The 54,118-nt window shown below is 66.5% G+C and carries 59 protein-coding genes and 1 riboswitch (2 of these 60 running past the window's edge); of the genes, 25 read left to right on the top strand and 34 right to left on the bottom strand.

The window, feature by feature from the left end; all coding sequences use genetic code 11:
- The 5 genes from HPT29_RS19535 to HPT29_RS19515 all read left to right on the top strand — a co-directional run.
- Nucleotides 1–164, top strand: the 3' portion of a protein-coding gene (locus HPT29_RS19535; protein WP_036364707.1) for a cold-shock protein. The gene continues 43 nt to the left of window position 1, outside the view; the window shows 164 of its 207 coding nt (coding positions 44–207); its start codon lies beyond the left edge, outside the window; it ends in the stop codon at nt 162–164.
- A gap of 121 nt (nt 165–285) precedes the next feature.
- Nucleotides 286–483, top strand: a complete 198-nt coding sequence (locus HPT29_RS19530) for a hypothetical protein (RefSeq protein ID WP_173946230.1) — start codon at nt 286–288, stop codon at nt 481–483.
- A 53-nt stretch (nt 484–536) separates the two neighbouring features.
- A complete protein-coding gene (locus tag HPT29_RS19525) occupies nt 537–731 on the top strand; it encodes a hypothetical protein (RefSeq protein ID WP_173946229.1) in 195 nt (64 codons plus the stop codon).
- A gap of 83 nt (nt 732–814) precedes the next feature.
- Nucleotides 815–1,105: a 30S ribosomal protein S21 gene (gene rpsU, locus HPT29_RS19520; RefSeq protein ID WP_173946228.1), complete on the top strand. Its 291-nt coding sequence runs from the start codon at nt 815–817 to the stop codon at nt 1,103–1,105.
- Nucleotides 1,106–1,213: 108 nt separating this feature from the next.
- Nucleotides 1,214–2,299, top strand: a complete 1,086-nt coding sequence (locus HPT29_RS19515; protein WP_173946227.1) for a PLP-dependent cysteine synthase family protein — start codon at nt 1,214–1,216, stop codon at nt 2,297–2,299.
- Between the two features lie 98 nt (nt 2,300–2,397).
- Here the strand turns inward: HPT29_RS19515 and HPT29_RS19510 are convergent, their stop codons facing one another.
- Together HPT29_RS19510 and HPT29_RS19505 are read right to left on the bottom strand one after the other, a co-directional pair.
- The gene (locus HPT29_RS19510) at nt 2,398–2,781 is read right to left on the bottom strand and encodes a hypothetical protein (protein WP_259060191.1); all 384 of its coding nucleotides are present in this window, start codon (nt 2,779–2,781) and stop codon (nt 2,398–2,400) included.
- A gap of 369 nt (nt 2,782–3,150) precedes the next feature.
- A complete protein-coding gene (locus HPT29_RS19505) occupies nt 3,151–4,041 on the bottom strand; it encodes an NAD(P)H-binding protein (protein WP_173946226.1) in 891 nt (296 codons plus the stop codon).
- A 130-nt stretch (nt 4,042–4,171) separates the two neighbouring features.
- Between HPT29_RS19505 and HPT29_RS19500 the strand changes: the two genes are divergently transcribed.
- Complete coding sequence (locus HPT29_RS19500; protein WP_173946225.1) at nt 4,172–5,173, top strand: AraC family transcriptional regulator; 1,002 nt, start codon at nt 4,172–4,174, stop codon at nt 5,171–5,173.
- Nucleotides 5,170–5,442, top strand: coding sequence for a DUF2312 domain-containing protein (locus HPT29_RS19495; protein WP_173946224.1), 273 nt, complete (start codon nt 5,170–5,172; stop codon nt 5,440–5,442). Before HPT29_RS19500 ends, HPT29_RS19495 begins: the two co-directional genes overlap by 4 nt.
- A gap of 76 nt (nt 5,443–5,518) precedes the next feature.
- On the opposite strand, the gene HPT29_RS19490 is transcribed toward HPT29_RS19495, so the two are convergent.
- A complete protein-coding gene (locus tag HPT29_RS19490; protein WP_173946223.1) occupies nt 5,519–5,857 on the bottom strand; it encodes a hypothetical protein in 339 nt (112 codons plus the stop codon).
- Here HPT29_RS19490 and HPT29_RS19485 point away from each other — a divergent pair.
- Entirely contained in the window at nt 5,829–6,197 is a 369-nt protein-coding gene (locus tag HPT29_RS19485) for a hypothetical protein (protein WP_173946222.1), read from the top strand. The two genes, HPT29_RS19490 and HPT29_RS19485, sit on opposite strands and share 29 nt — an antisense overlap.
- Before the next feature lie 604 nt (nt 6,198–6,801).
- On the opposite strand, the gene HPT29_RS19480 is transcribed toward HPT29_RS19485, so the two are convergent.
- The 3 genes from HPT29_RS19480 to HPT29_RS19470 all read right to left on the bottom strand — a co-directional run bounded on the left by HPT29_RS19480 (nt 6,802) and on the right by HPT29_RS19470 (nt 9,209).
- The gene (locus tag HPT29_RS19480) at nt 6,802–7,005 is read right to left on the bottom strand and encodes a hypothetical protein (protein ID WP_173946221.1); all 204 of its coding nucleotides are present in this window, start codon (nt 7,003–7,005) and stop codon (nt 6,802–6,804) included.
- 165 nt (nt 7,006–7,170) lie between these two features.
- Nucleotides 7,171–8,067, bottom strand: coding sequence for an aminoglycoside phosphotransferase family protein (locus HPT29_RS19475; RefSeq protein WP_173946220.1), 897 nt, complete (start codon nt 8,065–8,067; stop codon nt 7,171–7,173).
- 227 nt (nt 8,068–8,294) lie between these two features.
- Nucleotides 8,295–9,209 (bottom strand): alpha/beta fold hydrolase, encoded by a 915-nt coding sequence (locus HPT29_RS19470; protein WP_173946219.1) that lies wholly within the window; start codon nt 9,207–9,209, stop codon nt 8,295–8,297.
- Between the two features lie 135 nt (nt 9,210–9,344).
- Here HPT29_RS19470 and HPT29_RS19465 point away from each other — a divergent pair, with 135 nt between their 5' ends.
- Complete coding sequence (locus HPT29_RS19465) at nt 9,345–10,244, top strand: LysR family transcriptional regulator (RefSeq protein WP_173946218.1); 900 nt, start codon at nt 9,345–9,347, stop codon at nt 10,242–10,244.
- A gap of 41 nt (nt 10,245–10,285) precedes the next feature.
- On the opposite strand, the gene HPT29_RS19460 is transcribed toward HPT29_RS19465, so the two are convergent.
- From HPT29_RS19460 to HPT29_RS19440, 5 genes are all read right to left on the bottom strand, one after another.
- Nucleotides 10,286–10,561, bottom strand: a complete 276-nt coding sequence (locus HPT29_RS19460) for a hypothetical protein (protein WP_173946217.1) — start codon at nt 10,559–10,561, stop codon at nt 10,286–10,288.
- Between the two features lie 208 nt (nt 10,562–10,769).
- Nucleotides 10,770–10,979: a helix-turn-helix domain-containing protein gene (locus HPT29_RS19455; protein WP_173946216.1), complete on the bottom strand. Its 210-nt coding sequence runs from the start codon at nt 10,977–10,979 to the stop codon at nt 10,770–10,772.
- A 184-nt stretch (nt 10,980–11,163) separates the two neighbouring features.
- The gene (locus HPT29_RS19450) at nt 11,164–11,511 is read right to left on the bottom strand and encodes a hypothetical protein (RefSeq protein ID WP_173946215.1); all 348 of its coding nucleotides are present in this window, start codon (nt 11,509–11,511) and stop codon (nt 11,164–11,166) included.
- A gap of 701 nt (nt 11,512–12,212) precedes the next feature.
- The gene (locus tag HPT29_RS19445) at nt 12,213–12,923 is read right to left on the bottom strand and encodes a carbonic anhydrase family protein (RefSeq protein WP_259060190.1); all 711 of its coding nucleotides are present in this window, start codon (nt 12,921–12,923) and stop codon (nt 12,213–12,215) included.
- 124 nt (nt 12,924–13,047) lie between these two features.
- Nucleotides 13,048–14,130 (bottom strand): calcium:cation antiporter, encoded by a 1,083-nt coding sequence (locus tag HPT29_RS19440; RefSeq protein ID WP_173946214.1) that lies wholly within the window; start codon nt 14,128–14,130, stop codon nt 13,048–13,050.
- 591 nt (nt 14,131–14,721) lie between these two features.
- On the opposite strand from HPT29_RS19440, the gene HPT29_RS19435 reads away from it, so the two are divergent.
- A complete protein-coding gene (locus HPT29_RS19435) occupies nt 14,722–15,504 on the top strand; it encodes a cysteine hydrolase family protein (RefSeq protein ID WP_247654554.1) in 783 nt (260 codons plus the stop codon).
- A 90-nt stretch (nt 15,505–15,594) separates the two neighbouring features.
- On the opposite strand, the gene HPT29_RS19430 is transcribed toward HPT29_RS19435, so the two are convergent.
- Nucleotides 15,595–16,314, bottom strand: coding sequence for an RNA polymerase sigma factor sigma-70 region 4 domain-containing protein (locus HPT29_RS19430; protein WP_173946213.1), 720 nt, complete (start codon nt 16,312–16,314; stop codon nt 15,595–15,597).
- A 665-nt stretch (nt 16,315–16,979) separates the two neighbouring features.
- Between HPT29_RS19430 and HPT29_RS19425 the strand changes: the two genes are divergently transcribed.
- On the top strand, nt 16,980–17,924 hold the full coding sequence (locus HPT29_RS19425) for a DMT family transporter (RefSeq protein WP_173946212.1): 945 nt from the start codon (nt 16,980–16,982) through the stop codon (nt 17,922–17,924).
- A gap of 57 nt (nt 17,925–17,981) precedes the next feature.
- Here HPT29_RS19425 and HPT29_RS19420 read toward each other — a convergent pair whose 3' ends face one another.
- The gene (locus HPT29_RS19420; RefSeq protein WP_173946211.1) at nt 17,982–18,872 is read right to left on the bottom strand and encodes a LysR substrate-binding domain-containing protein; all 891 of its coding nucleotides are present in this window, start codon (nt 18,870–18,872) and stop codon (nt 17,982–17,984) included.
- Between the two features lie 354 nt (nt 18,873–19,226).
- On the opposite strand from HPT29_RS19420, the gene HPT29_RS19415 reads away from it, so the two are divergent.
- Nucleotides 19,227–19,553: a DUF1127 domain-containing protein gene (locus HPT29_RS19415; protein WP_173946210.1), complete on the top strand. Its 327-nt coding sequence runs from the start codon at nt 19,227–19,229 to the stop codon at nt 19,551–19,553.
- Here the strand turns inward: HPT29_RS19415 and HPT29_RS19410 are convergent.
- From HPT29_RS19410 to HPT29_RS19400, 3 genes are all read right to left on the bottom strand, one after another.
- Complete coding sequence (locus HPT29_RS19410; protein ID WP_173946209.1) at nt 19,550–20,287, bottom strand: DUF937 domain-containing protein; 738 nt, start codon at nt 20,285–20,287, stop codon at nt 19,550–19,552. The genes HPT29_RS19415 and HPT29_RS19410 overlap by 4 nt on opposite strands.
- A gap of 93 nt (nt 20,288–20,380) precedes the next feature.
- The gene (locus HPT29_RS19405) at nt 20,381–21,730 is read right to left on the bottom strand and encodes an MATE family efflux transporter (RefSeq protein ID WP_173946208.1); all 1,350 of its coding nucleotides are present in this window, start codon (nt 21,728–21,730) and stop codon (nt 20,381–20,383) included.
- Between the two features lie 32 nt (nt 21,731–21,762).
- Complete coding sequence (locus tag HPT29_RS19400) at nt 21,763–23,610, bottom strand: monovalent cation:proton antiporter-2 (CPA2) family protein (protein ID WP_173946207.1); 1,848 nt, start codon at nt 23,608–23,610, stop codon at nt 21,763–21,765.
- A 340-nt stretch (nt 23,611–23,950) separates the two neighbouring features.
- Here HPT29_RS19400 and ispH point away from each other — a divergent pair, with 340 nt between their 5' ends.
- From ispH to rnhA, 3 genes are read left to right on the top strand one after another with little or no spacing between them, the layout of a single operon-like run.
- Nucleotides 23,951–24,910, top strand: a complete 960-nt coding sequence (gene ispH, locus HPT29_RS19395; RefSeq protein WP_173946206.1) for a 4-hydroxy-3-methylbut-2-enyl diphosphate reductase — start codon at nt 23,951–23,953, stop codon at nt 24,908–24,910.
- Between the two features lie 3 nt (nt 24,911–24,913).
- A complete protein-coding gene (locus HPT29_RS19390; RefSeq protein ID WP_173946205.1) occupies nt 24,914–25,879 on the top strand; it encodes a homoserine kinase in 966 nt (321 codons plus the stop codon).
- The gene (gene rnhA, locus HPT29_RS19385) at nt 25,876–26,343 is read left to right on the top strand and encodes a ribonuclease HI (RefSeq protein WP_173946204.1); all 468 of its coding nucleotides are present in this window, start codon (nt 25,876–25,878) and stop codon (nt 26,341–26,343) included. The genes HPT29_RS19390 and rnhA overlap by 4 nt, the downstream gene beginning before the upstream one ends.
- 161 nt (nt 26,344–26,504) lie before the next feature.
- On the opposite strand, the gene HPT29_RS19380 is transcribed toward rnhA, so the two are convergent.
- Nucleotides 26,505–26,987: a peroxiredoxin gene (locus tag HPT29_RS19380; RefSeq protein ID WP_173946203.1), complete on the bottom strand. Its 483-nt coding sequence runs from the start codon at nt 26,985–26,987 to the stop codon at nt 26,505–26,507.
- A 41-nt stretch (nt 26,988–27,028) separates the two neighbouring features.
- Nucleotides 27,029–27,856, bottom strand: coding sequence for a protein-disulfide reductase DsbD domain-containing protein (locus tag HPT29_RS19375; RefSeq protein WP_173946202.1), 828 nt, complete (start codon nt 27,854–27,856; stop codon nt 27,029–27,031).
- 106 nt (nt 27,857–27,962) lie between these two features.
- On the opposite strand from HPT29_RS19375, the gene HPT29_RS19370 reads away from it, so the two are divergent.
- Entirely contained in the window at nt 27,963–28,574 is a 612-nt protein-coding gene (locus HPT29_RS19370) for a YqgE/AlgH family protein (protein WP_173946201.1), read from the top strand.
- Between the two features lie 87 nt (nt 28,575–28,661).
- Here HPT29_RS19370 and HPT29_RS19365 read toward each other — a convergent pair whose 3' ends face one another.
- From HPT29_RS19365 to thrC, 3 genes are all read right to left on the bottom strand, one after another.
- Nucleotides 28,662–31,541, bottom strand: coding sequence for an EAL domain-containing protein (locus tag HPT29_RS19365; protein WP_173946200.1), 2,880 nt, complete (start codon nt 31,539–31,541; stop codon nt 28,662–28,664).
- Between the two features lie 201 nt (nt 31,542–31,742).
- Nucleotides 31,743–33,026 carry a M16 family metallopeptidase gene (locus tag HPT29_RS19360; RefSeq protein WP_173946199.1) on the bottom strand — a complete coding sequence of 428 codons (1,284 nt, stop codon included), beginning with the start codon at nt 33,024–33,026 and terminating at the stop codon, nt 31,743–31,745.
- A complete protein-coding gene (gene thrC / locus HPT29_RS19355; RefSeq protein ID WP_173946198.1) occupies nt 33,023–34,438 on the bottom strand; it encodes a threonine synthase in 1,416 nt (471 codons plus the stop codon). The genes HPT29_RS19360 and thrC overlap by 4 nt, the downstream gene beginning before the upstream one ends.
- A gap of 138 nt (nt 34,439–34,576) precedes the next feature.
- On the opposite strand from thrC, the gene HPT29_RS19350 reads away from it, so the two are divergent.
- Entirely contained in the window at nt 34,577–34,933 is a 357-nt protein-coding gene (locus HPT29_RS19350) for a hypothetical protein (protein WP_173946197.1), read from the top strand.
- On the opposite strand, the gene HPT29_RS19345 is transcribed toward HPT29_RS19350, so the two are convergent.
- The 8 genes from HPT29_RS19345 to coxB all read right to left on the bottom strand — a co-directional run bounded on the left by HPT29_RS19345 (nt 34,916) and on the right by coxB (nt 41,459).
- Nucleotides 34,916–35,680, bottom strand: a complete 765-nt coding sequence (locus HPT29_RS19345) for an SURF1 family protein (protein ID WP_173946196.1) — start codon at nt 35,678–35,680, stop codon at nt 34,916–34,918. The two genes, HPT29_RS19350 and HPT29_RS19345, sit on opposite strands and share 18 nt — an antisense overlap.
- Nucleotides 35,680–36,048 (bottom strand): DUF983 domain-containing protein, encoded by a 369-nt coding sequence (locus HPT29_RS19340; RefSeq protein ID WP_173946195.1) that lies wholly within the window; start codon nt 36,046–36,048, stop codon nt 35,680–35,682. The genes HPT29_RS19345 and HPT29_RS19340 overlap by 1 nt, the downstream gene beginning before the upstream one ends.
- A gap of 120 nt (nt 36,049–36,168) precedes the next feature.
- A complete protein-coding gene (locus tag HPT29_RS19335) occupies nt 36,169–37,032 on the bottom strand; it encodes a cytochrome c oxidase subunit 3 (protein ID WP_173946194.1) in 864 nt (287 codons plus the stop codon).
- A 68-nt stretch (nt 37,033–37,100) separates the two neighbouring features.
- Complete coding sequence (locus tag HPT29_RS19330) at nt 37,101–37,691, bottom strand: cytochrome c oxidase assembly protein (RefSeq protein WP_173946193.1); 591 nt, start codon at nt 37,689–37,691, stop codon at nt 37,101–37,103.
- A 7-nt stretch (nt 37,692–37,698) separates the two neighbouring features.
- Entirely contained in the window at nt 37,699–37,860 is a 162-nt protein-coding gene (locus HPT29_RS19325) for a cytochrome c oxidase system small membrane protein (protein WP_173946192.1), read from the bottom strand.
- A 4-nt stretch (nt 37,861–37,864) separates the two neighbouring features.
- Complete coding sequence (locus HPT29_RS19320) at nt 37,865–38,821, bottom strand: heme o synthase (RefSeq protein WP_173946191.1); 957 nt, start codon at nt 38,819–38,821, stop codon at nt 37,865–37,867.
- 132 nt (nt 38,822–38,953) lie between these two features.
- Complete coding sequence (gene ctaD, locus HPT29_RS19315) at nt 38,954–40,573, bottom strand: cytochrome c oxidase subunit I (RefSeq protein ID WP_210811611.1); 1,620 nt, start codon at nt 40,571–40,573, stop codon at nt 38,954–38,956.
- Nucleotides 40,574–40,601: 28 nt separating this feature from the next.
- Nucleotides 40,602–41,459 (bottom strand): cytochrome c oxidase subunit II, encoded by an 858-nt coding sequence (gene coxB / locus HPT29_RS19310; protein WP_173946105.1) that lies wholly within the window; start codon nt 41,457–41,459, stop codon nt 40,602–40,604.
- 314 nt (nt 41,460–41,773) lie between these two features.
- Here coxB and HPT29_RS19305 point away from each other — a divergent pair, with 314 nt between their 5' ends.
- Both HPT29_RS19305 and HPT29_RS19300 read left to right on the top strand, forming a co-directional pair.
- Nucleotides 41,774–42,286, top strand: coding sequence for an invasion associated locus B family protein (locus HPT29_RS19305; protein WP_173946104.1), 513 nt, complete (start codon nt 41,774–41,776; stop codon nt 42,284–42,286).
- 27 nt (nt 42,287–42,313) lie between these two features.
- The gene (locus HPT29_RS19300; protein WP_173946103.1) at nt 42,314–42,895 is read left to right on the top strand and encodes a hypothetical protein; all 582 of its coding nucleotides are present in this window, start codon (nt 42,314–42,316) and stop codon (nt 42,893–42,895) included.
- Nucleotides 42,896–42,959: 64 nt separating this feature from the next.
- Here HPT29_RS19300 and HPT29_RS19295 read toward each other — a convergent pair whose 3' ends face one another.
- Nucleotides 42,960–44,264: a hemolysin family protein gene (locus HPT29_RS19295; RefSeq protein ID WP_173946102.1), complete on the bottom strand. Its 1,305-nt coding sequence runs from the start codon at nt 44,262–44,264 to the stop codon at nt 42,960–42,962.
- Nucleotides 44,265–44,434: 170 nt separating this feature from the next.
- Nucleotides 44,435–44,526: riboswitch (glycine riboswitch) on the top strand.
- Between the two features lie 156 nt (nt 44,527–44,682).
- Between HPT29_RS19295 and gcvT the strand changes: the two genes are divergently transcribed.
- From gcvT to HPT29_RS19265, 6 genes are all read left to right on the top strand, one after another.
- Nucleotides 44,683–45,831 (top strand): glycine cleavage system aminomethyltransferase GcvT, encoded by a 1,149-nt coding sequence (gene gcvT, locus HPT29_RS19290; protein ID WP_173946101.1) that lies wholly within the window; start codon nt 44,683–44,685, stop codon nt 45,829–45,831.
- 24 nt (nt 45,832–45,855) lie between these two features.
- Entirely contained in the window at nt 45,856–46,230 is a 375-nt protein-coding gene (gene gcvH, locus HPT29_RS19285; RefSeq protein WP_173946100.1) for a glycine cleavage system protein GcvH, read from the top strand.
- Nucleotides 46,231–46,245: 15 nt separating this feature from the next.
- Nucleotides 46,246–46,722: an OsmC family protein gene (locus HPT29_RS19280; protein WP_173946099.1), complete on the top strand. Its 477-nt coding sequence runs from the start codon at nt 46,246–46,248 to the stop codon at nt 46,720–46,722.
- A gap of 19 nt (nt 46,723–46,741) precedes the next feature.
- Entirely contained in the window at nt 46,742–48,082 is a 1,341-nt protein-coding gene (gene gcvPA / locus HPT29_RS19275; protein WP_173946098.1) for an aminomethyl-transferring glycine dehydrogenase subunit GcvPA, read from the top strand.
- Nucleotides 48,082–49,728, top strand: coding sequence for an aminomethyl-transferring glycine dehydrogenase subunit GcvPB (gcvPB, locus tag HPT29_RS19270; RefSeq protein WP_259060186.1), 1,647 nt, complete (start codon nt 48,082–48,084; stop codon nt 49,726–49,728). Before gcvPA ends, gcvPB begins: the two co-directional genes overlap by 1 nt.
- Nucleotides 49,729–50,001: 273 nt before the next feature.
- Nucleotides 50,002–52,059 (top strand): acyltransferase family protein, encoded by a 2,058-nt coding sequence (locus tag HPT29_RS19265; protein WP_173946097.1) that lies wholly within the window; start codon nt 50,002–50,004, stop codon nt 52,057–52,059.
- Nucleotides 52,060–52,092: 33 nt separating this feature from the next.
- On the opposite strand, the gene HPT29_RS19260 is transcribed toward HPT29_RS19265, so the two are convergent.
- From HPT29_RS19260 to HPT29_RS19245, 4 genes are all read right to left on the bottom strand, one after another.
- A complete protein-coding gene (locus HPT29_RS19260) occupies nt 52,093–52,743 on the bottom strand; it encodes an HAD family hydrolase (RefSeq protein WP_173946096.1) in 651 nt (216 codons plus the stop codon).
- Between the two features lie 67 nt (nt 52,744–52,810).
- Entirely contained in the window at nt 52,811–53,296 is a 486-nt protein-coding gene (locus tag HPT29_RS19255) for a F0F1 ATP synthase subunit B family protein (protein ID WP_173946095.1), read from the bottom strand.
- A 13-nt stretch (nt 53,297–53,309) separates the two neighbouring features.
- A complete protein-coding gene (locus HPT29_RS19250) occupies nt 53,310–53,858 on the bottom strand; it encodes a F0F1 ATP synthase subunit B family protein (RefSeq protein ID WP_173946094.1) in 549 nt (182 codons plus the stop codon).
- A 119-nt stretch (nt 53,859–53,977) separates the two neighbouring features.
- Nucleotides 53,978–54,118, bottom strand: the 3' portion of a protein-coding gene (locus HPT29_RS19245) for a F0F1 ATP synthase subunit C (protein ID WP_009764739.1). 84 nt of this gene lie beyond the right edge of the window; 141 of the gene's 225 nt are visible here — the last part of the coding sequence; its start codon lies beyond the right edge, outside the window; the stop codon is at nt 53,978–53,980.

Here is a 54,118-nt window from a genome sequence, read left to right as displayed (position 1 = left end):
TCGGCTTCATCCAGCCGGACGACGGCAGCAAGGACGTGTTCGTCCACGCCACCGCGCTTGAGCGCGCCGGCATCCGCGGCCTGCGCGAGGGCCAGAAGGTCTCCTTCGACACCGCCGAGGACCGCCGCTCCGGCAAAGTCGCCGTCAACAACATCCAGGCCTGAGGATGAGGCGGCGCTTCACGCAAGTGCTGCCTGAAGTGCTGCCTGCGGAGCCGCTCCCCATGGGGAGCGGCTTTCTTGTTTCGCCGCGCCGTCATCGGACGGCCGACCCCGTGAGGACGTGATGAACACATTTCGAAAAGCGGCCGCCAAATCGGTGATGTTCGTGGTGGATTACGACGATGCGCGTCGGGCCTATCTCTGGATCGACAATCCGGAAGCGGCCTCCAATCCGCGCGCGGTCGAGACAACGGCGCGAGCCCGGCAGGAGCAGGGGACCCTTCCCGAAGGCACGATCGTCAGCATCAGGCGCGTGCGATAGCCCGCCGCCTGCGGCGGCCCGACCCTTAAGCGTCAAACCCAGGAGAATGATCGATGGTCCATAAATTCAAAGTTCGCCAGATGGTGCAGCTGAAACAGGCCGGGTTCTCCGACACCCGATTGAACGCCAGCAACCTCTATGAGGTCGTGCGGCTCATGCCGGCCGACCAGACCGGGGAGTTCTCCTACCGGATCAGGGCGGGAGCGATCGAGCGCGCCGTCCGGGAAGGCGAGATCCGAAGCGTTTGATCATCGACGAGGCGGATGACGTCGTCCACCGCCCACACGGCATTGCGGACGTGAGGTCCGCCAGATTCGAGAAAGGACATCCTTTGCAGGTTTTCGTCAGGGACAACAACGTCGACCAGGCCCTTCGGGCGCTCAAGAGGAAGCTGCAGCGGGAAGGCGTCTTCCGCGAGATGAAGGCGCGGAAATCCTACGAGAAGCCCTCCGAGCGCAAGATCCGCGAGAAGGCGGAAGCGGTCCGCCGGGCGCGCAAGCTCGCCCGCAAGCAGGCCATCCGTGAGGGATTGATCGCCGCCCCCAAGCGTCCCGCCCGGCCCGGGCGCGGAACCGCCGGTCCTGCACGTCCCGCTGCGCCGGCTCCGAAGCCTGCCGAGTAAGCATATCGGTCGTCCTGTGCGGTGTTCCGCCCGTCCAGAGCCGAAACTCCTGGACGGATTCGGCCCGTTTCACTAAGCTTGAGAGGTGAAACCGAGGAGGGCCCGCCAATGGACAACCCGAAGCCTCAGACCAGGACGACCGACGGCCGCGGACGGCTGTTCGACAGCATCGTCGACACGATCGGCGATACGCCCTGCATCCGCGTCAACCATCTCGCGCCCGCGCATGTCACGCTCTACGTCAAGGCCGAGTTCTTCAACCCCGCCGCCTCGGTCAAGGACCGGCTCGCCATCGGGATCATCGAGGCGGCCGAGCGATCCGGCGCGCTCAAGCCCGGCCAGACCGTCGTCGAGGCGACGAGCGGCAACACGGGCATCGGGCTCGCGATGGTCTGCGCCCAGAAGGGCTATCCGCTCGTCGTCACCATGGCGGACAGCTTCTCGGTCGAGCGGCGCAAGCTGATGCGCATGCTCGGCGCCAAGGTGGTCCTGACCCCGCGCGCCGCCAAGGGTTTCGGCATGTACCAGAAGGCCGTGGAGCTCGCGGAGGCGAACGGCTGGTTCCTCGCCCGGCAGTTCGAGACGCAGGCCAACGCCGACATCCACGAGGCGACGACCGCGCGCGAGATCCTCGGCGATTTCAAGGGCCGGCGGCTCGATTATTTCGTCACCGGCTACGGCACGGGCGGCACCGTCACGGGCGTCGGCCGGGTGCTGCGCCGGGAGCGGCCCGAGACCAAGATCATCCTGAGCGAGCCGGCGAACGCCCAGCTCATCGGCAGCGGCCGGGCTCAGGGCCGGGCCGAGAACGGCGCCCCGGCCGAGAGCCACCCGGCCTTCGAGCCGCACCCGATCCAGGGCTGGACGCCCGACTTCATCCCGTTCGTGCTCCAGGAGGCGATCGACCGGAAGTTCTACGACGAGCTGATCCCGGTGGCCGGCGCCGAAGGCATGAAATGGGCCAGGATGCTCGCCCAGAAGGAGGGCATCTTCACCGGCGTCTCCGGGGGCTCCACCGTCGCGGTCGCCATGCAGGTGGCCGAGCGGGCCCCCGAGGGATCGGTGATCCTCGCCATGCTGCCCGACACCGGCGAGCGCTACCTCTCGACCCCGCTCTTCGAGGCGATCCCCGAGGACATGACCGACGAGGAAGCCGCCCTGTCGCGCTCGACCCCGGGCTTCCAGATGGGCTGACGGCTGAGGCTGCTCTTGTCACACGCACGCGCCTCGCGGGATCACTCGCACATGCGTGAGGAGAGCCTGGGCGGCTTGCCCAGGCCCTCCAACTGAGATTACGCGGCTGGCCGCTGGAACGTGACGCCGCACCGCTTCTGGATGCTCGCCTGCTCGATCGCTTCCATCTCGCCCTTGAGGCGGCTCAGTTCGGCCGCCGTCGTGCTGTCCCCCTTGATGAAGAACAGTGCGGGCCAGAACAACACGACACCGACACCCGTCGCCACGGCGTCGTTGGTCGCCTTCGAGTCCTGGGCCCCTGAGACCTGTGCTGCCCGTGACGAGAGGCGGGTCGCCTCCTCGCGGATCTGGTCACACTTCCAAGATGCATAAGCAGTCGGTGAAACATAGGCCGCTGCGATGTTCTCACTGCGAGAGGCGCAGCCCGCGACGGCAAATGAACACGCCGCAACCAACATGCCGGCGCGTTGAATAAAAGACATATTTTTCCCCCAATATCGCCATAATTGGCCGGGGGATAACCACTATCTTAGCCGGCTCTGTCAAGATCAACTTATGGGTCTTGCACCCGCGGCTCGCAGACATTCGCGCGGCAGAACGTCCCATCGAATGGGCATCGATCGTGACGGGGACATGCCGTACCTATCGCTCATCCTCCGCGTCATCACCGGGCTTGTCCCGGTGATCTCGATCGTTTGAAGCGCTGTGCCTTTCCGATCGAGATGGCCGGCACAAGGCCGGCCATGACCGGGGTATAGGCTTGGAGTTGCGGGAATGACCCGCGAGCGGTCATCCTTGAGGCGTGCAACCTTGCGGACGAAGCCGTTGCCCGGCTGACCGAACGAGATCGTTCAGCCCCGACCCATGACCGCCGGCCGCAACACGTCCGCGCACCATTGCCGGAAGGTGGTGGGCGTGGTGGTCTCGGGCGTGCGCGGTTCGGCGTTGTCCAGCCCCTCGGCCTTGGCTGTCATCATGGCGGCATAGCCCTCCACGAAGGCCGGCGACAGGCCCGCGGCCGAGAGCTGAGCCTTGAAGGCCTCGATCGGAACCGGGCGATGAACGACCGGCTTGCCGAGCATCTCCGACATGATCCGCGCCATGTCGTTCTGGGAGAGGTCCTCCGGGCCGAGCACCGCCCGATGTCCCTGGCCGCTCCAGCGCCGGTCCATCAGAAGGTCGGCCGCCGCGTCGGCGATGTCGCGGGTGGCGCAGACGGGGGCCTTCCGGTCGCCCGGAACCGGCGAGAAGAACTCGCCCCGGTCGCGGATCGGCGCCACCTGACGCAGCAGGTTATCCATGAAGGACGGCATCGTCAGAGCACGATAGTTCACGCCCGTGCCGGCGATCAGGTCGTCCATGGCGAGCGACGCGGTGACGAGCCCGGCGCGGTCCGCCATCGGGGTGCCCCGGCCCAGGGCCGAGATCCCCACCACATGGCCGACGCCGTGCGTCCTGAACGCCTCGCAGGCCGGACGGGCGAAGTCGGCATAGACCGCGTCTAGGCTCTCGGCATGCGGGTTGGGCGGAGGAAGCCAGAACACCGCGTCCGCGCCGTCGAAGGCGCGGTCCACCACGTCCGCCTCGCCGTGCGAGCCCTCGACGACCTCGATCCGCGCGAGCGTCTCCCGGGGCAGGCGCGACGGATCGCGCGCGATGACGCGGACGCGTTCTCCCGCCTGGAGCAGCCGCGCCAGGACCTGGCGGCCGATGGACCCGGTGGGCGTTGTGACAACGATCATGTCTGTCTCTTCCTTCACGACGGCACGGGATGTGCTGTCCGTGCCCATGCTTTAAGCTCTCACGGCTTTAAGCCCTCTTGGCCGGACGCTCCATGCGCGTTCGTCCGAACAAATGTCGAGATCGTCCAGAATGCCCGTCGATCCTCTCTCCGACGTGTTGGCGCTCATCAGGCCGCGAGGCTCCGTCTCGGCGGGCTTCGAGGCCGGCGGCGATTGGGCGGTTCGCTTCGCCGACCAGCACGCCCGCATCAAATGCTACGCGGTCACCCGGGGCGCGTGCTGGCTCGCCGTCGAGGGCACGGCGGAGACGGCTCTGATCCGGGCCGGCGACTGCTTCATCCTGCCGAGCGGTCGGCCGTTCCGGATCGGGAGCGACCTCGATCGACCGCCGATCGACGCTGCCACCATCTTCCCGCCCCCGCGGGATGGGGGCGTCGTCACCGTGAACGGCGGCGACGCCTTCGCTCTCGTGGGCAGCCGCTTCGCCGTCGAGGGGCGTCACGCGTCCATGCTGCTCGCCGCCCTGCCGGCGCTCATCCACATCCGGCGCGAGAGCGACCAGGAGGCGCTGCGCTGGTCGGTGGAGCGCATGATGCAGGAGATCCGCGAGGGCCAGCCCGGCAGCGCCCTGGTGGCGCAGCATCTCGCCCACATGATGCTCGTCCAGGCGCTGCGGCTGCATCTCGCGGAGGCTCCGCCGACGCGCGTCGGGTGGTTCTTCGCCCTCGGCGATCCGCGCCTGTCGGCCGCGATGGCCGCCATGCACGGCGATCCGGCGCATCGCTGGACGCTGCGGGAGCTCGGACGGCTCTCCGGGATGTCGCGATCCAGCTTCGCCCTCGCGTTCCGCGAACGGGTCGGGGAAACCCCGATGGCCTATCTGACCCGGTGGCGGATGCTGCTCGCGGCCGAGCGGTTGTCGGCGAGCGATCCGATCGCCCTGATCGCCCCGAGCCTCGGCTATGAATCCGAGGGCGCGTTCAGCGCCGCGTTCAAGCGTGTCATGGGCCGGTCGCCGCGCGCCTTCGGCAACCGGCAGGACGGGACGGCCCGGCCGCCGCCCGGCATTAACGGGGTGCTTACCCGCCTGCCCGATAGTGCCGGTCTGGTGAAGGCAAAGGAGAAGCCATGAGTGACGTCGTTGGAATTCCGGGCAATCGGATCCGCTCGTTCGTGGAGCGCATCGAGCAGATCGAGAACGAGATCAAGGACCTGAACGAGGCCAAGAAGGAGGTCTTCTCCGAGGCCAAGGGCGAGGGCTTCGACGTGAAGATCCTCAAGGAGATCATCAAGCTGCGCAAGCAGGACCAGGACGAGCGCGACGAGCACGACAGCCTGCTCGACGTCTACATGCGGGCCATGGACGAGGCCGGCCCCGAGCCGGTCGCCGCGGCGGCCTGACGAACCCCTGCGCATTCGACGCAACGAAGGCCGCCTCCGACGAGGCGGCCTTTTTCATGCGCGTGCGTGGGCGAGATCAGCCGCGTGACGGCGCCGATTTCTTGCGTGCGCCGCCCGTGCGCGAGGCGCCGGTGCCGCGGTCCTCGCCGCCCTGGCCGCCGAGCGCGCCCGTCAGCACCTCGCCCGCCGCCCCGATGGCGGCAGCCGCCACTTCGAGAGGCGCGGCCACGATCTCGGCCCCGAGGCTGCCGGCCGCCGACACGGCCCGACGGCCTTCCTGCACGCCGCCGCTCTTACCGGACTCGCCGCCCTGCGGCGCCTCGAGCACGTTCGCCACCGCCCTCAAGGCCTCGGCCATCACGGCACGGGCCTGCGGGGAGGTGAGGGTGGTCTCGAGGCTCGAGAGCCACGCCATCGGGTTCAACAGGCCGCCCTGCGGCCGGGACGCAGAGCACGCCCGCGTGGTGGAGCGCGACGTGCCGGTAGACGCGCGGGCGGAGGAGCGCGATCCCGCCGCGGAGCGGGCTTTTGCGGGAACGGCCTGCGACTTCGTCGCGGAGCGCGCGCTCGCCTTGGGCTGCGCGCGCTTCGATGCGGCCGCTCCCTTCTTGGCCGTCGACCGGGACGCGGATGCTCCCGATGTCTTGCGGGCCTTGCTGGGTTGTGAGGTCCCACTCTTCCTGCTCGTCGCCATCGTCATGTCCTCTTCTGGTGAATCCGAAAGCCGGCCGCGTCGGGCGCGGCCTCACCCATGACAATGACACCGTGTCCATTCGGTTCGCGCGAAGCTGCGGAAACGCCGCGCCGCGTCGTCGCTCCTCGCGCGGCGAGAGACGGCCGCTCAATCCTTTCCGATGATGGGGACGCTGTGCCTCATAGAAGCGGGATCACCGGGACGAGCCTGGTGATCCCGAATGCTTTGAGCAGGGTGTCTCACAGGATGACGAGGAGCCACGAACGTCATGCCAGGAGAAGCAACAGTGGCAGACTTAACCGTGAGCCCTACCTGCTATTGACAGAGCGGCATTGTGAGCCGGCACGCGAGAGGGACAATCCATGCGAATGCGCGTTCTGACATGTGGGGCGGGCGCGGTCTTATCGTTGGCGGCCTGCAACACGGTGACCCGTGGAGTCGAGGAGACGGTGACCATCACGGCCAGCCCAAGCACGGCGCGGATCCGGACGTCGCTCGGGCAGGAATGTCCCCGCTCGCCTTGCGTCGTGAAGGTGAATCGAAAGACTGAATTCACGGCCTATGCGGACGCCAGAGGATACCGGCCAGGGTCCCTCCTGGTGACGTCAGTGCTGACCGATAAAGCGGCCCCTGGCGTGATCGGGAACGCCATCCTGCCGGGCGGATCAGTCGGCTTGGTCCTCGATGCCGCAAACGGCGCGATGTTGGACCACAAGCCAAATCCTGCCCATATCGATCTCGTTCCTGTCGGCCGTGCCCGAAACCGGTAGCACCGGGTTCGTCCCGGTGATCCCGATCGTGTGAGGCGCAGCGCTTTTCCTGATCGAGATGGCCGGGACAAGCCCGGCCATGACATGGGAGGGTGTCATCACCGGCTCATACCGTCTCCACGTCATCACCGGCCCTGTGCCTGTGATCCTGATGTCTTGAGGCGCCGAGCCCTTCCGGATGCGAGTCGGTTGCGTGGATGAGCGGGGCCTCACGCTCGGCGAACATTCCCTTCTGCCTGAATGGTCTCCCGGCGCAGGTTCCGTTCAGACGACAGGGTCGTCGAGCAGGCGGGAGAGTGTGCTTCGTCCCAGGGTGCTCATCCCCGGATGGGTCCGCTGATAGTACCAGACCAGCCCCATCGCCTGCTGGAACGCCCATGCTGCTCCGCGCGCCCACTCGATGTCGTCCGATCCGAGACGGGACCGCACGATGTCCCTGCGGTCCCGATCGAGAAGATGCCACGCAGCCACGAGATCCAACGCCGGATCCGCCGGCCCGAAGCCGCCGGCATCGAGCACACCCGCGAGACGCCCGTCGCGCACGAGAAGATTGGCCGGAATGAGATCCCGATGGCTCATGACGTCGGGCCCGGATGGCGGCAGCTCCCGCAGCCGGGCCCACATGCCACGCAGGCGAGCGACGTCCAGAAGGGCGCCGCTGTTCCTGAAGCAGACGTCCATCCAGTCGTCGTGATCGGGAAGGTTGCCACCTCTCCCTGGTCCGTCGAAGCGGCGGCCACGGGTGTCCGCTGCGCGCAAAGACGCGATCAGGTCGGCGATGTCGAGGGCGAATGCCGCGGACGCCGCAAGTCCGTCCGGCGTGGCCGTCTCGCCGTCGATCCAACCCTGCACCGCCCAGGCTATCGGATAGAGCGCGCTGGGTCGACCGAGCCCCAGCGGTCGAGGAGTCGCATAGGGAGAATGCTGCGCGAACTCGGTCATGGCTGCCGCTTCCCGGCGCAGCATCTCGGCGCATTCGAGCGGGTTCATGGCGCGCAGGGGGAACCGTGCCGCGACACCCGATCCAATGCGGAAGATGGCATTGTCGGTGCCGGCCGATCCGAGTTGCACGATCCGTTCATGACGATACTCGGGAAACTGATCGGCGACCAATCCACGAACGGTATCAACGTCGATATGAATCTGATCGTCGTGCATCATGCGACCCATGTCTCCGGCCAGCCTGGCTCCTGACGGCTGGCGACAGACATTGGTCGCAACGCCACTGCCGGCAAGCCTTCGAAACGGCACCGAATGTCCGCTTCCCGGGATCACCGGCCCTGTGCCGGTGATCCCGGCGACGAACAGTGCCGCGCCTGTCCGTATCGGGATGGCCGGGACGAGCCCGGCCATGACGGGGAGAGGTCGTGCAAACCGCGTCGTTCCGTTCAGTTGGACGTCAGGAAGGAGCGAACCATGGCGCTCGTCGCCGTCGGGTTTTCTTCCATGATCCAATGGCCTGAGTCGGGAATGATCCCCTCGGTCACGTCACTGGCGGCAAACCGCATCACGGACGCCATCATCGGGCCAAACGATTTCTCGCCCCCGATCGCCAGCACCGGCATCCCGAGCTTTCCCTTGGCCGCGAGGAAGGCCTTGTTATCGACGGCATCCTGATCGAACGCGGCAAACTGGGCGAAACCCGAGTGCATGGCGCCCGGCAGGGCGTATAGTTTCGCATAATGGTCCCGTGCGGCCTCGGAGAAGCGGCTGGGCGTGGCCGAGAACTCGTTCCAGAAGCGATCGAGATAGATGCGCTCGCGACCGGCAACAAGGCGCTCCATGTCGGGGCCTCCAAAGCGGAAATGCCACAGCAGCGGGTTCTTCAGGACTTCTTCCCACGGGCCGATGCCCGGCAAGGGAGCATCGATCAGAACAAAGCGCCTCACCCGGTCCGGGTGCTGGACGGCGAAGGCGTAGCCGACCATGTTCCCGATGTCGTGCGTGACCAGATCGGCGCGATCGATCCTGAGCGCGTCGAGAACGCCTGCCACGTCGCCGGCTTGCGTCTTCTTGTCGAACCCCGCGTCCGGCTTCGAGGAAAGCCCCAGGCCGCGCAGGTCTGGAACCACGACCGTGTGATCGCGGACAAGATCCTGGGCCAGGGGCGCCCACATGTCGCCGGTTTCGCCATAGCCGTGCAGCAGAACCACGGCCGGGCCCGTGCCGCCGACGCGGACATGGATTGTGGCGCCGTTGGTGGTGATCTCCTGTGTCCGGATTTCGGCCGGGAAGGGCATCTGCGCAGCAGCCGGCAGGGCGATGGCGGCGGCTCCCAGAGCACTGATGACGAACCTGAGCATCTGACATCTCCTTTCAACGGGAGAGCTTTTGCCGTGGCTGCGGTCAACGCGTCTCCGTCGGAGCCGGAGATAGCGTTTGAGCACCTTCCGGATTAGGCTCCGAAAGGAGAAACTGGCCTCCGGAAAGTCCGAACGATGATGAAGCTCGATGGCATCGCCACCTTCGTGGCGGTCGCGGAGGCCGGCTCGATCAGCGAGGCGGCGCGCCGTCTAAGACTGTCGAAATCCGTGGTCAGCGACCGCCTGGTCGAACTCGAGCGCAGCCTCGGCGTGAGGCTCGTGCATCGGAGCACCCGTCGGCTGAGCCTGACGGAGGATGGGATCACGTTCCGCGAGAGGGCGTCCCGCATTGCCCACGAGGTCGAGGAAGCGATGGCGGAAATGGCCCAGCGCAGCGGCGCTCTGGTCGGGCCCCTGCGCATCTCCGCGCCTGTGACATTCGGCCGAATGCATCTCGGGCCGGCGGTGTATCCGTTTCTCGCCCGGCATCCCGGCATCGAGCTGACGCTCGACCTCGACGACCGGCGGGTGGATGTTTCCGCGGAAGGTTACGATGCCGTGGTCCGGCACGGTCCGCTCATGGATTCCCGGCTGGTCGCCTGGCGGCTGGCGCCAAGCCGGCGGGTTCTCGTCGCGTCGCCGGATTACCTGGCCCGGCACGGGACGCCCAGCGCGGCCGGCGACCTGGAGGGTCATGCCGGGATCTTCTACACCAACCGGGGTGTCGACGACTGGCGGTTCCCCGGCCCGACCGGGGCGACCATCCTCCGCGGCCGGGTGGCCCTGCGCGTCAACAACGGCGACATGATGCGGGACGCCGCGCTGTCCGGGATCGGCATCGCCCTCCTGCCGACCTTCATCGTCGGTCCCGACATCGCGAAGGGCCGCCTTCAGGTCGTCGATGTGGGGCTCCGGTCCGCTCCGGAATTCATCTATGTGGCCCATCAGGAGGGCCGGCGGCCTTCGGCGAAATTGAGGGCTTTCGCCGAGTGCCTGCGTGAGGCGTTCGGAGAGCCGCCGTATTGGGAGCGGTGACGGCGCGCCTGGGCGATCCCGCCTCACGCAACCGCAGCGCGTTAGAAAAGGCCCCAGTCCGGCGTGGTTCCGGTCAGGAGCCCGTAGACGCCCGCGACGACGTGCGCATGGGCGTCGAGCCGCTCCTCGGTGGTCGTGGCCTGCTGGAGTTCGAGGTCGTGGGTGTAGAAGAATTCATCGTAGTCATCGACCGGGGGTGGATCGTCCTTCCCCGTGATCTTGCCGCCATCGACGCCGCCCGAATAGTCGAGGCCGCCGTAGAGGCCGTATCGGATTCCGTTATCGCCGAAACTGAAATAGTCAGGATTGGGAAGCATGGCCGTCCCTCGCTGGGTTTCCTGAAGGCTTCATGCTTGCCCCGGTTTGTGTCGATTGCTGGGCTGGCGCACCGGCTCAAAAGTGGATTGCTCCTGTTGAAATCGATCCGATGCTCCACGCCTGAAAAGAGCGCATCGACGGACGCGGGAGACCGTGCCCCGTTCCTTGCGCGACGCCCCATTTTCCGCGCGACGCCTCGGGCGCCCTCTATCCGTAGGGAAACGGCCGGGAGCCGAAAATCCGCTTGGGCGGCATCGGCAGCTCCTTGAAGGTTTCCCCCATCACGGCCCGCTTGATGACGGTCCGGTCGACCCCGTAATCGCGCGCGAACTGGCTCCACTCCCGCTCACCGGACGCGTATCGGAGGCGTGCCTCGAGAACCTGCTCGGTGGAAAGCTTCCTGCTCTGCGACGCCACGACGAATCTCCATAAGAACGAAGCATGAACGTCTCATGCGGCCCCGGGTTCGTCGATGGGCTGTGGCGGAGCCTGTGGAGAACGGGGAAAGGTCCCTTCGGGACGCGGCGCTTTGGGTCGCCGGCGCGGCCCCGGGGTCCGCACGATGCGCCGGCCGGGCAGGGGGCGCGTCAGGCGCGGCCTCTCACGCCTGCGGCCGCCGGAACACGCCCTGCACGACGGTGCCGCGCCCGATCAGCTCCGGGGGCGGGTTCTCCCAGTCGACCGGCTCGGGCTGGCGCCCGTGCCAATAGACCATCCAGCGGCCCCGGTCGTCCTGATAGACGCCGTAGACCAGGCGGCCGCGCCACGCACCGCGCGCGAGGCGCCCGCGCAGCGCCACGCCGACGATCTCGCGCATTCCGCGCAGCACGAACCAGGCGAGGCCGAGGATCGTGGCCGGGCCGGCGACGAGCCAGAGCGCCTGGATCGGCCCGGGCGCGGCATGAAACTTCGAGAGCCAATCGGCGAAAGCAGAATAGGGCTGGTCCATGCGGGCAACTCCCCTCGGGCGAAGCGACCACCAGCACCGCTGGTGGTCGGGGAGTTGAGAAGCCGCCGAAGGACGACCGCGCTGCCCTTTAGGCTTGCGCCCTGGACATGCGACAGCACCTCCCCGACCGTAAGGTTGGGAAGGCATCGTTGACGGCCGATACCGGCCGCCTTCGGAGGGGTTCTCACGCCCCAGAGCCGGGGACACGGCTCCAGGGACGACATAACACGGTTACAGGCGGGGGCGTCAATCGGGCAGGGGTGCGTTGCGGCTCGTCATCCAGCCGCCGCCGTCATCACGCAACCTCCGTCGTCACGCCTCCTCCGTCATCACCGGGCTTGTCCCGGTGATCTCGATCGTGTTGAGCACCGTGCTTTTCCGTATCGGGATGGCCGGGACAAGCCCGGCCATGACGGGGGAAGGGAGAGGCACGTCCCTCCTCGTGTCATCACCGGCCTCGTGCCGGTGATCCCGATCCTGCGAGGCGGCGCGCTTTTCCGATCGGGATGGCCGGGACAGGCCCTTCACCTTTCCGCACCTACGACACGTGCACATCCATGTTGCTTCTCATGCTCGATCGTGCAGGGCAGCTTGGGGACAACCGGAGGTACGACAAGCAGTGAACGTCCGCTCACGCCTCCTATGCGGACATCCGCATGATGTCTCAGGCGTGCCAGGACCGGACCTTCGTTCGCCAGCCCTCATTCCATGAACATGATGCGTCCGGTCGCGACGTCATGCATCGCTGCGACGATCTTGAGTTCGTTCCCAGCAACCAGATCCCGCAGGATCGGGCTGTCGCGCTCAAGTCCTTGCGCCGCCAATCTGGCGTTCGTGGTCGCCACCTGCTGCACGAAGTCCTTGTTCTTTGAGGTGTGGGCGCCAGGGGCGCTGCTGTTGGCTTCGATCGCCGGTCGGATCCGCTTCAGCAGGTTGGTGAGCATTCCGAGCTCCGCACCGTCGATAGCGCCCTTGACCGCGCCGCACTCGCTGTGGCCCAGCACGACGATGAGCTTCGCCCCGGCCAGCTTGGTCGCGAACTCGGCGCTGCCGACCACGTCGTCATCGGCGACATTGCCGGCGATGCGGGCGCTGAAGATGTCGCCGATGCGCTGGTCAAACACGAGTTCCGGCGGCACGCGCGAGTCAATGCAGCCGATCACCACGGCGAAAGGAAACTGTCCGCCAGCCGTCGCCCTGACCTGCTCGAGGAGATTGCAGTTGCGCATGGTCTGCGTCAGGAAGCGCTCGTTGCCTGCCTTGAGCTCCTTCAGGGCGTCGTCCGGGCCGAGGGCACGTTGCCGCTCTTGCGTCAGCGCCATGCATGAATCGGCCGCATATGCACGGCCGAGGGTCGCCGTGGTGCCGACCAGAGCCCCGGCGCAGCAGAAGTACCGTCGTGACAACATCATCTCAACCTCCCTTAAACCCAAGGTGGCCACGGCCGGTGCCGTCCTGCTCCCCTTCCACCATCATTCCGCAGCCGCGCCCTTCAAGGCTGGCGCCGCCGCCGGAAGGTCACATCCGCCTACGGCCCTATGGCACCACGGCGAAGAACAGGAACGCCGCGAATACGACCAGGTGGACGATGCCCTGGAGCACCGTGGTCCGGCCGGTGCCGAGCGTGATCACGCCGATGAGCAGCGTCAGTGCCAGCAGGAGCCGCTCCTTGTCGCCCAGCCCAAGCTCCAGGGGCTGGCCAAGGATGAGTGAGACGGCGACGACCGCCGGGATTGTCAGGCCGATGGCCGCAAGGGCCGAGCCGAGCGCCAGGTTGAGGCTGGTCTGCAACCGGTTGGCCTGGGCGGCCTTGAGCGCCGCAAGGCACTCGGGCAGCAGCACCACGGCCGCGATGACGATCCCGATCACAGCCTTGGGCAGGCCGAGCCAGGCCAGCCCCACCTCCAGCGTCGGTGTCAGGGACTTAGCGAGCGCCACGACAGCCACGAGGGCGACAAGCAGCAGGCCGGCGCTGACGGCGGCCGTTTTGTTCGAGGGCGGCGGCGCATGCGCGTTCTCGTTGCTGGCCTCGACTGGGAGGAAGTAGTCGCGGTGGCGCACGGTCTGAATGAAGACGAACGCGCCGTAGAGCACCAGCGAGACGATCCCGGCGAAGACAAGCTGCGACGTGCTGAAGTACGGACCGGGTGCGCTTGTCGCGATGTTCGGCAGGACCAGCGTGAGGGAGGTGAGCGCCGCGAGGATGGCCAGGGCGGCGCTGGCCCCTTGCACCTGGAATCCTTGCTCGTGGTGGCGCGCCCCGCCCCAGAGCAGGCACAGGCCGACAATGCCGTTCATCACGATCATGACGCCGGCAAAGGCCGTGTCCCGAGCCAGCCCTGCCTTCTCGCCGGGTGCTGCGATCATGACGGAGACGATGAGCGCCACCTCGATCACCGTCACGGCGATAGCGAGGACCAGCGTGCCGAAGGGCTCGCCCGTCCGGTGGGCGACGACCTCGGCGTGGTACACGGCCGCGAACACGGTGGCGATGAGAACGATCCCTGCCACGGCGGCCATTAGCCCCCGCAGGCCGAGGAAGAGCGCGATCAAGAGAACGCCCCAGGCCACAGCAGGCCAGATCCACGCCCACCAGGGCATTCGTTCCGCCGTCGTCATGCGGGCCTCGCTCGTTATGCCAGTATGACGGCAGTAGCTGTCGGAAGTGAGGCGGACTTTTACCTGCACCACATCCCACCATCTATCACGAAGGTTGGATTAATCCTGGCTCACGCCGGATGTCTCTTTCGGGTCAAGAGCAGAAGGCGCAATAGCCGTACAAAGGTCCACTGGTGTTCCTGCTGCGGACGTTACTGCTGTGTCTCTCTAAATCCCCCCGCCGCCCTCGAACCACCAATCCCGCACCTCCTGGCCATAACCCTCTTTCACGCCCAATAAGCTCCCGATGAACGATGCCTCCGTGATGACCGGGTTCGCGCCCCAAGCGCCCGTTCGCGGCGGCGCCGCTCGGTGCCGCTCACCGGGACAGTAGCGGCGCTTTTACTCTCCCTCCGTGCCCTGAAGACAGATGTATGGGGCCGTGTCGGAGCTCGTGAAATCGTTTTTCCATATTGCCGTTGCGTCTGTAAGTTTTTCCCGCGAAAGCCGTGAAAATAACAATCTGGTTCTACTTGCTGGAAGCCTGACGGCCGGGCTCTACTGTGCGGGCTCATTGACACATCATCTGTCGATAACAAGAGGATACGCACGATGACCATGAATGCCTCGCGCCGTCAGTTGCTCACGGCGGCGGCCGGTCTTGCCGCGACCACCGCTGTCGGATCTCAGGCCTTCGCCCAGGACGGCCAGAAGGCCTTCACGCCGGCCCCGATCCCGGACCTCGCCCCGCAGTGGAAAAAGCTCAATTTGGCGGAAATCCTGAAGCGCCCGGCGGCGTTCGCCTCGATCAGCCAGAACAACTCGCTCTACCGTCCCTGGGGCGCCCAGGCCTCCGAACGGCAATGGGAGAGGGGAACCCTTCCGGCGACCGTTAAGGTGGCCGAGGCGGCGCGACGGGCTGCCAACTTCAAGTCCTTCAGCTGGATCGGGTACTCGGTCTTCCGGGAAAGCTACCCGCAATCGATCTTCGACAAGGTGCAATACGAGACCTGGGTCGAGGGCCTGAATTTCGACGAGGCGAAGAAGCAGGCCGACAATGAGCTCGTCGACGAACTGAAGGCGCTGGTCCAGCCGGGCGACCTCCAGTTCAACGAGCTTGCCCTTCAGACGGCCTTCGTCGGAACCCAGCTTCCGCTCGAACTGGCGCGCAAGAAGATCGAGGTGATCGTTCTGACGGGCATTCACCTGGACTGGTGCATCGAGGGCAATGCCCGGGCCGCCCGGGACAACGGCTATCTTCCGATCGTCATCGGCGATGCCACCGCGACGCAAAAGCCCGAACAGCAGGCGGCCGCCTATGAGCGGATCAACAACTTCTTCGCGCCCGTGATCTCGTCCGACCACTTCGTCAGGCTCCTGTCGCAGCCGGCCTAGGCCGCGCCCGTTCACGCGCATGGCTGAGCCGGCCGCGAGCGGTGGCCGGCTCCTGAAGGCGAGCCTGACCCTCAGGCTCGTCCATTCCTCTCAAATCCCCCCGCCGCCCTCGAACCACCATTCCCGCACCTCCCAGCCAAACCCTTCCTCGCGCTGGATGCGCTCGAGATGGGCGGCGAGCTCGTCACGCAGCTCGTGGATCGTGCGGCGGGGTTTGGGGGCGTCGATGGCGTATGTGCCGGGTTCGGGCGCCACATGGCGGTGCTTGTCGATCTCGCCGAGCGTGCGGGTGAGGCGGGCGAGCGGCTGGAGCGAGCGTTCGGCGCGCTCGATGGGCTGGGTCTCCAGGATCGCGGCGTGGCGCTCGGCCAGCGTCCAGAGCCGGTCGACGATCTGCTCGCGCCTTCGGGCCGGCACGGTCGGAGCGGCCGGCGGGGTCTCCCGGCGGGCCGGGCGCGAGGGTGGCGGCGATGCGGGGGGCAGGGGCTCGGGCGCCTGCGGGGGCGGGCTTGCGTTCGTCCGCCGGCGCGATGGCTCCGGGTTGGGACAGGCGATGCGGGGCGCCGGGGCGGCGCCGTCCGGGCGCTTCCAGCCGCCCTGAATCACATAGCGGGAGATGGTGGACGGCGAGATTCCGAGCTGCCGCGCGATCTCCTTGTAGGGGCGGGCGGTGCATTCCACCCAGTCGCGCAGCAGGACGACGCGCTCCGGCGAGAGCTTCTCCGGAAACCGCGAGGGGGCAGGGCTGTCGGGATCGGACAGGGCGGGCTCCGTTGGGTCGGGCGAGGGGGTGGAGGGGAAAGACGTCATGGCAATGGGAACTCGGAAACAGAACAAAACGTGAACAATATATCGGCTCGGAGAGAATGGTCAAGGCTGAGCGCCTGACCGTCATTCCGGGGCCGCGGAGCGGAACCCGGAACCCGCGCACGAACGCTCAGGCAAGAACGCTCAGGAAGGATGCGAACCGCATGACGCCCCCTCGGACATGCTCCGGCGCCAGGGCCGGGCTCGTTCCGATCGGTGAGGGGCGGCGTTCCAAACCATCGGGATCACCGGCACAGGGCCGGCGATGACGTAGCGGGAAATACACCCTCCACGTCATGGCCGGGCTCGTCCCGGCCATCCCGATCATGAAAAGCGCACCGCGTCAGCCCATCGGAAGCACCGGGACCGATCCCCGGATCAAATTCGGGGACTGCGATGACGGAGCGGTGGAACGCGCGGACAGGCCCGCGCGCCGCTTGCCCATCCGGCACGACACGTTTCCTGAAAGCCACGCGAAATGCCCCTGGAACGCGCCGGTCCGGGCCGTTCCAGGGCGTTCCAGGGATTCCAAGGCCGTTCCAGGGGGCGTTCCAGGGCGGGGCCTTGGAACGTTTCATCACCGTTCCAGGGGCAATCGATCAGATATCATCATTTGTGCTGATGCGTCCGCAGGCGTATTCGAGGAGGCTTCGAGGGAACGAGACGCCATGACCGACGCCGCCGCCGCCATGCCCCCGCAGACCACGCCCGCCGGGCCCCTGAAGGGGCTCGACGGGACCACGCTCGGGCTCTATGCCGCCACCGTGTTCCTGTGGGGGGTGAGCTGGATCGGGATCCGGGCGCAGCTCGGGGTCGTGGCCCCGGAGATGTCGGTGCTGTGGCGCTTTCTGCTGGCGGCCGTGCTCATGTGGGCCTGGGTGCTCGCCACCGGGCACCGGGTGCGCTTCCCGCTCGCCGATCACGGGCGCTTCCTGGCCGTGGGCTTCTGCCTGTTCTCGTTCAACTTCCTGTCGTTCTATTATGGGGGGCTGAGCGTCCCGTCCGGGCTGCTCTCGGTGGTGTTCTCGCTCGCCTCCGTGTTCAACCTGGCCCTGAGCTTCCTCGTGTTCCGCCAGGTCGTGGAGCCCCGGGTGGCGCTCGGCGGGGCGATCGGCGTGGTGGGGATCGGCCTGCTGTTCTGGCCGGAGATCGCCGGGGCGGGCTTCAACGCGGCGGCGCTCAAGGGCCTCGGCCTGTGCGTGATGGGCACTCTGTTCTTCTGCTCGGGCAACATGATCTCGACGGTGGTGCAGCGCCGGGGCGTGCCGCTGCTCTCCGCCACCGCCTGGGGCATGACCTATGGCTGCGCGGTGCTGCTCGCGCTCAACCTGGCGCGCGGCAACGCCTTCATCGTCGAGCCGACCGTGAAATACATCGGCTCGCTGCTCTATCTCTCGGTCGGGGCGTCGGTGCTCGCCTTCATGGCGTATCTCACCCTGCTGCGGCGGCTCGGCGCCGCGCGGGCCGGCTACGCCACGGTGCTGTTCCCCATCGTGGCGCTCACGGTCTCGACCCTGATCGAGGGCTATGTGTGGACGCCGCTCGCGATCGTCGGCGTCGTGCTGGCGCTCGCCGGCAACGTGCTCGTGCTGCGCCGGCCGGCGGCGAAATAGCCGTTCCCGCCGGCGCGACCGTCCCGTCGGCGAACCGGCCCGTCGCCGGACGGCGCTCTACTCGGCCGCCAGGGGCGCCATGGTGCGGGTCGAGCCGAGATTGTCCAGCGACTGCTTGATGTGGAAGCCGAGCGCGTCGGCGAGGGAGTTCTCCTCGCCGCGGGCGCGGATCAGGCCGATCTTGCACGAGGGCAGGGCCGGGAAGCCGTCGGACGGACCGAGGATGCGCATGCCGGGCCGCACGGCGCTCTCCGGCAGGACCGACACGGCCAGCCCCGCCATCACGGCCGCCCCCACGGCGGTCGAGTGCCAGCTCACATAGGCGACGCGGAACGGCCGGCCGGCGCTCTCGAGCGCCTCCGTGGCCGAGTGGCGCCAGTCGCAGCTCGGGCGGCCGAGCGCCAGGGGAATCGGGCTCTCCTCGTGCACCCCGTGGCGCGTGGACGTGACCCAGAGCAGCTGCTCGATGCGCACGATCTCGGACGGCCCGCGCCGGTCCACATGGGTGATGATCGCGAGATCGAGGTCGCCGTGCTGCACCCGCTCGATCAGGTTCGGGGTCGGCTCGCACATCACCGTGACCTCGGCCTTCGGGTTCGAGCGCGAGAACCGGGCCAGGATCTCGGGCAGGTAGCGGTCGGCGTAATCGTCGGGGAGCCCCAGGCGCACCCGGCCGGTGAGCTCGTTCTCGTTGAACGACGCCATGCATTCGGCGTTCAGCCGCACGATCCGGCGCGCGTAGTCGAGCAGGCGCTCGCCCTCGTCGGTGAGCTTCGACAGGCGCCCGTCGCGCTCGAAGATCGCCTTGCCGACCCGGTCCTCGAGCCGCTTCATCTGCATGGAGACGGCGCTCTGCGTCTTGTGCACGATCTCCGCCGCCCGGGTGAACGACCCGGTATCCGCGATGGCCACGAAGGTGCGAAGCTGGTCGATATCAAGCAGATGCATGGCGATGCCCTCATCATCAATCATGTTGATGATACATATCTCAAACAATCGTTTCAAGTGATGAAAGACGTCTGGTAGAACCTTTCACATCCTGAGAAACAAATCAGGAAATTCAACGATTCGATTGGATGCCCGATGGTAGGTCCTTCCATGAAAGTCGTGGAACGCCGTGGAACATCCCTTGGAACGAGCTCTGGAACGCCCTGAAACGTTCCAACCCGAATCCCTGGAACGCTCCTGGAACGGGTGCTGCAGCAGGCGGGAACGCCCTGCAACATCCTGGAACGCCTTGGAACGCCCGTTCCACGGCGTTCCAAGGCCGATGACCTGAACGTGAGAGCAAGGAGACCTCCGATGAACCGGTCCGCATTATCGACGATGACCTTCTCAGGAACGGCCGCTCTGGGGCTGTTCGCCCGCGCGCTCACGAATCTCGTCAAGGCGCTGCAGCACCGACGGGAGGTCAGGAACCTCGCCGAGTTCGACGACAGGATGCTGGCGGATATCGGGCTGACCCGGGGCGACGTGATGGGCGCGCTCGACGAGCCTCTCACCCGCAACCCGTCATGGGTGTTGGTTCGAAGTGCCGAGCGACATTCCCGCGCCGAAAGGCTCGCCCCTGCGGCAGGGCCGGTCCGGCCCGTGGTTCCAGTGGTGAAGCCGCTCAAGCGCTTCGCTTAGGCCTTCCTGTCCTGGCTCTGCCAAGCGTCGCTGAAGATCGACTGAAGGGACGCGAGATACTGCAATTGCATCTCGCGTCCTTTTTCCATCATGTCGTCAAAGGACGCAGACGCGGCGGGAGGTTCCTCCTTCGGGGCCTCCGGACCGGGGGCCTTGAGAACGCTTGCCATCATGTCCTCGAACGGGTTGGCATGCTTCTTCTCGGGCGCCGTTGCGGTCATCCACCCGGCCCAGAGGTCCGCCCAGGGATTGGCGCCGCCCGGCTTCTCCTTCGTGGGGTCTTTGGCCGACGCGAAGGATTGAAGAGCCTGCGCATGCGCGGTCATCCAATGCGACATGCCGCCGGCCATGACGCCGGCGAGAATCGGGAACAATTGCTGCATGGTGTCGGTGCTGATGCCCGCGTAATCGGCGGCCTGATGCGCCACCCGGCGACTGACCTCGTCGGAGCCGAAGAGCTGATCGAGCAGCCGCCGTCCTTCCTGTTGCGCCTGCGGCGAGAAGGAGTTGCCGGCGGCCTGCCAGAAATTCTGAAAGGCGCCGCTCATCATGGATTGGACGAGGCGGGCCGGGTCGTTGGAGGCGGTCGCGTGCTGGAGCCCCATGGCGAAGGCCGGCATGAAGGCGGCCATCGTTTTCTGCGCCTGATCGCCCGACAGGTTGAACTGCTGCGCGAGGGTGGCCAGGGCTGCGTTGGTCTGAGCCTGGCGCATCAGATCGAACCAATTGAACATGGCAATCTCCTCGCTGACGAAACGCTCGTGGTCAGCCCCAAGGGGGCCATCGGCGAAAACGAACCCGTGATCGATGCCGGCACGCCCAGACCGTCACACGGCCCGGACAGCTTGCCTCTCCAGGCGCCGGATTGTCCAGAACGCAGTGATCACGGCCGCGATCCCGAACACCACGGATCCTGCTCCGATCCCCAGGAGGGCCCCCTTGGGGCCGCCGATCTGAGCGCCGAAATACGCGAACGGGATCATGCCCAGTGTCGCCCGCCCCCAGTTGAAGAAGGTGGAGAGGAGCGGATAGCCCAGATTGTTGAACGACGCATTGGCCACGAAGACGAGGCTCACGAAGAACCAGATGAAACCGCTGAGCTGGCAGAAGAACTGAACGATCTCGGCAGTGGCCGGCGGCGCGTTGAACGCCTGGGTGATCGGAACCCGCACGAGGAACAGGATCAGCCACATGCTGCAGACATAGACGGTCATGAAGATCAGTGCATCCTTGAGCGTCTGCTTCATGCGGTCATAGCGCTGAGCGCCCCAGTTCTGCCCGAGCACGGGCCCGATGGCCCCGGCCAGGGCGAAGACTCCCGCGAAGGACACGGGCGTGACCCGATCGATGATCGCCGAGGCGGCGATCGCCTGATCGCCGAACTGCGCCATCACGCCCGTGAAGAAGCCGTTCGCGACGGGCGCCGCGATGTTGGTGAGGATGGCCGGAACCGCGATGGCGAAGAACGGCCGCGCATCGGTGGCCAGCGCCGCCCAGCCGGGCCTACCGAGCAGACGATGAGCGCGGGTGAGATAGAGAAAGCTCACATAGATATACGCCACGCGCGCGATGCCGATGGTCAGCGCCGCGCCGTTGGCCTTCAGGCCGAGACCGAAGATGAGGATGGGATCGAGCACCACCGTGACGGCCGCCACGGACAGGGTGGCGTACATGCTGCGCTTGGCATCGCCGGCTGCGCGCAGCACGGTGGAGAACGCCATGCCGATGGCCATGAGGCCGTTCGTCGGCAGCGTGATCCAAAGGAAGTTGCGGGCCACCTCGTAGGTCTGATCGCTTGCCCCGATCGCGCTCAGGATCAGTGGCAGCAGGGGCAGGATGACGAGGCTGACGACGGTCGCGACCGCCGCCATGAGGATGCAGCACGAGGTGGCGAGACGGCGCGCATCGTCCGGCCGGCGTGCGCCCAGCGCGCGCGAGACGAGAGCCCCGATGGGGATCATCAGGCCCACGTTGATCGAGATCGTGAAGAACATCACCACGGTGGCGAGACCCACGCCGGCCGTCAGGCTCGGCTCGTTCAGCCATGAGATGTAGAGCAGGGACACGAGGTCGACGATGAAGATCGCGATGAGACCGACCGACGCCGTTCCGGTCATGACCAGGACGTGGCGCATGGTCGAGCCGACCACGAAGCGTGGCGGGGGCTCGCCCGCCATGCCAACCTTCTTTACCGAGGGCTCCGCGTCCATTACGACACGCCTTCGCCGAGAATGTCCCGCGTCTCCGGGCTGAGAGCCCGGGCCTTGCTCGTGGGAACGGTGAGCGGCTCGGGCGTGATCCTGGCGCCCATCACCAGCTCGGCTCCTCCCATGCTGCCCACCTCTTTCTGCAGCACGAGGCGCGCGATATCGCGCTTGCGCACGTCGTTGGCTGCGGCCGCCGCCGCCTCCGGCTCAGTGCCGAGCTCCTCGAGGGCCGCCCGTCCGAACACGATCGCGGATTCGAACACCTCGCGGATCTGGTAATCCACATCCCGGTTCATGAGTTCGATCGCATGGATCCGATCGAAGGCGCGCACGAAGCTGCGGGCGTTCTGGAAGTTCTCATGGATGATCTCGATGATCTTCATGAGCGCCTCCTGGTCGTCGATGCAGATGCAGATCATCTCGGCCTTCTCGGCACCGGCCGCGCGCAGCACGTCGAGGCGGGTTCCGTCGCCGTAATAGACCTGAAGCCCGAACCGGCCCGCGTCGCGGATGCGCTCGACATCCTTGTCGATCACCGTTGCTTCGATGCCCTGCGCGAGCAGAACCTGGTTCACGATCTGGCCGAACCGGCCGAAGCCGATCACGAGAACGCGGCTTTCGAGCTCGCCTTCGAGGCCGGCGAGCCCGGGCAGATCCGGCTGCTCGTCGCTCTCACCGCGCTTGGCGACCATTCTTTCGACGAAGGTCGACAGGAGCGGGCCCAGCAGCATGGTGATGGCGGCGAGCGCCGTGACCGGCTGCGCTTCCGCGGGAGACATGAGCCCGAGCCCCGTGGCAACCGGGATCAGCACGAAGGCGAACTCGCCCGCCGTGCACAGTAGCGTGCCCGAACGCAGCCCGTCGCGCCAGCTGGCACCGAAGAGCTTCGACAGAACTGCGATGAGAAGGCTTTTGCCGATGATCACCGCAGGCGCCGCAATGAGGAGCAGCAGCCATTGCTCGCGCACGAGGGCAAGGTCGATGGACATGCCCACGCTCATGAAGAACAGGCCTAGCAGCATACCGCGGAACGGCTCGATATCGGCTTCGAGCTGGTGACGAAAGTTCGACTCGGCGAGCAGCAATCCGGCCAGGAAGGCACCCATCGCCATGGAGAGGCCAACCTCCTGCATGAGCAGGGCGGCACCGAGGACAACAAGAAGCGCGGAGGCGGTCATGACCTCGCGGGCGCCGCTGCGGGCGAGGATGCGAAAGAAGGGGTTGAGGCCGTAACGGCCGACCAGCACGACGGCGGTGATCCCGAGCAGCGCCTCGCCGACCGACAGGAGGCGATCCACGAGGGAGCCCTGCTCCGCCGCTCCGGAGGCGAGCAGCGGCAGAACGGCAAGCAGCGGAACGACGGAGAGGTCCTGGAACAGCAGGATCGCGAAGGAGCGCTGGCCGTACGGCGTCTGCAGGTCGTTCCGCTCGCCCAGCATCTGGAGCGCAATCGCCGTGGCCGAGAGCGCGACGGCCACGCCCGTGACGAAGGAAGCCTCGGCCGAGAACCCGATGGCGTAAGCCGCTCCGCCGAGAACGAGGGCCGTCACGGTCAGCTGGGCCGAGCCGAGGCCGAAGATGTCGCGCTTCATCTCCCAGAGATGGGACAGCTTCAGCTCGAGCCCGATGATGAACAGGAGCAGCACCACGCCCAATTCCGCGACGGTCGCGATGGTCTGGGGATCCTCCACCAGACTCAGGCCCGACGGTCCGATCGCGACGCCAGCCGCGAGATAGCCCAGGACAGCGCTCAGACCGAGGAGCCGGAACACGGGCACGGCCACGACAGCCGCCCCGCAGAAGGTCAGGATAGGTGGAAGGAAGCTGACGTGGGAAGCGGTGGAGGCCATGAGCGATCAGGGAAGGTGACGGGGTGTGTCACCTTTCTAGGGATTCCAACGCCCAAGTGCGAGCGATTCTTGACGGGAACGGCCCCGCTTCGTGCCCCACCGCACAGGTTCGGTTTCCCAACCGCCACGTCATGACCGGGCTCGCCCGGTGATCTCGATTGTTTGGAATGTTGTCCTTTTCCGTATCGAGATGGCCGGCACAAGGCCGGCCATGACGTCGAAACGTCATCGGCATGGCCGGGCTTGTCTCGGCCATGCCGGGAGAGGATGTCACGTCCGCCGCGAAACTGCGTCGCTCCCGCTTGACAGGAGGGGTCTCGTCTCGCCACATCGCCAGATCATGACCAGGCCTTCTCTCGACATTCTGCTCTGTGCCCCGCGCGGCTTCTGCGCCGGGGTCGTCCGTGCCATTGATGCGGTCGAGAAGGCGCTCGCGATCCATGGGGCGCCGGTCTATGTGCGCCATGAGATCGTGCACAACAAATACGTCGTGGAAAACCTGAAGCGGAAGGGCGCGGTCTTCGTCCGGGAGCTCGACGAGGTCCCGGACACGAAGGCGCCGGTGATCTTCTCGGCTCACGGGGTCCCCAAATCGGTCCCGGAGGCGGCGGCCGCCCGCAGCCTCTTCGGGATCGACGCCACCTGTCCGCTGGTGACCAAGGTGCACCGGGAGGCACAAGTCCACTACAAGCGGGGCCGCCACATCATCCTGATCGGCCATGCGGGGCATCCGGAGGTGATCGGCACCATGGGCCAGTTGCCCGACGGGGCCGCCACCCTGGTGGAGACCGTGGACGACATCGCCCGGATGCAGCCTGCGGACCCGGACAACCTGGCCTTCGTCACCCAGACGACCCTCTCGGTCGACGACACCCAGGACATGGTGGATGCCCTGAGGGCACGGTTCCCGTCGATCGTCGGCCCGCACAAGGAAGACATCTGCTACGCCACCACCAACCGACAGGGCGCGGTCAAGCGCGTGGCGCCCCTGGTCGATGCCATGATCGTGGTGGGCTCGCCCAATTCCTCCAATTCCCAGCGCCTGCGGGAGGTGGCCGAGCGGGAAGGCTGCTCCCTGGTCCGGCTGATCCTGCGGGCCGAGGACATCGACTGGAGCCTGTTCGGGAACATCCGCAGTCTCGGCATCACGGCCGGCGCGTCGGCGCCCGAGATCCTGGTCGAGGAGATCATCGATGCGTTCGCGGAACGTTTCGAGGTGTCGGTCGAGAGCGTGTCGACGGCGGACGAGAGCGTTTTCTTTCCTTTGCCTCGCGAGCTTCGTGAGCAGGCGGCGGAGTAAGCGGTGGCGGTCTATACGGAAGTCAGCGACGAGGAGCTGTCGGCTTTCCTCGATACCTACGACATCGGTACGGTGCTCTCCTACAAGGGCATCGCCGAGGGCGTGGAGAACACCAACTATTTCCTTCACACTACGAAGGGCTCCTACATCCTGACCCTCTACGAGAAGCGGGTGCGGGAGGACGACCTGCCCTTCTTCCTCGGCCTCATGCAGCATCTGGCCCTGAGGGGGCTGAACTGCCCGTTGCCGGTCAACAACCGCCGCGGCGAGCCCCTCGGGCGCGTGGCCGGTCGTCCGGCCGTGATCATCACGTTTCTCGAAGGCATCGCGATCCGCCGTCCCACGGCGCAGCATTGCGGTGCGCTCGGTGCCGCCCTGGCGAAGCTGCATCTGGCCGGGCAGGACTTCACGATGCGGCGGCCCAACGCCCTCTCGCTGGAGGCATGGGCGCCGCTCTTCGCCCAGGCCGAGGCTCAGGCCGACACGGTCTCGATCGGCCTCGCCGAGCGCACGCGGCGCGAGCTCGCAAGCCTCGCGGACGCCTGGCCCCACGACCTGCCGTCCGGGATCATCCATGCGGATCTGTTCACCGACAACGTGTTCTTCATCGGGTCCGAGGTGTCGGGGCTGATCGATTTCTACTTCGCCTGCACGGACGCCTTCGCGTACGACGTCGCGATCTGCCTCAATGCCTGGTGCTTCGAGATCGATGCCTCGTTCAACCTGACCAAGGGTCGGGCGATGCTGGCGGGCTACCAGTCGGTGCGGCGCCTGGAGCCGGACGAGGTCGAGGCCCTGCCGATCCTCTGCCGGGGCTCCGCCATGCGCTTCATGCTGACCCGCCTGGTCGACTGGCTCAACGTGCCGCCGGGTGCCCTGGTGAAGCCGAAGGACCCGCTGGAATACGACCGCAAGCTCAACTTCCACCGCCATGTGAAGCATGCGCGCGAACTCGGGCTCGGCGCATGAGCGGGGCGGAGCGCGTGATGATCTACACGGACGGCGCCTGCTCGGGAAATCCCGGGCCGGGCGGCTGGGCGGCGATCCTGTTCTTCAAGGGCAGCGAGAAGGAGGTCTCCGGCGGGGAGGCTCACACCACCAACAACCGCATGGAGATCCGCGCGGCCATCGAGGGCCTGAACGCCCTCAAGCGGTCCTGCGCGGTCGATCTCTTCACGGATTCGCAGTATGTGCGCCAGGGCATCACGCAATGGATGCACAACTGGAAGCGGCGCGGCTGGCGCACCGCCGACAACAAGCCGGTGAAGAACGAGGATCTCTGGCGCGAACTCGACGCGGCCGCGTCCCGGCACGACGTGGCCTGGCACTGGGTCAAGGGGCACGCGGACGATCCGACCAACATCCGGGTCGACGAACTCGCCGTCGCGGCGATGAAGCCGTTCAAGAGCCAGGGCCGCAGAGCGCGCGTCTGACCGTCCGTTGCGGCACTCTCCGGTCCTGCCGCCTGGCACGTCATGGCCGGCCCTGTGCCGGCCATCCCGATGCGAAAAGCGCCGCGTCTCTTCGATCGAGGTCACCGGCACAAGGCCGGTGATGACGAGAGGTGAACGTCCGATCCATTGCTGGAGACGGATCAGAGATCCTTCATGATGTTCTCGGCGCCGGAATGCTGCGCCTTGGAGGGGGCATCCTCCACGTTGATCGCCCGGACCACGCCGTCGTCGACCACCATCGAATAGCGCTGCGAGCGGGTGCCGAGGCCGAAGCCCGAGCCGTCCATGGACAGGCCGATGGCCTTGGCGAAATCGCCATTGCCGTCGGACAGGAACTCGATGCCCTCGGCCCCGGAGGCCTTGCTCCAGGCATCAAGCACGAAGACGTCGTTGACCGACGTGACGAGGATGGAATCCACGCCCTTGGCCCGGATCTCGTCCTTCTTCTGCACGTAGCCGGGCAGGTGGTTGCGATGGCAGGTCGGCGTGAAGGCGCCGGGCACGGCGACGAGAACCACCTTGCGGCCCTTGAACAGGTCGTCGGTCGTCTTGGCGACCGGCCCGTCGGGGGTCATGATGCGGAAGGTGACCTGGGGAAGGCGTTCTCCAACCTGGATGGGCATGGGCATATGTCTCCGAAGGAATGCCGTTGAATGCTCCATCCCTAGCGCGGCATCCCATTCCCGTCGAGGCTCACGTCCGTCTCGACGGACTTTCCCCCGGCCACGAGCGTCAGGCGCAGGGGGACGGCCGCCGCGGCCTCCTTGGGCTTGTCCTCGACGGTGACCGTGAAGCGGTTCGCGTGGTCGGGCAGGGAGGTCGAGACGATCCAGTTCTCCGGACCCTCGGCGAACAGGGAGGGCTTTGCGCCCTCCGGGGCACGCACCGTAACGGAATAGGCTGGCTTGTCCCGCGTCGCGGGCTCGACGGACAGCACCGCCAGATCGGCCGGGGCTCCGAGAGGCTGCGGGCGCGGCACCTTCGCGATAGCCGCCTCGATGGCGTCCCGGTCCTGGCCGCCGGCGGTGAGGTCGAGGCTCAGATCGGCCCGGGCCGGAATGCAGATGTCCTTGCAGACCCCGTATTCGGCCGCCAGGACGAGCCTGACCGGCTTGGTCCTGTCCTGTGCCCTGACCAGGACGGGCAGCACGACCTTCTTGCCGTAGACATAGGCCACGCCCGCGGCATCCTCGTGCCGGGTGGGGGCGGGATAGCGGATCTCGGTGCCGGCCACGTTCTCGGAGCCGGTCCAGTCGAAACGGGGCGGCAGGCCGGAATCGCCCGGATTGCGCCAGTAGGTCTTGAAGCCCGGGTCGAGGGCGATTTCGATCCCGGCAAGCCAGACGTCCCCCTGCTGCCCCCCGGAGATCAGGCGGGCGCGGGAATGGAAGCCCTGGGACGAGGCGGGTTGCTTGGCGGGCTGTGCGGCGATGGCGGTGACGGACAAGAACAAAAAAATCGCGACCGAAACGGTGCGGAACATGAATGCCATGGAACTGACACCTCCCTGACGCGCTTCCCTTATGCATTTATCTTCGGGCCCGCCATCCACGATCCTGTGATCGGGGGCTTGGGTCCGGCAAGGCAGAATTTAGCATATGGGCTCTTTCCTTCCTTCCTACGACACCGGATCCCCTTACCTGGACGGGCAGGTCCTCGTGGCCATGCCGGGCATGATGGACGAGCGCTTCGCGCGGTCGGTCATCTACATCTGCGCCCATTCGGCCGAAGGCGCGATGGGGATCGTCCTCAACCGGCCGGCCGCAAACCTGAACATGCCGGACCTGCTGGTGCAGCTCGAGATCCTTCCCGAGCCGGATCGCATCCGGCTGCCGCAGAAGGTGGGCTCCATGCAGGTGCTGATGGGGGGGCCCGTGGAGACAAGCCGGGGCTTCGTTCTCCATTCCCCGGACTTCCACCTCGCCCAATCGACCCTGCCCATCGACGACAGCATCTGCCTCACCGCGACCATTGATATCCTGCGCGCCATCGCCCGGGGCGACGGGCCGGAGAACGCGGTGCTGGCCTTGGGCTATGCAGGCTGGGGCGCCGGGCAGCTCGAGATGGAGCTGCAGGCCAACGGCTGGCTCAACTGCCCGGCCGACGCGGAGCTCGTCTTCAACACCGCGGCCGACCTGCGCTACGAGATGGCCCTGCGCCGGATCGGGATCGAACCCGCCATGCTGTCGATGGAAACCGGCCACGCCTAGCGCGTCGTGCGGCCCTCCGGGTCCGCCCCGAACGATGCGCCGGCCAAGACGAAGAGCATCGGCTCGATGCTCTAGGGCGACGGTTTCTTACGCCGCCGCCGGGGCCGCGCCGACGAGCTGGCGGGCCTGCAGGGTCGACATCGGCTCTCCGAAGACCGGTCCCTGGGCGTATTCGCACCCGAGCTGGTAGAGCTCGATCACCTCCGATTCGCTTTCCGCCCCCTCGGCCACGATCTCCATGCCGAGCTCATGGGCCATCTTGACGATGGAGCGCAGGATGACCGGCTTGCCGGAGCCCATCAGGCGCACGAAGGACTCGTCCACCTTGATCGTATCGAACGGGAATCGCTGCAGGTAGGAGAGGGCGGAGTAGCCGGTCCCGAAATCATCGAGCGAGAGGCCCGCTCCGAGATCGCGCAGGCGCGTGAGCATCTGGGCGGAATATTCCGGATTCTCCATCACGAGGCTCTCGGTCATCTCGATCTTGAGCGTGCCGGGAACGACCCCCGTGCGGGCCACGACCGATTTCACGTCCTGCAGCAGGTCGTGGCGCAGCAGGTGATGGCTCGACATGTTGACGCTGGCGAAGATCGGCGGCTCGACCTCGAGGGCGTTCTGCCAGGCGGCGAGCTCGCGGCCCGTCTGCTCCAGCAGGAAGACGCTGAGCTTGATGATCAGCCCAGTCTCCTCGGCGATCGACATGAAGTCTTCGGGCCCGATCCGTCCGAGACGCGGATGGTCCCAGCGCAGCATCGATTCGAAGCCCGCGATGGTCCTGTCCTCCAGGCGCACGATGGGCTTGAACAGCACGCGCATCTCGTTGCGGTCGAGCGCGTGGCGCAAGTCCGTCTCCATGGTGAAATGGTCGCTGCGGTCCGAGCGCATGGTCGGCCGGAACACCTCGATCCGGTCGCCGCCGTGGCGCCGCGCATGGGCCATGGCGATCTCGGCGTTGCGCAGCACCTCCTCGCGCCGCGCCGCGATCTGCGGATCGTAGAGGGCGATACCGATGGACGCGGTGAGGAAGATCTCGCGCTCCGCATAGGTGAACGGCGTGGTCACGACGCGCCTGACCATGTCGGCGAAGGAAATGATGCGGTCGGGTTCGCGCTCGGAGAGCAGGATGATGGCGAACTCGTCGCCCGAGATGCGCGCGAGCGTGTCCTGCGGCTTGAGCAGGCGGCTCAGGCGGCGGGAGAGGGTGAGCAGCACCGAGTCGCCGGCCGCGTATCCCGCCGTCGCGTTCGCGTCCTTCAGTTTGTCGATGTCGACGACGAGCACGGTGGGACGCAAGGCATCGTCCTGGCCGGCGAAGGTGAGGGCGGCCTCCAGCCGGTCGTAGAAGAGCTGCCGGTTCGGCAGACTCGTCAGGTTGTCGTGCACCGCGTCGTAGAGCAGGCGCTCTTCGGCGGTCTTGCTGTCCATGACGTCGGCCAGGGTCCCGACGATGCGCAGCACCTCGCCGTCCGAGCCGATCACGGGCCGCGCCTTCAGGCGATACCAATTGTGCGCGCCGGACGCCGAGCGCAGGCGGAAATCCTGGGTCAGCCGGCCGCGGCGCTGCTCGATCACCGCATCGAGGGCGAGCCGGTAGCGGTCCTTGTCGAAGGGATGGATCAGGTCGAACCAGGCGGAGGCGGGTCCTTCGAGCGAGCCGCGCTTCAATCCGAGCTGATGCTCGACCTCGGGGCTGACGAAGATGTTGTCGGAGACCACGTCCCAGTCGAACACGATGTCGCCGGCGCCGGTCAGGGCCAGGGCCCGGCGTTCCGTGTCGTTCACGAAGCCGCGCGTGAAGGCACCGCCCGCGAAGGCGTGCTGCATGACCGTGAAGCCGATGAGCATGACGACGAGAACGAGGCCGCCGACGAGGGCCGGGGGAACGAGGTCCGACGTGAGCTGGCCGACGACCGTGAAGCTCGCGGCCGTCACCCAGGCGACCAGGAGGAGCCACGTGGGGACGAGCATCACCGCGCGGTCGTAGCCGTGCGTGGCCAGATGGATCACGAGGACGAAGCCGATGCCGGCGACGGCCGCGATCGACATGCGGGCGACGCCCGAGGCCACCGGCGGATCGACGATGGCCAGCGCCACCATGGCCCCGAGGAACAGCAGCCAGAAGGCGGTCACGTGGCTGTAGCGCACGTGCCAGCGGTTGAGATTGAGGTAGGCGAAGAGGAAGACGAGCAGCGTCGCCGAGAGCACCGCCTCCGCGCCGGCGCGATAGACCTGCTCGGTCGCTTCGCTGATCGGGAAGATGCGTTGGAAGAAGCCGAAATCGATGCACGCATAAGCCAGCACCGCCCAGGCCAGGGCGGCGGCGGCCGGGAAGATCAAGGCCCCCTTCACCACGAACACGATGGTCAGGAACAGGGCCAGCAGGCCCGCGATGCCGATGATGATGCCCTTGTAGAGGGTCAGCCCGTTGACCCGGTCCTTGTAGGCGTTGGCGTCCCACAGGTGGAGCTGGGGCAGATTGTTGGAGCGCAGCTCCGCCACGAAGGTGACGGTCGTGCCCGGATCGAGGGTGATGAGGAAGATGTCCGCATCCGCGCTGTCGTCCCGGTCGGGCCGGATGCCCTGGCTCGCGGTGATCGCGGCGATCCGGGTCGCGCCCAGATCCGGCCAGAGAACGCCGGAGCCGGTCAGGCGGAAATGCGGCGCGACCAGAAGGCGGTCGACCTGCTCGTCGGTGTCGTTGGTGAGCGCGAAGACGATCCAGTCGGGCCGGGTTCCGGCCTCGCGCGCCTTCACGGCGATGCGCCGGACGATGCCGTCGCGCCCCGGCGCCGTGGAAATCCTGATCTCGTCCCCGTCCGAGTTGTAGCGCTCGATGGCCGGGGTGAGATCAATGGCCTTCATCTTGGGATCGACGCGAACGGATTCGACCGCCCAGCCGGACGACGGAAAGGCCAGCCCCAGGAATGCCGCCAAAAGAAGGGTTATGGCGAAAGATACGATCCGCAATGCTTCGGTCTTTCGTCCGGTACTAAAACAGTGGAACAGGATTGGTACCGGTCAGGAGCCTTGAGAGCAAGCTGGGGCCGGAGGGGCCCGTCACTTGTCCGCAGGACTCGTTTGTTATCGTTACTATGTGGCCATGAGGCCAGTTTGCGGCGGGATTGAGGAGAATTAGCCGTGACCATGGGGAAGGTCCGGCTAAAAAATTCAGGTCCGCAGCGCTGCGGCGATCTCGTCCAGGGAGGACAGCTCCTTGATGGGGCCTATTGCCGCCAGGGTCGGGGCTCCCTGCAGAAGCCGGCGTCCGGCATCGCGGACATGCTCGACATCGAGGGCATCGACCTTCCTGATGATCTCCTCGCTCGCCACCACGCGGCCCCAGGACAGGAGCTGGCGGGCGACGCGCTCGATCCGGCCGCCCGGTGTCTCCAGGGCCGTCAGGAGGGCGACCTTCATCTGCGCCTTGGCGCGGACGAGCTCGATCTCGCTGATGTCGCGGGTCGCCTGCGCCATGCAGGCGAGCGTCACGTCCATGAGCTCGCGCACGTCCGAGCCCGCCGTTCCGGCTCCGATGCCGAAGAGTCCACAATCGGAAAACGGCCAGTGGAAGGAGTCGATCGAATAGGCGAGGCCGCGGGTCTCGCGGACCTCGTGCCACAGGCGCGAAGTGAGGCCGCCGCCTAGCATGTGGGCGAAGAGATGGACCGCGTAATAGCCGGGGTCCTTGAACGAGAGGCCGGGCAGGCCGAGCACCAGGTTGGCCTGTTCGAGCTTGCGCGAAATCCGCCTCTCGCCGCCCGCGTAGCGCCCCTGTTCCGGCTGGCGCGGAGCAACCGCCGGCATCCCGCCGAACAGGCGTTCCGCCAGGTCGACGATCTGGCTGTGCTCCACGTCGCCGGCCGCGGCCAGCACCATCTTGCCCGGCGTGTATTCGCGGGCCAGGAAGGCGCGGATCGCCGCCTCGTCGAAGCTCCTGATCGTCTCCGGCGTGCCGAGGATCGGCCGCCCGACCGCCTGGTTCGGGAATGCCGTTTCCATGAAGGCGTCGTAGATCAGGTCGTCGGGCGTGTCCTCGACGGCCGCGTATTCCTGCAGGATCACGCCCTTTTCGCGCGCGAGCTCGCCCCCATCGAACGCGGAGTTGATCAGGATGTCGCCCAGCACGTCGAGCGCGACATCCACGTTCTCGCCGAGAACGCGGGCCGTGTAGCTCGTGTATTCGACGCTGGTGGCGGCATTGATGTCGCCGCCGACGTTCTCGATGTCCTCGGCGATCTGGCGCGCCGAGCGGCGGGCCGTGCCCTTGAAGGCCATGTGCTCGATGAGATGCGAGAGCCCGTGCTCGTGGGCCTGCTCATGCCGCGAGCCGGTGCCGACCCACACGCCCAGGGTCGCCGTGGCGATCGCGGGCATCCGCTCGGTGGCGACCATCAGGCCATTGGACAGGGTCGTGATCTCGATCCGCTTCTCGTGGACGAAGTGCTGGTTCATGCGGCCGCGCCTTTGACCGCCCGCGCGCGCTCGCGGATGAAGCGCTCGACCGCAGCCTGGTCGTTGGGAAGAACCGTGAAGCTCTCCCTGCGCTCCATCAGATCAGCCATGTGCGGCGGAAGTGCGGGGCGAAGGCCCGTGGCGCGCTCGACCGCATCGGGGAACTTGGCGGGATGCGCGGTGGACAGGGCCACGACGGGAGTTGCGGGATCCCGCTCGAGCAGGGTGCGCGCCGCCCGGGTTCCGACCGCGCTGTGCGGATCGAGCACGTAGCCGGTGGCGCGATAGGTGTCGGCCATCTCGGCCATCACGTGGTCCTCGTTCACGGCCCTGGCCGAGAACTCCTCGCGGATGCGGGCGAGAGGGCCGGCCTCAATCATGAAGGCGCGTGACTGGGCGAGGCTCGCCATGAGGCGGCGGACCGCCCCGCCGTCGCGGCCATAGGCCTCGAACAGCAGGCGCTCGAAATTGGACGAGATCTGGATGTCCATGGACGGCGAGGTCGTGGGTTCGACGCCCTTGATCTCGTAGGACCCGGAGCCGAGGGTGCGGGCCAGGATATCGTTGGCGTTGGTGCCGATCATCAGCCGGTCGATGGGAAGGCCCATGCGCTTGGCCACGTAAGCGGCCAGGATGTCGCCGAAATTGCCGGTCGGTACCGAGAACGAGACCGGGCGGTGAGGGGAGCCCAGCGCCACGGCGGCGGTGAAGTAGTAGACCGCCTGCGCGGCGACACGGGCCCAGTTGATCGAGTTCACGCCGGAGAGCTGCAGCTCGTCGCGGAAGCGGGCATGGTTGAACATGCCCTTCACCATGGTCTGGCAATCGTCGAACGTGCCCTCGACGGCGAGCGCATGGACGTTCGGCGAGGCCACCGTGGTCATCTGCCGCCGCTGCACGTCCGAGACGCGCCCATGCGGGTAGAGGATGAAGATATCGACCTGATCGAGGCCCTTGAACGCCTCGACGGCGGCGCTGCCCGTGTCGCCCGAGGTCGCGCCCACGATGGTCGCGCGGGCGCCGCGGGCCTTGAGCACGTGATCCATGAGCCGGCCGAGGAGCTGCATGGCCACGTCCTTGAAGGCGAGCGTGGGACCGTGGAACAGCTCGAGCACGAAGAGATTGTCGCCGATCTGGGTCAGCGGGCACACGGCCGCGTGACGGAAGGAGGCGTAGGACTCGTCGATCATGCGGCCGAGGTCGGCCTCCGGAATGTCGCCATCGACCAGCGGGCCGAGCACGGCCTTCGCGACATCCCCATAGGGCTTGCCGGCAAAGCCCCGGATCGTGTCCGGGGACAGGGCCGGCCAGTGGTCCGGCAGGTAGAGCCCGCCGTCCCGGGCGAGGCCGGTCAGCAAGGCATCGGCGAAGCCGAGCGCCGGGGCTTCCCCCCGGGTCGAGACATGGAGCACGGTGGATCTCCTGGAAATTCGGCCGGACATTAGGGGGAGCGGCCGCTTGCGGCAAGCCGCATCGGGCCGCACCCGGCGGACTTGGTCGGCGGATTCTGCTATCCTGGTGCGGTCATGGCTTTCGGCGAGGGTGGTCCCATGCACATGACCCGAATCGACTGGATCCTGCTGCCGATCCTGGTGGCCGTGCTGGCAGGGGCCGTCCTGGCGGCTTATCTCGTTGCCGGCTTCCTCGGCCTGGGCGTCCTCGGCCTCGTCATCGGGGTCATGGCCCAGCGCATCGAACTGGAGAAGGACGGGGCCACCAGCAACGTCATGACGACCTCGCTCTACGCCGAGCAGATCAAGGCCCAGGAGACCATGAGCCGGGCCGAACGCGCCGAGCGCCGCGAGGAGGCGCGCGTCCTGCTGAAGGTCCTTTCCATCGCGAAGATCGTCAGTGCCGGGTTCGTCATCCTCGGGTTTGGGCTCTTCTTCCTATTCCAGCTCGGCTGAGGCCGGCTCCTTCAGCCGCCGCCAGGCGAAGGCCGTGAAGACGCCGATCAGCGTGAGGGCGATCCCGAACCAGGTGACGGCATATTGGAGATGGTTGTTCGGCAGGGTGAGCGGGGTCAGGCCGCCCCGGGGCCAGCCGCCCGGGTTGGGGCTCCCGTCGGCGTCGATCAGGAACGGCGCGACGCGCGTGAGCCCATGGGCCGCCGCGATGGCCTGCGGGTCGCGGGCGAACCACTGGTTCCGGCCGGGATCGTCCTTCGGCGTGAACGTGTTGCGGGCCTCGGGCGCCCGCACGAGGCCGGTGAGTGTCACCTCGCCGGCGGGCTGGCTTCCGGGCCGACGGGCCGGATCGCGCAGGTCCATGGGCACGAAGCCGCGGTTGACCATCACGATGGCCCCGCCGGCGAGCTTCAGGGGCGTGACCAGGTAATAGCCCTGGAGCGGCGCGCCCTGGCGGTCGCCGGGAGCGAGGCCGTAGACCGGGGCTTCGAACTCATGCAGGAAGGCGCCGGTCACCCGCACCTTGCGGAACTCGTCCTGGTCCGCCCGCCATGCGGTCCAGTCGGTCTCGGGCACGATGGCGCCGGGCTCGCCATAGGCCCGGGCCTCGATCTGGGCGATCAGGTCTTCCTTCCAGGCCTTGCGCTGGAGCTGCCAGGTGCCGAGGCCGACGAGAATGGCGAGCGCGACGAGCGCCGCCAGCCCCGGGATGATCAGCGAGCGGCCCTTGTGAGACGAGGCAGTCACTAGTGGAAGCGCCCTTCCTCGGCCTTGTGGTGGTATTGCAGGTTCACCAGCACGCCCTTGAGCGGCCGGACGAGGACGAGGCTCAGGACGATGCTCAGGGCCGTCCACATGACCAGGTGGAGCCAGATCGGCGGGGCATAGGTGAACTCCACCCAGAGAGCGAGGGCCACCACCACGATGCCGACGAAGGACATGACGAAGAAAGCCGGGCCGTCGCCCGTATCGGCGAAGGCGAGGTCGAGGCCGCAGGCCTCGCATTTCGGCCGAACCCTCAGGTAGCCCTGGAAGAGATGCCCTTTGCCGCAACGCGGGCACAGGCCCTTGAGGCCGGTGAGGATGGGCGAGGGGGCGGACGGGTCATGGGCCACGGCGTTTCTCCAAAGGGTTGCCGGTCAACGAACTCCCCGGGCGTTGGTGCCGGGAGGGCTCAAAAAGCGAAGGGCGGCCTTGAGAGCCGCCCCTGCTCGATCATGCTGCAATGAGCGGTTTCAGTGGCCGCCGCCGGCGACCGCGCCGCCGTAGCCCCACACGTAGATGGCCGCGAAGAGGAAGAGCCACACCACGTCGACGAAGTGCCAGTACCAGGCCGCGAACTCGAAGCCGAGGTGCTGCTTGGGCGTGAAGTCGCCGCGATAGGCGCGCAGCAGGCAGACGGCGAGGAAGATCGTGCCGATGATCACGTGCGCGCCGTGGAAGCCCGTCGCCATGAAGAAGGTGGCGCCGTAGATGTTGCCTTTGAACCCGAAGGTGGCGTGGCTGTACTCGTAGGCCTGAACGCAGGTGAAGATTGCACCCAGGAGTACCGTGAGCCACAGGCCCGCCTTGAGGCCCTGGCGGTCGTTCTCCAGGAGCGCGTGGTGCGCCCAGGTGACCGTGGTGCCGGAGGTGAGCAGGATCAGGGTGTTGAGGAGAGGCAGGTGCCAGGGATCGAAGGTTTCGATGCCCTTGGGCGGCCATACGCCGCCGAGCGCCTCGACCCGCGCATAGAGCTGAGGATCGCCGGCGTAGAGGGCGGCATCGAAATAAGCCCAGAACCAGGCCGCGAAGAACATCACCTCGGAGGCGATGAACATGATCATGCCGTAGCGGTGGTGGAGCTGCACCACGCGAGTGTGGAAGCCGGTGTTGGCTTCCTTCACCACGTCGGTCCACCAGCTCAGCATGGTGTAGAGCACGCCGATGATGCCGGCGCCGAAGATGAAGGGGCCGAGATGCATCCCGGCGATGGCGATGTCCTTCCACCATGTCACGAACCCGGACGCCATCAGGAAGGCGCTGACCGCGCCGACGAGCGGCCACGGGCTCGGTTCAAGAATGTGGTAGTCGTGGTTCTTGGCGTGGGCCTCGGCCATTTCGTGTCGTCTCCGTGCCTCGAATGTGAACTCGCTTTAAGACGTTTCCGCTTAAGTTGTCACGTCCCTTATTGAGCGATGGGTTTGGTGGAAGATGTCACCTCCGCCACCGGCTTGCCCCCCTTGGAGGGGAAGTAGGTGTAGGAGAGGGTGAGGGAGGTCAGGTCCTTCACGTCGTTGTCCTGCACGAGGCGGGGATCGACGTAGAACACGACCGCGGATTCCAGGGTCTCGCCCGGCTGCAGGGTCTGCTCCGTGAAGCAGAAGCATTCGAGCTTGGAAAAGTAGGTGCCGGCGAGATCGGGCTGCACGTTGTACGTCGCGATGCCCGTGCTCGGCCTGTCGCCGGTGTTGGTGACCTTGTAGTAGACCGTCGTGGTCTCGCCGAGCCTAACCGTGACTTCGGGCTTTTCCGGCGCGAAGCGCCAGCTCAGGCCGGGCGCGACGTTGGAGTCGAAGCGGACGGCGATCGTCCGGTCCATGACCTCAGAGCCGTTGGCGTCGCGCACGATCGGCGTGCCGCCGAAGCCGGTGACCTTGCAGAAGAGATCGTAGAGCGGCACGGACGCATAGGCGAGGCCGACCATTCCGACGGCGACACCGACGCACGCGAAGGCCGTGCGGTGCATCTTGCGCTGGAGGTTGGTGGTTTCTGCCATGGGAGCCTCACAGGGGACGCTGAAGGACGCCCGGCCCGAGCTTCGCAAGCGTGATGGCGAAGAGCAGGATGCAGAAGGCCGCGAGCGTCAGAGCCAGAGCCACGGAGCGCCTGCGGCGGCGCTTCTGCTCCTCCGGGGTCAGGCGGACGTAGTCGATGCGGTCCTTCATCCGACTACCCCAGCACCGGGCGGAAGAAGCCGAAGCCATGCTCCGCGAGAAGGGTCGCGAAGAGCAGGAAAAGATAGAGGATCGAGAAGCCGAACAATTGCTGGGCGACGCGCATGGCCGGCTCGCCCTGGCGCAGGCGGTAGACCTGCACGGCGAGCGCCAGCATTCCGAGGCCGCCGATCAGCGCGATGATCGCATAGGCCAGGCCGCCGAAGCCGAGGGCCACGGGAGCGAGGCCGAGCGGGGCGAGGAGGATTGTGTAGGCCAGGATCTGGAAGCGTGTGGAATCGGGCCCGGCCACGTTCGGCATCATGGGGATGCCGGCGCGCTCGTAATCGCCGGACTTGACCAGGGCCAGGGCCCAGAAATGCGGCGGGGTCCACATGAAGATGATGGCGAACAGTACCACGCTGTCCCAGGCGACGTGGCCCGTCACGGCGGCCTGCGCGACGATCGGAGGAAGCGCGCCGGCGGCGCCCCCGATGACGATGTTCTGCGGCGTCGTGCGCTTCAGCCACATGGAATAGACGACCACGTAGAAGAAGATCGTGAAGGCGAGCAGACCGGCCGCGAGCCAGTTGCTGGCAAGACCCAGGATCATGACCGATCCGGCCGCGAGCGTCACGCCGAAGGCCAGCGCCTCGCCCGGCTGGATCTTGCCGGCCGGGATCGGACGCTTGCGGGTGCGGGTCATGACGGCGTCGATGTCCGCGTCCCACCACATGTTCAGGCATCCCGACGCGCCGCCCCCGATGGCGATCATCAGAAGCGACACGAAGGCCACGACCGGATGGACGTCGGGGTGGCTTACGACCATGCCGACGAGCGCCGTGAACACGACGAGAAACATCACGCGCGGCTTGAGAAGGGCGAAAAAGTCGGACACCTCCCCCTGCGAGAGGCCTGCCGTGGCAAGGTGCTCTGCGTGGTTCTCGGCCAGACTGTTCGACATGGTGCTCATAACTGGTGATCTTCCGAAATGCCGGGACGAGGCCGAAAAGGCCTCCGGATGGTCGGCTCCTCGCCGGAGGGCTTGGCGTCGCAAGCCCTCTGGGGAGGAGCGGGCGGCGCGATGCCGCCCACTCGTCTGATTTTAGTGCCCGGTGTCGATGACGCGGGGCAGCGTCTCGAACTGGTGGTACGGAGGCGGGGAGGACAGGGTCCATTCCAGCGTCGTCGCACCCTCGCCCCACGGATTGTCGGCAGCCCGCTCCTTGCGGATGAAGGCATAGACCACGCCGAACATGAAGATGAAGAGCCCGGCGAAGAAGATGTAGGAGCCGATCGACGAGACCATGTTCCAGCCCGCGAAGGCGTCCGGATAATCCGCGTAGCGGCGCGGCATGCCGGACAGCCCGAGGAAGTGCATCGGGAAGAACAGCACGTTGGCGCCGATGAACGCGACCCAGAAGTGCAGCTGGCCGATCCATTCGGGCATGACGTAGCCGGTGATCTTCGGGAACCAGTAGTAGATGCCCGCGAAGATCACGAAGACGGCGCCGAGCGACAGCACGTAGTGGAAGTGAGCCACCACGTAGTAGGTGTCGTGCATGTAGCGGTCGACGGGAGCATTCGCCAGCACGACGCCTGTGACGCCGCCGACCGTGAACAGGAACACGAAGCCCACGGCCCATTGCATGGCCGCCGTGAAGCGGATGGACCCGCCCCACATGGTGGCGATCCACGAGAAGATCTTCACGCCGGTCGGAACCGCGATCACCATCGTGGCGAACACGAAGTAGGCCTGGGTCTGGAGCGAGAGGCCGACCGTGTACATGTGGTGCGCCCACACGACGAAGCCGACCACGCCGATCGCCACCATGGCGTAGGCCATGCCGAGATAGCCGAAGATCGGCTTCTTGGAGAAGGTGGAGATGATGTGGGACACGATGCCGAAGGCCGGCAGGATCATGATGTACACTTCGGGGTGGCCGAAGAACCAGAACAGGTGCTGGTAGAGCACCGGATCGCCGCCGCCCGACGGCTCGAAGAAGGTCGTGCCGAAGTTACGGTCGGTGAGCAGCATCGTGATCGCGCCCGCGAGAACCGGCAGCGACAGGAGCAGCAGGAACGCGGTCACCAGCATGGACCAGGCGAACAGCGGCATCTTGTGCAGCGTCATGCCCGGAGCGCGCATGTTGAGGATCGTCGTGATGAAGTTGATCGCGCCGAGGATCGAGGCGGCACCGGCAAGGTGCAGGGCCAGGATGCCGAAGTCGAGCGCGGGGCCCGGGTGGCCGGTGACCGAGAGCGGCGGATAGACCGTCCAGCCGCCGCCGAAGCCGAGCGAGCCCGGAGCGCCCTCGACGAAGAGCGAGCAGAGCATCAGGCAGAAGGCCGCGACGGTGAGCCAGTAGGAGATGTTGTTCATCCGCGGGAAGGCCATGTCGGGCGCGCCGATCATGATCGGGATGAACCAGTTGCCGAAGCCGCCGATGAGCGTGGGCATCACCATGAAGAACACCATGATGAGGCCGTGGCCCGTCACGAAGACGTTGAACGCCTGCGGGTTGGAGAAGAACTGCAGACCCGGCTCCTGGAGCTCCAGGCGCATGCCGATCGACAGCAGGCCGCCGACGATGCCGGCCGTGAAGCCGAAGATGAGATAGAGCGTTCCGATATCCTTGTGGTTCGTGGAGTAGAACCACCGGCGCCAGAAGCTCGGAAGGTGATCGTGGTGATCCGCGTGAGCGGCATCAGCTGCATGTGCCATGATGAGACCTCTGTGGTCCTTCTTACGATTACTGGGCGGTCGCGAACTTGAGCGGAGCGGAGCCCTCGGTCGAAGCATACTTCTGCTTCGCCTCGGTCAGCCAGGCGGCATATTGCTGCTCGCTCACGACGCGGATTTCGATCGGCATGTAGGGGTGGCCGTTGCCGCAGAGCTCCGAGCACTGGCCGAAATAGACGCCTTCCTTCTCGGCCTTGAACCAAGTCTCGTTCAGGCGTCCGGGGACCGCATCGACCTTGATGTAGAAGGACGGCATGGCGAAGGCGTGGATCACGTCCGCCGAAGTCACCTGGACCCGCACGACCTTGCCGACCGGCACGACCATGGCGTTGTCGGCGCCCAGCAGACGCGGCTGGTCGGGCTTCAGGTCCTTGGCTTCCGTGATCATGTTCGAATCGAACTTGAAGCCGCCGCCCTGGTCGGCCGGGTACTCGTACCCCCAATACCAGGAATAGCCGGTCGCCTTCACGACGATGTCGGCCTGCGGCGGCACGAGCTGCTGGCGCAGGAGGCGGAAGGACGGAATGGCGATCGCTACGAGGATCAGGACCGGCACGATGGTCCAGGCCACCTCGAGGAGGGTGTTGTGGGTGGTCCGCGAGGGAACCGGGTTCTTGTTCTCGTTGAATCGGGCGACGATCACGAGGAGCAGCGCCAGCACGAAGAGGCAGATCACGGTGATCAGCCAAACCAGGTAGGTGTGGAAGTTGGACACGCTCTGTCCCAACTCGGTCACCATCTCCTGCATGCCGGTTTCCCATGGGGAAGGCCGGCCGGCGGCGGCCCACGCCTCACTTATGCCCAACACAAGTGCGACCGCTGCCGTGGAGAGGGCGGTCACCGATCGACGTCCAGTCTCGATCCGCATCGGCGTTCCAAAGCTCCTAAAGATGTGATGGCCCAGGGCCATGAAAGCATCGGGGAAGGCGCGGGCGTGCGGAAAGCGGTGCCCGGCTTGCGCCATCACCTTTGATCTGCGTCAAAGATCACAGGACGCGATGAAGCGCAACGGTAGAAGCGTTCCAAACTGTGCGTCATAACCGCCAAAACGCAATTCGGCCTTTCAATCGGCCCCTCTCGCTTGACATCGCGCCCCCTGCCATGGTCCCAACGGGCCAACATTGGACTTGGAAGCGGCGGCCGGCCGCGACCCTCTGGCAGGGTTAACAGATGGAGAAACCGATGGGCGCATCGCGGTGGGCTCGCCATTGTGCGGCGGCAATCCTGGGGCTGTCGGCCCTGTTCGGGGCCAGCGGCGCCAGCGCTCAGGGCATGGTCAAGAACACTTTCGGCGAGTGGCAGATGCGCTGCGAGACACCGGCCGGCGCCACGGCCGAGCAATGCGCCCTCGTGCAGAACGTGGTCGCCGAGGATCGGCCCAACGTCACGCTCGTCATTATCGTGTTGAAAACCGCCGACGGCAAAAGCCGCCTCCTGCGCGTCGTCGCACCTCTTGGTATTCTGTTGCCGTCGGGTCTGGGCCTCAAGATCGACCAGACGGATATCGGCCGCGCCGGGTTCGTCCGCTGCCTGGCCACGGGATGCGTGGCCGAGGTGGTGATGGAGGACAACCTGATCAGCCAGATGAAGTCGGGTCAGGCGGCCACCTTCATCGTCTTCCAGACGCCTGAGGAGGGGATCGGCATTCCCGTATCCCTGAACGGATTCGCGGCCGGGTTCGATGCCTTGCCGTAAGCGGTGAACAAGAACGTGGGGGCGATCATGAGAGAAGGATTGGGCCGGAAGGCCGGGTGGGCGCTTGCTGTGGTCGGCCTGTCGGCCCTGACGGGCTGCGGCACGTCGGGAGAAGGCGGTTTCGGCATGGGCGACATGCTGCTCACCGCCGGTGCCTCGCAGGCACCGGCTCAGGTCAAGGCGGCGCAGCTCGACGATGTCTATTGTCCGGCCGTCGAGGTCGTGGACGGGGGCTCCGCCATCCAGGTTCGCGGAGGCGGGGAGGCGGGCTCTGTCCGGAGCCAGATCTCCCTCGGCGACCTGGCCCGCGAATGCATCGGCCAGGCGGACGGCTCGACTCTGGTCAAGGTCGGCATCGAGGCGCGGGCGCTCATCGGCGTCGGTGGGTCGGCCGGCCGCTACGACATCCCGGTCCATATCGTGGTGAAGGACGGGTCGACGGTCTTCGCCAACCGGTCCCGCCGCGTGGCGGCTGCGATCCCGGCGGGTCAGACCCAGACGACCGTGTCGGTGGTCGAGGAAGGCATCGTCGTGCCCGCCTCTTCGGCCAACGACTTCGAGATCGAGGTCGGCCTCGGCGGTGCGCCGGCCCGGGGTCGCCGCGGCTAAGCTCCAGAGCGTCGGATCGCTCCGACGCTCAATGCCTTAGGCAGCGCATCGTCCGCACGATGCGTTAGTAGAGCGCGGCGGCGCCCGCCCGCTGATTGAGCGGGGCGGCCAGGACCTTGTCGATGCGGCGTTCGTCGAGATCGATCACCTCGAAGCGCCAGCCGAGGGTGTCCACGTGCTCGCCGGTGTTGGGCAGATGCTGGAGTTCGCTGATCACCAGGCCGCCGACCGTGTGGTAGCTGCGGGTCTCGGGCAGCGTGACGCCGAGAACCTCGGCCATTTCGTCCACGGGCATCGATCCGGCGAGCAGCCAGGAGCCGTCGTCGCGGCGGATGGCGTCGGGTTCCGGCGCCTCGCCATCGGACCGGAACGCGCCCACGATGGCCTCCAGGGCGTCCGCCGGGGTCACGACCCCTTCGAAATGGCCGTATTCGTCATGGACGATCGCCATCGGGACCTCGGCGTCGCGCAGGGTCGCCAGGGCGTCGAGGGCATAGAGCGTATCGGGGATGACGGGGGCCTGCTGAACGTGGCCGCGGATATCGAGAGGCTGGCCCGACAGCAGGGCCGCCAGGAGCTCCCGCGACTGAACGACGCCGATCACGTTGTCGGGCGTTCCCTCGCTGACGGGCAGGCGGGAATGCGGGGTCTCGATCAGCAGTGCGCGGATCGAGTCCTCGTCGTCGTCGAGGTCGATCCAGTCCACGTCCGTGCGGGGGGTCATGAGCCCGCGCACCGTCCTGTCTCCGAGGCGGAGCACGCCCGAGATCATGCGGCGCTCCTCCTCCTCGATCACGCCGGCGCTCTCGGCCTCGCCGACGAGCATCTTGATCTCCTCTTCCGTCACGGTCGTGCCGTCGTCGGACTTGGCTCCGAGCAGGCTGAAGATCAGGCTGGTCGAGGCGTTCAGAAGCCAGACGGCAGGCGCGGCGACCTTCGAGAGCACCAGCATCAGGGGCGCCATGGTGCAGGCGATGCCCTCCGGATTGCGGAGCGCCAGCTGCTTGGGCACCAGCTCGCCGATGACGATCGAAAGATACGTGATGATGCCGATTACGATGCCATAGCCGAGAGGCTCGGCCGCGCCCTCGGGCATGCCGCGGTCGAGGAAGATCTGGGTCAGCCGGTCGCCGAGGGCCGCGCCCGAGAAGGCGCCGGCCAGGATGCCCACAAGGGTGATGCCGATCTGGACCGTGGACAGGAAGCGGCCTGAATCCTCCATGAGGGTCAGGGCCGTGGTGGCGCCCGAACGACCCTGCTCGGCCATGGCCTTGAGGCGGGCCCGACGGGCGGACACGATGGCGAGTTCGGAAAGTGCGAAGACGCCGTTGAGGGCGACGAGAGCGAGAGCGATGATCAGTTCGAGCAACGATGCGTGGAGCTGCTGACCGGATCAGGCCGCGCTTCTCCCCTTCTGTGGATGAGGCGCCTAAGATGGAGTGTCCGGGGTCTGCCGTCAATTAAGGCGGGGAGTTATCCTGTGCGGCAGCCTGCTTTGTTGACAGGACCCGATTTCCTCTTCAGAGCTAAACCCAGCCGATGATCCCCGCGGAAGAGACCGGACCCAAAGGTCCGGCGCCGAAGGCGCAACCGCCCCGGAAACGCTCAGGCCAAAGGACCGCGTGGGAGCTGGCACTCTGGAAAGCGGCGACGTTCCGACGTCGCCCACCGACGGGCGTAACCTGCCGCGTAAGCGGTTAAGGGAAATCTCTCAGGTCTCGGGACAGAGGGGGCGCACAGCAACGGGCCGAAAGGCTCGATGGAACGCGCACCTTTGAGGGAACCCCATGGCCGAGCATGCGCCTAGCGACGAGCCGCTCCTGCAGACCCCGCTCCATGCCGAGCACGTGAACCTAGGCGCCCGCATGGTGCCCTTCGCCGGCTACGCCATGCCCGTGCAGTATCCCACGGGCATCCTGACCGAGCACAACTGGACCCGCGAGCATGCGGGCCTGTTCGACGTCTCCCACATGGGGCAGGCCTTCCTGGTCGCCGAGGACAAGAGCCACGAGACCGTGACCCGGGCGCTCGAGGCGCTGATTCCCGCCGACGTGCTGAACCTCAAGCCGAACCAGCAGCGCTATTCGCAGCTGCTGGCGGATGACGGCGGCATCCTCGACGACCTCATGGTGACCCGCGTCGGCGCCCCTGGTCACGAGGGCTGGCTCTATCTGGTGGTGAACGCCTCCATGAAGGAGGCCGACTACGCCCATATCGAAGCCCGGCTGCCCAAGGGCGTCACCCTCAAGCGCAAGGACGATCTCGGCCTGATGGCCCTCCAGGGCCCGTCCGCCGAGGCCGTTCTGGCCAAGCTCGCGCCCGAGGCCGCCGCGCTGCCCTTCATGATGTCGGCGGATGTGCAGATCGACGGGATCTGGTGCCACGTCTCGCGCTCCGGCTACACCGGCGAGGACGGCTTCGAGATCTCCTGCCACGGTAAGGACGCGCCCACGCTCTGGACCAGGCTCCTGGCCGACCCGGAGGTGAAGGCCATCGGCCTCGGCGCACGCGATTCGCTCCGCCTCGAGGCGGGCCTGTGCCTCTACGGCCATGACATCGACACCACGACCTCGCCTATCGAGGCGGGCCTGATCTGGTCGATCCAGAAGCGCCGCCGCGAGGAGGGGGGCTTTCCCGGAGCCGAGCGCGTCCAGCGCGAAATCAAGGACGGGGCTCAGCGCGTCCGAGTCGGCATCAGGCCGGAAGGCCGCGCGCCGGCCCGCGAGGGAGCCGTCATCGCCACGCCCGACGGTCGCGAGGTCGGCATCGTGACCTCCGGGGGCTTCGGTCCGACCGTCAACGGACCGGTCGCCATGGGTTATGTCGCCAAGGACGTGTCCGCCGCCGGCACGGACCTTCACCTCATCGTCCGCGGCAAGCCGCTGCCCGCCAAGGTCGCCGCCATGCCGTTCGCCCCCCACCGCTACAAGCGCTGACATTTCAAGAAGAGGGATTCCATCATGACCACGCGCTACACCAAGGATCACGAATACATCCGCGTCGAGGGCGACGCCGGCACCGTGGGTATCTCCGACTACGCTCAGGGCCAGCTCGGCGACGTAGTTTTCGTGGAGCTTCCGAGCGTCGGCAAAACCCTGTCGAAGGGCGACGAGGCTGCCGTCGTCGAGAGCGTGAAGGCGGCGAGCGAAGTCTACGCGCCGGTCTCCGGCGAGGTGGTCGAGGTCAACAGCGATCTGGAAGCTTCCCCGGGCACGGTGAACGAGGATCCGGCCGGCCGCGGCTGGTTCATGAAGATCCGCCTCACGGACCCGGGCGAGCTCGACGGCCTGATGACCGAGGAGCAGTACCAGGAATTCGTGAAGTCGATCTCCTAGAACGAGAACGCGGCCATGGCGCACGATTACAAGGCGACGATCCGCTGGAGGCGGGCAGCGGACGAGGTTTTCTCCGACAACCGCTACAGCCGTGGCCACGTCTGGCGCTTCGATGGCGGCGTCGAGGTGCCGGGCTCCGCATCGCCGTCCGTCGTGCCGCTGCCCCTGTCGCGGGAAGACGCCGTCGACCCGGAGGAAGCCTTCGTGGCGGCGGTTTCCAGCTGCCACATGCTGACGTTCCTGTCGATCGCCGCCAAGAAGCGTTTCGTCGTCGACCTCTATGAGGACGAAGCGCTCGGGATCATGACCAAGAACGAGAACGGCAAGCTCTTCGTGTCCAGGATCACCCTGGATCCGCGGATCGAATTCTCGGGCGACAAGCAGCCGACGCCGGAGCAGCTCGCCGACATGCATCACCTCGCCCACAAGGAATGCTTCATCGCCAATTCCGTCCTCACGGAGATTGTCGTGGCGGGCATTCCCTCGCACTAACTCTCAAGGTTTTTTGCCGATGCGCTATTTGCCTTTGTCCGACACCGACCGCGGCGAGATGCTCGCCCGGATCGGCGTCAGCCACGTCGATGAATTGTTCGCCGACGTGCCGAGGAACCTGCTCCTGACAGAGCCGGTCGACCTGCCGCGCCGCAAGGGTGAGCTCGACGTGGAGCGGATCCTCTCCCGCATGTCCGCCAAGAACGTCCCGGCGTCCTCGGTGCCGTTCTTCGTCGGCGCGGGCGCCTACAAGCACCATGTTCCGGCAACCGTCGATCATCTGATCCAGCGTTCCGAGTTCCTGACGAGCTACACGCCGTATCAGCCCGAGATCGCGCAGGGCACGCTGCAATACCTGTTCGAGTTCCAGACCCAGGTGGCGGCACTCACCGGCATGGATGTGGCGAATGCCTCCATGTATGACGGCTCGACCGGCACGGGCGAGGCGGTGCTCATGGCGCACCGGGTCACCAAGCGCCGCAAGGCGGTTCTCTCCGGCGGCCTGCATCCGCACTATGCCGACGTGGTGAAGACGCTGTCCGACATGGCAAGCGACGAAACCGTCATTCTGTCGCCGGACGTGGCCGGCACCGAGGACATCCTCTCGCAGATCGATGACAAGACCTCCTGCGTGGTCGTGCAGACGCCCGACGTGTTCGGCAACATGCGCGACCTGAAGCCCATCGCTGACAAGGCGCACCAGCACGGCGCGCTGCTGATCGCCGTGTTCACGGAGGTCGTGTCGCTCGGCCTCCTGAAGTCGCCGGGCAGCATGGGGGCCGACATCGTGGTGGGCGAGGGCCAGTCGATCGGCAACGCGCTGAACTTCGGCGGGCCCTACGTGGGCCTCTTCGCCACCCAGTCCAAATACATCCGCCAGATGCCGGGCCGCCTGTGCGGCGAGACGGTCGACGCGGATGGCAACCGCGGCTTCGTGCTCACGCTCTCGACACGCGAGCAGCATATCCGCCGCGACAAGGCGACGTCGAACATCTGCACTAATTCGGGGCTGTGCTCGCTCGCCTTCACCATCCACATGACGCTGCTCGGCGAGGCGGGGCTGACGCGTCTGGCGCGCATCAACCATGCCAACGCGGTGAAGCTGGCGGACCTGCTCGGCCAGGTGAAGGGTGTCGAGGTTCTCAACCGGACGTTCTTCAACGAATTCACCGTGAAGCTCGCGAAGCCCGCCGCCGACGTCGTGGAGCGTCTCGCCGACAAGGGCGTGCTCGCGGGCGTGCCCGTGTCGCGACTCATGCCGGGCGCCGGCCTCGACAACCTTTTGCTCGTGGCTTCCACCGAAGTGAACACTGATGATGACCGCGCGGCCTTTGTGGCTGCCTTGAAGGAGGTTCTGTGATGTTGAACCGCCAGGGACGTCCCACCGCACCTCAGGCCCATGGCGTGGCGGATCCCGCCGCCGGCATGGGCGATCAGGCGGCGCGCCTGCAGGGCGATGCCAGCCCTGTTTCCGGCTCCGCCGGCGGGTCTCACCCGACCTTCACCGGCAACAAGGCGCTGGCGCAGATCGAACCGCTGCTCTTCGAGGTCGGCCGCACCGACACGACCGGCGTGGATCTCGACGAGCCGGAGGATTTCGCGCCGCGCCTTGGTGGCCTAGAGCGCCGGGAGCCCATCGGTCTGCCGGGCCTCTCAGAGCCCGAGACCATGCGCCATTACGTGCGCCTCAGCCAGCAGAACTACGGCATCGACACGGGCCTGTTCCCGCTCGGCTCCTGCACCATGAAGCACAATGCGCGCCTCAACGAGCGCATGGCCCGCCTGCCGGGCTTCTCCGACGTGCATCCGCTGCAGCCGGTCTCCACCGTCCAGGGCGCGCTGGAGCTCATGAGCGAGCTCGGGCGCTACCTGATCACGCTCACCAACATGACCGCCGTGGCCCTGTCGCCGAAGGCCGGCGCCCATGGCGAGCTCTGCGGCATGATGGCGATCAAGGCGGCCATCGAGGCCAAGGGCGAGGGCGGGACCCGCAACGTGGTGCTCGTGCCTGATTCGGCGCACGGCACGAACCCGGCGACCGCCGCCCTCATCGGCTTCAAGGTGAAGCCGGTGCCGGCGCGCGAGGACGGCTGGGTGCACGTTGAGGACGTGAAGGAGCGGCTCGGCCCCGACGTCGCGGCGATCATGCTCACGAACCCCAATACCTGCGGCCTCTTCGAACCCCAGGTGGTGGAGATCGCCAAGGCGATCCACGACGCCGGCGCCTATTTCTACTGCGACGGCGCGAACTTCAACGCCATCGTGGGCAAGGCGAAGCCGGGCGATCTCGGCGTCGACGCCATGCACATCAACCTGCACAAGACCTTCTCGACGCCCCACGGCGGCGGCGGTCCGGGCTCCGGTCCCGTGGTGCTCTCCGAGCGTCTCGCGCCGTTCGCGCCGGTCCCGTTCGTGCGGGCCGGCAAGGGCGGATTCGAGCTGGTGGAGCAGGAATCCGATGCGGCTGAAAAGCCCTTCGGCCGCATGACGGCGTTCCACGGCCAGATGGGCATGTATGTGCGGGCTCTGTCCTACATGCTCTCGCACGGCGCCGACGGCATGAAGCAGGCCTCCGAGGATGCGGTGCTCAACGCCAACTACATCCGGGCGGGCCTGTCGGATCTGCTGTCGCTGCCCTTCGGCGACAAGCCGTGCATGCACGAGGTGCTGTTCGACGATTCATGGCTCAAGGATACGGGCGTGACCACCCTCGACGTGGCCAAGGCCATGATCGACGAGGGCTATCACCCGATGACCATGTACTTCCCGCTGGTGGTGCACGGCGCCATGCTGATCGAGCCGACGGAATCCGAATCGAAGTCGTCCCTCGACCTGTTCATCGCGACCCTGCGCGACCTCGCCATGGCGGCGAAGAACGGCGATACGGAGCGCTTCACCGGGGCTCCCTACCACGCCCCGCGCCGGCGCCTCGACGAGACCCGCGCGGCGCGCAGCCCGGTTCTCAAGTGGACGCCGCCGGTCCCGGTGGCGGAAGCGGCGGAGTAAGACCCACCCTCCATCCTGGTTCAGGATAATGCCGCCCGCTCGGGCGGCATTGTCGTTTTCGGGTCTGCTGCCATCCACGTCCCGGTTTCAGAAACCCGCCAGCCTCCCCGTTCAGAGAGGAGGCAAAGAGCCCGGTTTCCTCTATGGATGCTGTAACGTAACGGCAGTGTGAATGGTGCCGGGCAGGCGCATGGGACCGGAACTCCCCTGCGCGATCGAGCGTAGCAGTTCGTGAGACGGTGCCCGGCATCGTGGCTGGCAAAGACAGACACGATGATAGATTCCAGGAAGGCTTCCGCGAGTTATCGCCCGGAGATTCAGGGCATCCGCACGATCGGCGCTTTGCTCGTTGCAATCTTCCATATCTGGGGAGGGCGCGTGTCCGGAGGGGTCGACGTCTTTTTCGTGATCTCGGGCTTTCTCATCACCGGTTCGCTCTACAGGGAGGTTCAGAAGACAGGCACGATTCGTATCATTGCCTTCTGGGCGCGACTCGCGAAACGCATCGCTCCGATGACCTACGTCATTCTGGCTCTGACGCTGGCCGCGGCCGTGCTGTGGATGCCCCGGTCCCGCCAGCAGGGCTTTCTTATCGAGATTTTCTACAGCGCCTTTCATCTCGAGAACGTCAAGCTCATGATGAACTCGGTCGATTATCTCGCCCGAGAGGAGGCACCGAGCCCGGTCCAGCAGTTCTGGGCCCTGTCGGTGCAGGTGCAGTTCTATGCGGTCTGGCCGTTCCTGATGCTCGCAGTTCCCCGTGCCGCGAAGAAGCTGCGCGCAGGGGCCTATGCCTATCCTGCGGCCCTGGCCCTCGTGTTCGCGGGCTCCCTTGCCTATTCGGTCGTGCAGACGCGCCTTCATCCATCCCCGGCCTATTTCAATACGCTCGCGCGTGTCTGGGAGTTCGCCCTCGGGGGCGCGCTCGCGGTTTCTCTTCCACACATGCGTTTGCCCGGGCGGCTGCGGGACGTCGCCGGATGGACTGGACTGGCCGCCGTGGTGAGTTGCGGTTTCATCATCCCGGCCTCTGCCCATTATCCAGGATACGTGGCGCTGTGGCCGACCCTCGGAGCCGCATTCGTCCTTCTGTCGGGCGGCGAGACGACACGCTTCGGCGTCGCCCGGGTCCTAGCCGTGAGGCCGCTCGTGGCCGTAGGGGAAATCTCGTTCTCGTTCTATCTCTGGCATTGGCCTGTGCTGATCTTCGTCCTGATCGTGAGCCGTCAGAAGCAGCTCGGCCTCTGGGGCGGTCTGGCCGTGATCGCGATTGCCCTGTGCGGAGCCTATGCGACGGCCCGCTGGCTGGAGCGGCCCATCCAGCGTTCCTCGATCGGACGGAAAGCGAGCTGGCATGTCCATGCGGCGGGGGCCGCGCTGGCGCTGCCCGTTCTCGTGACGGCAGGAATTTGGCTCGTCTCCAACGAGATCGCGGAGGTTCGCCAGCAGCGGGCCATGGAGAGCCGAAGCAGGGATTATCCCGGAGGGTCTCTCCCGGTGTCGCGGGCAAGGCTCCTGCAGCCGGGCGTACCGGTTTACCCGGATACCAAGCGGGTCAGGCACAAGCATGCCAATCGCTGCCAGCAGAACGAAAGGGATCCTGAGGTCACCCTGTGCCGGTACGGTGTGCAGGAAGGCGCTCGCAAGACGATCGCCCTGGTCGGCGGCTCCCATTCCGAACACTGGCTGCCGGCTCTCGAGGACATCGCCTCCAAGAACAGCTGGACCATCGTGGCGATCACGAAGAGCGCCTGTCCCTTCATGGCTGGAAGGGGCGCTTCGCATTGTCGAAAGTGGAACGAAAGCGCGCTTGTCAACCTGATCCGCCTCCATCCAGATGCAGTCTTCATGACGTCGACCCGCAAAATCGGAGCCAATGCACAGGACTGGAAGGAGGAGGTGCCACTCGGCTACCAGAAGCACTGGGAACGCTTAGCGCAAGTGGGCATTACGATCATTGCCGTCCGGGACAATGCTCGCTTCTCTAGGAGCAATATCGAATGCGTGGATGCGAACGCGGCCGCGATCCTGAAATGTGCCCGACCGCGATCCGAAATCTTTGATCGAGTGGATCCCGTCGCGAGGCTCGCCGATAAGCCGGCAAACGTGAGCTTTATCGATCTCACCGACCGGTTCTGCGATGAGACGCACTGCTTCCCGGTGATCGGCAACGTCTTGGTCTTGAGGGATTCGCATCATATCACGATGGAGTATGCCCGAACCCTTGCGGTGCCGCTCGAAGAAAAGATCCGTCAAGTCCGCCCGGATCTCTTCTCGGCCGCCGGACAGGAGATTTCGGGCAATCCGACGCCTGAAGGGTTCGTGCACTGAGCGAGTGGCCGTCGGTCGTGCGACGCGGGCTGCTCACGCCAGCTCTTGAACAGTCCCTGGCAGATCGGCCATCCGGTTGATCACGATAGGGGCTCCCGCCCGCCGCAGATTTTCTGCGTGGTCCGGTCCGCAATGGCCGCCGCCGGCAAACCCGATGACGCGCATGCCGGCGGCGATCGCCGCCTGAACGCCCGCCATGGAATCCTCCACGACCAGGCAATCTTCGGGGCGGGCGTTCATCTGCCTCGCCGCATGAAGGAAGAGGTCCGGCGCCGGCTTTCCGCGCGCGACCTGGGTCGAGCTGAAGATGGTGTCGAACAGGTCCGCGAGGCCGGTGACGCGCAGCGACAGAGCGATTCGCTCCGGGATGGACGAGGAGGCGACGCAGCGGCGGAAAGGCAGGGCCAAAATGGCCTCGCGCACACCCGGAATGGGCTTCAACTCGGTCTCGAAGCGCTGGAACAGGGTGCGGTTGAGCCGCTCCGTGAAGTCGGCCGGGAGCCTGGTGCCGCGTTCCGATTCGATTCGCGCGATCTGGTCCTTGATGCTCACTCCGGTGAAGTCGCGGGCCACGTCCTCGGCCGTGTAGGGCACGCCGCATTCCGTCAGGATCTCGGCGTCGATCCGGCAGCTCAACGGTTCCGAATCGACCAGGACACCGTCGCAGTCGAAGATCAGCAGCATGATGCTCTCCAAGCAAAAAGGCCGCCTCGAGGGGCGGCCTTCGATGGGTTGGGTCCGGACGGAAGCCTTACTGCAGCTTCGAGCGCACGTCGCCGAGGCTGGACGTGACAAACGAGGCCGCGGTGGCTCCGGTGATCTCGTCGCGCAGGACGCGCTCGGACGCCCGGATGGCGGCGTCCACGGCGGCCGCGCGCACCTCGGCGGAAGCCTGGGACTCGGCCTGGGCGATCTTGGCCTCGGCGGTGGCCGTGCGGCGCTTCACGAAGTCGGCCATCTTCTCCTGGGCTTCGCGGGCGAGACGCTCGGCCTCGTCGCGGGCGCTGGACACGATGTCGGCGGCCTCGCGCTCGGCGGCGGCGCGCTTGGACTCGTACTCCTTCAGGAGCCGCTCGGCGTCCTGGCGCAGACGCTTGGCCTCGGCCAGTTCGCCGGCGATGCGCTTGCCGCGGGAATCGAGCTGGTTCAGCACATTCCCGGGAACGCCCTTGTAGAACAGGATGCCCCAGAAGATGACGAAGGCGACCGCAACCCAGAATTCAGCGCTTTGAAACATGCGGATCTCCCGATCAGGCCTTGATCTGGTTGAGAGCGGCCTCGACCTTCTGCGGGGCCGGAGCCTTGCCGGTCAGGCGCTCGATGATGGCGGAGGCGGTGTCGCGGGCGATGGCGTCCACGTGGCTCATGGCTTCCGCCTTCTTGGCCGAGATGGTCGCCTCGGACTCGGCCAGACGCTGGTTGAGATCGGCCTCGAGCGCCTTGCGCTTGGCATCGCTCTCGGCCGCGAGCTTGGAACGGGTTTCCTGGGCGAGGGCCTGGGCCCGGCCCTTGGCTTCGGCGAGGGCCTTCTCGTAGGCGGAGCCGGCTTCTTCCGCGCGGGATTTCATGGCGGCCGCGTCGTCGAGATCGTTGGCGATCATCGCGCGGCGGTTCTCGATGATTCCGCCCAGGCGAGGGAGGACCAGCCGTGAGAGCAGGGTGTAGAGCACCACGAAGGTGATGGCGAGCCACAGGAGCTGACCGGCATAGGTCTCCGTCTCGAAGGGCGGAAAGCCGATGTCCTCGTGAGCGCCGCCGGGGGCCTCTGTTGTGGCGTGGTTCGTTTGAGCCTGAGCCATGGAGCAGATCCTAACGGATAAAGAATCCTACAAACATGAATGACGGCGGTTCAATCCGCCGTCACTCCTGTCGAGGCGAAGCGTTCGCACGCCTCGACCTCCCGATCACCGTTTCGAGATTAGGTGAAGAGCAGAACGAGAGCGACGACGAGGCAGAAGATGCCGAGACCTTCTGCGAGCGCCGCGCCGATGAACGCGCGGGCGAACTGGCCGTCAGCGGCCGACGGGTTGCGCAGAGCGCCGGACAGGAAGTTGCCGAA

The organism is Microvirga terrae, assembly GCF_013307435.2.
GTDB lineage: Bacteria > Pseudomonadota > Alphaproteobacteria > Rhizobiales > Beijerinckiaceae > Microvirga > Microvirga terrae.
Note: the sequence above shows the minus strand (reverse complement) of the source record. Positions and strands in the feature narration are given on the sequence as shown.

Coding starts and splice junctions, on each gene's coding strand:
- HPT29_RS19530 (WP_173946230.1), top strand. CDS start 286: ATGAACACATTTCGAAAAGCGGCCGCCAAATCGGTGATGTTCGTGGTG.
- HPT29_RS19525 (WP_173946229.1), top strand. CDS start 537: ATGGTCCATAAATTCAAAGTTCGCCAGATGGTGCAGCTGAAACAGGCC.
- HPT29_RS19515 (WP_173946227.1), top strand. CDS start 1,214: ATGGACAACCCGAAGCCTCAGACCAGGACGACCGACGGCCGCGGACGG.
- HPT29_RS19510 (WP_259060191.1), bottom strand. CDS start 2,781: ATGTCTTTTATTCAACGCGCCGGCATGTTGGTTGCGGCGTGTTCATTT.
- HPT29_RS19505 (WP_173946226.1), bottom strand. CDS start 4,041: ATGATCGTTGTCACAACGCCCACCGGGTCCATCGGCCGCCAGGTCCTG.
- HPT29_RS19500 (WP_173946225.1), top strand. CDS start 4,172: ATGCCCGTCGATCCTCTCTCCGACGTGTTGGCGCTCATCAGGCCGCGA.
- HPT29_RS19495 (WP_173946224.1), top strand. CDS start 5,170: ATGAGTGACGTCGTTGGAATTCCGGGCAATCGGATCCGCTCGTTCGTG.
- HPT29_RS19490 (WP_173946223.1), bottom strand. CDS start 5,857: ATGGCGTGGCTCTCGAGCCTCGAGACCACCCTCACCTCCCCGCAGGCC.
- HPT29_RS19480 (WP_173946221.1), bottom strand. CDS start 7,005: ATGACACCCTCCCATGTCATGGCCGGGCTTGTCCCGGCCATCTCGATC.
- HPT29_RS19475 (WP_173946220.1), bottom strand. CDS start 8,067: ATGATGCACGACGATCAGATTCATATCGACGTTGATACCGTTCGTGGA.
- HPT29_RS19470 (WP_173946219.1), bottom strand. CDS start 9,209: ATGCTCAGGTTCGTCATCAGTGCTCTGGGAGCCGCCGCCATCGCCCTG.
- HPT29_RS19465 (WP_173946218.1), top strand. CDS start 9,345: ATGATGAAGCTCGATGGCATCGCCACCTTCGTGGCGGTCGCGGAGGCC.
- HPT29_RS19460 (WP_173946217.1), bottom strand. CDS start 10,561: ATGCTTCCCAATCCTGACTATTTCAGTTTCGGCGATAACGGAATCCGA.
- HPT29_RS19450 (WP_173946215.1), bottom strand. CDS start 11,511: ATGGACCAGCCCTATTCTGCTTTCGCCGATTGGCTCTCGAAGTTTCAT.
- HPT29_RS19445 (WP_259060190.1), bottom strand. CDS start 12,923: ATGATGTTGTCACGACGGTACTTCTGCTGCGCCGGGGCTCTGGTCGGC.
- HPT29_RS19440 (WP_173946214.1), bottom strand. CDS start 14,130: ATGACGACGGCGGAACGAATGCCCTGGTGGGCGTGGATCTGGCCTGCT.
- HPT29_RS19435 (WP_247654554.1), top strand. CDS start 14,722: ATGACCATGAATGCCTCGCGCCGTCAGTTGCTCACGGCGGCGGCCGGT.
- HPT29_RS19430 (WP_173946213.1), bottom strand. CDS start 16,314: ATGACGTCTTTCCCCTCCACCCCCTCGCCCGACCCAACGGAGCCCGCC.
- HPT29_RS19425 (WP_173946212.1), top strand. CDS start 16,980: ATGACCGACGCCGCCGCCGCCATGCCCCCGCAGACCACGCCCGCCGGG.
- HPT29_RS19420 (WP_173946211.1), bottom strand. CDS start 18,872: ATGCATCTGCTTGATATCGACCAGCTTCGCACCTTCGTGGCCATCGCG.
- HPT29_RS19415 (WP_173946210.1), top strand. CDS start 19,227: ATGAACCGGTCCGCATTATCGACGATGACCTTCTCAGGAACGGCCGCT.
- HPT29_RS19410 (WP_173946209.1), bottom strand. CDS start 20,287: ATGTTCAATTGGTTCGATCTGATGCGCCAGGCTCAGACCAACGCAGCC.
- HPT29_RS19405 (WP_173946208.1), bottom strand. CDS start 21,730: ATGGCGGGCGAGCCCCCGCCACGCTTCGTGGTCGGCTCGACCATGCGC.
- HPT29_RS19400 (WP_173946207.1), bottom strand. CDS start 23,610: ATGGCCTCCACCGCTTCCCACGTCAGCTTCCTTCCACCTATCCTGACC.
- ispH (WP_173946206.1), top strand. CDS start 23,951: ATGACCAGGCCTTCTCTCGACATTCTGCTCTGTGCCCCGCGCGGCTTC.
- rnhA (WP_173946204.1), top strand. CDS start 25,876: ATGAGCGGGGCGGAGCGCGTGATGATCTACACGGACGGCGCCTGCTCG.
- HPT29_RS19380 (WP_173946203.1), bottom strand. CDS start 26,987: ATGCCCATCCAGGTTGGAGAACGCCTTCCCCAGGTCACCTTCCGCATC.
- HPT29_RS19375 (WP_173946202.1), bottom strand. CDS start 27,856: ATGGCATTCATGTTCCGCACCGTTTCGGTCGCGATTTTTTTGTTCTTG.
- HPT29_RS19370 (WP_173946201.1), top strand. CDS start 27,963: ATGGGCTCTTTCCTTCCTTCCTACGACACCGGATCCCCTTACCTGGAC.
- HPT29_RS19360 (WP_173946199.1), bottom strand. CDS start 33,026: ATGAACCAGCACTTCGTCCACGAGAAGCGGATCGAGATCACGACCCTG.
- HPT29_RS19350 (WP_173946197.1), top strand. CDS start 34,577: ATGCACATGACCCGAATCGACTGGATCCTGCTGCCGATCCTGGTGGCC.
- HPT29_RS19335 (WP_173946194.1), bottom strand. CDS start 37,032: ATGGCCGAGGCCCACGCCAAGAACCACGACTACCACATTCTTGAACCG.
- HPT29_RS19330 (WP_173946193.1), bottom strand. CDS start 37,691: ATGGCAGAAACCACCAACCTCCAGCGCAAGATGCACCGCACGGCCTTC.
- HPT29_RS19325 (WP_173946192.1), bottom strand. CDS start 37,860: ATGAAGGACCGCATCGACTACGTCCGCCTGACCCCGGAGGAGCAGAAG.
- HPT29_RS19320 (WP_173946191.1), bottom strand. CDS start 38,821: ATGAGCACCATGTCGAACAGTCTGGCCGAGAACCACGCAGAGCACCTT.
- ctaD (WP_210811611.1), bottom strand. CDS start 40,573: ATGGCACATGCAGCTGATGCCGCTCACGCGGATCACCACGATCACCTT.
- coxB (WP_173946105.1), bottom strand. CDS start 41,459: ATGCGGATCGAGACTGGACGTCGATCGGTGACCGCCCTCTCCACGGCA.
- HPT29_RS19305 (WP_173946104.1), top strand. CDS start 41,774: ATGGGCGCATCGCGGTGGGCTCGCCATTGTGCGGCGGCAATCCTGGGG.
- HPT29_RS19300 (WP_173946103.1), top strand. CDS start 42,314: ATGAGAGAAGGATTGGGCCGGAAGGCCGGGTGGGCGCTTGCTGTGGTC.
- gcvT (WP_173946101.1), top strand. CDS start 44,683: ATGGCCGAGCATGCGCCTAGCGACGAGCCGCTCCTGCAGACCCCGCTC.
- gcvH (WP_173946100.1), top strand. CDS start 45,856: ATGACCACGCGCTACACCAAGGATCACGAATACATCCGCGTCGAGGGC.
- HPT29_RS19280 (WP_173946099.1), top strand. CDS start 46,246: ATGGCGCACGATTACAAGGCGACGATCCGCTGGAGGCGGGCAGCGGAC.
- gcvPA (WP_173946098.1), top strand. CDS start 46,742: ATGCGCTATTTGCCTTTGTCCGACACCGACCGCGGCGAGATGCTCGCC.
- gcvPB (WP_259060186.1), top strand. CDS start 48,082: ATGTTGAACCGCCAGGGACGTCCCACCGCACCTCAGGCCCATGGCGTG.
- HPT29_RS19265 (WP_173946097.1), top strand. CDS start 50,002: ATGATAGATTCCAGGAAGGCTTCCGCGAGTTATCGCCCGGAGATTCAG.
- HPT29_RS19260 (WP_173946096.1), bottom strand. CDS start 52,743: ATGCTGCTGATCTTCGACTGCGACGGTGTCCTGGTCGATTCGGAACCG.
- HPT29_RS19255 (WP_173946095.1), bottom strand. CDS start 53,296: ATGTTTCAAAGCGCTGAATTCTGGGTTGCGGTCGCCTTCGTCATCTTC.
- HPT29_RS19250 (WP_173946094.1), bottom strand. CDS start 53,858: ATGGCTCAGGCTCAAACGAACCACGCCACAACAGAGGCCCCCGGCGGC.